Genomic DNA, 56,046 nt, shown 5'->3' with positions numbered 1-56,046 from the left:
CGCGTACAGCAGCAATGGTGCTCCGTGGAGCTCGTGGTCCTCCCTGGGTGGGAACTTCACGTCGAAGCCGTCCGTGGTCTACAACCCCGACACCAAGACCGAGGAGGTCTTCGCGGTCGGTACCGACGGCAAGATCTACCACTCTTACAGCACCAACTCGGGTGCCTGGAGCGGTTGGACGGCCATCGGTAGCTATGCCTTCAGTGGCTCGCCCGCCGCTGTGTACAACCCGGCGACCAAGTCGATCGAGCTGTTCGGCATCGGTGCGGACGGCCGCATGAACCACGCCTACTACACCAACGGCACCACGTGGTCCGACTGGACGACCCTCGACACCGGCTACACGTTCTCCGGCTCCCCGTCCGTCGTCTTCGAGCCCAACACCAACACCGCCGAGGTCTTCGCGATCGGCACCGACGGTGTCATGAACCACGCCTACAGCACCAACGGCAGTACCTGGTCCGCCTGGTCGCAGATCGATTCCTCGTTCCACTTCACCGGCAACCCCAGCGCCGTCTACAACACCGGCAACAGCACCGCCGAGGTCTTCGCCGTTGGCAGCGACGGCGTCATGTCCCACGCCTACAGCACCAACGGCGGTGTGTGGAGCGCCTGGAACACCCTCGACTCCAGCTACAAGTTCACCGGTAGCCCCAGTGCCGTCTACAACGCCGGCGTGAACTCGGTCGAGGTCTTCGGCACCGGCACCGACGGCATCATGAACCACAAGTACTACAACAGCGGTACCTGGTCCGCCTGGAACAGCATGGGCACCTGGCAGTTCGCCGGCTCCCCGTCCGCGGTCTACGAGCCCAACACCAAGACCGCCGAGGTCTTCGCCCTGGGCACCAACGGCGTCATGAACCACGCCTACAGCACCAACGGCACCCCCTGGAGCGCCTGGAGCAGCATCAACTCCGACACCTTCAAGACCAACTGACAGTGTGATCCGAGGTACGCGGCCGGGCGCGCAGCCCGCCGCGTACTTCGTGCTTCGCGGCCGGACCGCGTGCTGTTCTGTTGATCGAAGGCGCCGAAGCAGCAGTGATCCGAGGACTGGCTACCCGCGCTCCCGGACCTTTGCCACGACGCGGAACTCGACGCGGAACTCGACGCGGAACTCGACGCGGAACTCGACGCGGAACTCGACGCGGAACTCGACGCGGAACTCGTCGTGGAAGTCGACGCGGAACTCGTCGTGGAAGTCGCCCCCGGACTCCTGGCCGAGCGGAGAGAGGCCGCTGTCGGCTTGCCCGACGTGCTCGCCCGCCATCTGTGTGGTGCGCCGTCATCCAGCTTGGCCCGTGATCGCGACTGCCTGTGCAGTCCGGGTTGATAGCGACCTGGTCAGCAGCATCGTCCAGCCTCATGTCCACGTCCACTGCCTCCCCAGGGGGCGCCCCCGGAGCGCCCCCCTTCGGGTCCGCTGCCGTCAGTCGACGCAGGCGATGCCCTGCGCCATGTCCACCGGGGGGCCCACCTGCTGCACGCTGTTGGGGTCGGCCGGCGCCGCGGGGCCGGCGGGGGAGGAGGGAGTCTGGCCGCCGCTGCCGCCACCGGGCGCGGTGTAGTCGGTGCCCAGCGCGACCTGGATGTGCCCGGCCCGCACGCTGCCGCCCGGTGCGGCGGTCACGTTGTAGCGGGCGGCGACCTGGTCGGCCGCGTCCTTCTCGCCGGGGCCGTAGAGCACGGTGGTCCTGGTCTGCCGCGGCAGCGTCTGGATCCGCCCCTCGGTGAAGCCCATCCCGACCAGTGCCCTCATCTCGGCGGCCGCCGCGCCGTTCACCGCCGAGGTGTTGGCCACGTCCACGGTGCCGGTCGGCTTGGCGCCGGGCGCGGCCGGGGCCTGGCTCGCCGGGGCCTGCGAGGGCGCACCGGAGGAGCCGGCGCCGAGCGGGTTGCCGACCGGGCTGTCATGGCCGGTCAGCTGCTGCACGATCCTCTTGATCTGCACCGGGTCGACCCTGTTGACGGACTCCTTGGTGCCGCCGTCCACGGTGACGTCCTCGAAGCCGGCGATCGGCAGTGTGATCGCGGTGACGTGGCCGCCCGCGAGGTTGGGTGCCTGCTGGGCGAAGTCCAGCACGTTCCACTGGTTGTCCAGCACCACGTCCTGCTTGACCACGTCGAACAGGCCCTGCATCCGGCTCAGGTCGCTGACCACGCCCTCGTCCTTCAGCTTCTTGATGACCGAGGAGATGAAGGCCTGCTGCCGGTGGGTGCGGGCGAAGTCGCCGAAGTCGCTGGGGTCGTTGGGGTTGACCAGGTTGTGCCGCTGGCGGACGAAGGAGAGCGCCTGGGAGGCGTTCAGGGTGTTGATGCCCTGGTGGAAGTCGGCACCGGAGCCCTGGCCCTGGATGGCCGGGTCCTTGGTGGCGCGCTTCAGGCAGACCTGGACCGGTCCGACCGCCTTGGCGATGTCGTAGAAGCCCTTGAGGTTGACCTCGGCGAAGTGGTCGATCGGGACGCCGAGGAACTGCTGCACGGTGGCCAGGGTGGCCCTGCGGCCGGCGTCCCGGCCCCGCTTCTCCAGATCGGGCTTCGAAAGTCCCTTCGCCGCAGGAGAGTTGTTGAAGATGTCCTTGGCCCGCCCGTAGGCCTCCTTGATCTTGTGCATCCTGCCGTCGACGCCGACCAGCTGGACGTAGTCGTCGCGCGGGATGGAGATCGCGGTGGCCTGGCCGCCGTTGGCCGGGATGTGCAGCAGCATCAGGGTGTTGGTGTTGTATCCGCCGATGTCGCTGCTGGAGCCCGCGTGCAGCTCGTCCTGCACGAACTGGCCCGGCAGGTCGTTGCCGTTCATGTCCTTGCGGCTGTCCAGCCCGATCAGCAGCACGTTGACCGAGCTGTCCAGGTGCTTGGGGGCGTTCTTCTTGACGTCGTCCAGCGCGCTGGAGGTGGTCAGGCCGTCGGTCAGCGAGGTGTAGGCGTACCAGCTGAAGCCACAGGTGCCGAGGACGGCGAGCGAGGTCGCGCAGGCGATCGTGCGCCCGGCCAGCACCAGCGGATTGGGGCGCGGCTTGGGGGCGGGCTTGCGCCGGGCGGCGCGCGGGCCGGGCTGCTCAGCCACGACGGCTCCTTCGATCTCGGACGACGCGGAGCAGGATCACGAGAAGTGCCGCGCCGATTGCGTACAACATGACGGGGAACCCGTCGATGGCCCATTTGGCGGCACCGGCGGCCGCGGCCTTCCCGTCCCGGAACTCGTCGGAGTGGGCGAGGAATTCGGTGCCGGCGGTGACCGCCAGGACTATCGGGGGCGGCGCGGGCAGCACCCACCACCAGCCGGCCCGGCTGCACACCCCGGCGGCTCCGGCGAAACCGAGCACGCTGCAGAGGAGCAGGCCCCAGCCGCCGACGCCCAGGCCGAGGAGCTCGTCGGCCAGCCCGCCGGCCACCGGCATGCCGACCGCCAGCAGGACCGCGGTGCCGCTGAACGGCTGCGCCGGCGCCCCGGGCCCTCGGGGTCCCTCGGCGCACTGCCGCGGCCGTCCGCCCTCCGGCCGGCCGTCCGCCCCCTCGGAGGCCGACCGCTGGGCAGGCGCCTGGCCGCGCGCGGTGGTGTCACCCGCAGGTGTCCGTACCCGTTGTCCTGCCATGGTTCCTGCCTCTGCGGTTCGGCCGGCGTCGCCGGACGCCGCCCACGGTTGATTGCTGACGGCGCGTCAAGGACCATCGTTCCCCGCACCACCAGGCTCGATCCACCGGGCGGGGGTCGGCGCGGTCGCCCTCCTGTAATGACGTTCCGGCGCCGCCGGGGGTTGCAACAGTTGCGCAGCTTAGCAACTGTTGAGTGATGGTCATACCGGCCTGCGACGGGCCGTGAAGGGCCGGGGAAGACAGCCGCCTCCGCACCCGGTCGGGGCGCGGAGGCGGTGGTGGCGAGGGGCGGTGGCTCAGCGGGCGTAGAGGCGCTCCAGGACCAGCGCCACGCCGTCGTCCGCGTTGCTCGCGGTGACCTCGTCGGCGATGGCCAGCAGCTCCGGGTGGGCGTTGGCCATGGCGACGCCGCGGCCGGCCCAGCGGAGCATCGGCAGGTCGTTGGGCATGTCGCCGAAGGCGATGGTGTCGGTGGCGCGCAGCCCCAGCCGCCGGGCGGCGAGTGACAGGCCGGTGGCCTTGGACAGGCCCAGCGGCAGCAGCTCGACGATCCGCGGCCCGGCGACCGTGACGGTGACCAGCGAGCCGATCACCCGCCGGGCGGCCTCGGCGAGTTGGTCGTCCGTCAGTTCGGCGTGCTGGACGTAGAGCTTGGCGATCGGGGCGGCCAGCAGCTCGTCCGTCCCGCCGACCCGCTGCACCGGCAAGTCCGGGTTGTGCAGGCTGTAGTCGTGCTGGGCGAGCACGGCGCCGTCCAGGCCGTCCTGGCTGGCGGCCACCGACAGCGGGCCCAGCTCGGCGGCCAGCTTCTCCAGCGCCAACGCGCCGAGGCGGCGGTCCAGCGTCATGGAGGTGAGCAGCCGGTGCGCGCCCGCGTCGTACACCTGCGCGCCCTGGCTGCAGACGGCCAGGCCGGTATAGCCGAGCTGGTCGAAGACCGGCCGGGCCCAGGCAGCGGAACGGCCGGTGACGATGATGTGCACCGCCCCGGCCGCCGCGGCGGTGGCCACGGCGGCACGGGTGCGGGCGGAGACGGTCTCCCGGGGTGAGAGCAGAGTGCCGTCCAGATCGGTGGCGACCAGGCGGTACGGCGGCTCCGACGTCACTTGACCGGATCCAGCGTGGTCCGGCCGCCCAGGTAGGGGCGCAGCGCCTCGGGCAGCACCACGCTGCCGTCGGCCTGCTGGTGGTTCTCCAGGATCGCCACGATGGTGCGCGGGATCGCGACCAGCGTGCCGTTGAGCGTGGCCAGCGGGCGCACCTTGCCCTCCTCGCGCATCCGGATGGCGAGGCGGCGGGCCTGGTACTCGGTCGTGTTGGAGGTCGAGGTGACCTCGCGGTACTTGCCCTGGGTCGGGATCCAGGCCTCGATGTCGAACTTGCGGGCGGCCGAGGAGCCGAGGTCGCCGGAGGCGACGTCGATCACCCGGAAGGGCAGCTCCAGCGCGTTCAGGAAGTCCTTCTCCCACTGCAGCAGGCGGCGGTGCTCGGCCTCGGCCTCCTCGGGGGAGGTGAAGACGAACATCTCGACCTTCTCGAACTGGTGCACCCGGATGATGCCGCGGGTGTCCTTGCCGTAGGTGCCGGCCTCCCGGCGGAAGCAGGACGAGTAACCGGCGTACCGCAGCGGCAGCTTGTCGGCGTCGATGATCTCGTCCATGTGGTACGCCGCGAGCGGCACCTCACTGGTGCCGACCAGGTACCGGTCGTCCTCGGCGAGGTGGTAGACGTTCTCGGCGGCCTGGCCGAGGAAGCCGGTGCCGTCCATGGCGGCGGGGCGGACCAGGGCCGGGGTGATCATCGGGATGAAGCCGGCCGCGGTGGCCTGGGCGATCGCCATGTTGACCAGGGCGAGCTCCAGCAGCGCGCCGACACCGGTCAGGTAGTAGGACCGGGCGCCGGCCACCTTGGCTCCGCGCTCGGTGTCGATCGCCCCGAGGATCTGGCCCAGCTCGACGTGGTCGCGGGGCTCGAAGCCCTCGGCCGCGAAGTCGCGCGGGGTGCCGATCTCCTCCAGCGTGACGAAGTCCTCCTCGCCACCGACCGGGGCGGCCGGGTCGATGAGGTTGGCCAGCGAGCGGAGCAGCCGGTCGGCCTCCTCCTTGGCCTCGGTCTGCTCGGCGTCGGCGGCCTTGACCTCGGCGGCCAGGTCCTTGGTGCGCTGCAGCAGGGCGGCCTTCTCCTCGCCCTTGGCCTGGGCGACCTGCTTGCCGAGGCCCTTCTGCTCATTGCGCAGTTCGTCGAACCGACTGCCCGAGGACCGGCGGCGCTCGTCGGCTGCGAGGAGCGCGTCGACCAGGTCGACGTCCTCGCCACGGGCGCGCTGCGAGGCGCGCACTCGGTCAGGGTCCTCACGAAGCAGGCGAAGGTCAATCACGGGCCCAGCCTACCGGTGCGGCCGCCGCCTGTGGATAACCTGTGGATAACCAAGCTGCCGGGATCGCCGGGAGCCGGTTGTCCACAGGGGGCTTCCGATCCCTGTGGATGACGGGGTTCCCGGGAAACGCACAGCACTTTTCTGGCTCTTCCGAGTTTGAAACCTGAATCGCCCCGCACGACTGAGGGAATTAGACCACCTGGACGGGTGAATTAACGGCAGAAGGGTGTCTCTGGCGCTATAAGTCCGATCTGCAGCGCTTCCCGATGATCCGATCGCACTCAGGAGTGGCTATGCCGCTTTGTCGATTCATCCTCAGGCTGTGGATAACCGGAGCCCCGGAGCGGCCTGTGGAAGCTGTGGACAGCTGTGGATGAACGGGCCGGAGCCCGGCGGGCCTCAGCCCTCGCCGCGCCCGTCCAGGCAGCGGGCCAGCCAGTCGGCGGCCCGGTCGAAGTCCTCGTCCGAGGTGCCGGGCTGCCGGGGAGCGGGCCGGCGCTCGTCGGCCCGCGGGTAGGAGCCCAGGAACCGGATCTGCGGGCAGATCCGCCGCAGCCCCATCAGGGTCTCGCTCAGCCGGCGCTCGGTCAGGTGCCCCTCGCAGTCGATCGAGAAGCAGTAGTTGCCCAGGCCGTGCCCGGTCGGCCGGGATTCGATCCGCATCAGGTTGACCCCGCGCACCGCGAATTCCTGCAGCAGTTCCAGCAGGGCACCCGGGTGGTTGTCGCCGAGCCACACCACCATCGAGGTCTTGTCCGCCCCGGTCGGCGACGCGACCCGGCCCGGCCGTCCGACCAGTACGAACCGGGTGGTCGCGTTGTGCGCGTCGGCGATGTCCTTGACCAGCGGCTCCAGGCCGTAGAGCGGCGCGGCGAACTCCCCGGCGAAGGCACCGTCCGCCTGCCCCTCCTGGACCAGCCGGGCGCCGTCCGCGTTGGAGGCGGCGGCCTCCCAGACCGCGTCCGGCAGGTTGGCACCGAGCCAGCGGCGCACCTGCGGCTGGGCCACCGGGTGGCTGGTGACCCGCTTGACGTCCGCCAGCTCGGTGCCCGGCCGGACCAGCAGGGCGAAGCTGATCGGCAGCAGCACCTCGCGGTAGATCATCAGCGGCGAGCCGGTGGCCAGTTCGTCGGCGGTCGCGGTCACCGCGCCCTCCACCGAGTTCTCGATCGGCACCAGGGCGCCCGCCGCCTCGCCGGCCCGCACCGCGTCCAGCGCTGCCTGCACCGAGGCCATCGGCACCAGCTCGCGGGTGGCGGCCTCGGGCAGGGTGTGCAGCGCGGCCTCGGTGAAGGTGCCGACGGGCCCGAGGTAGGTGTAGCGGGTGGCCGACATGTCCGCGCCTCCGTGCGTCTCCCGATGGGCCCCCGGCCGAACGCTGGGGGAGGTACCAGGCCTGCCACCTTAGCCACTTCCGTGCCGCGGTGCGGAACGTTCCGCCCAGTGGTCACCCTGCCCGGATCACGCCTCCAGCAGCGCCTGCCCCAGGTAGCCGTCGCCGTCCGCGACCCCGGGCAGCACCGCGTACAGCCCGCTCGCCTCGTGCCGCAGGAAGGTGGTCAGCACGTCGCCCCGGGAGAGCGAGCGCTGCACCGGCAGGAAGCCGTGCGCCGGGTCGGCCTGGAACGCCAGGAACAGCAGCCCGGCGTCCGGGGAGCCGTCCGGCCGGGTGCCGTCGGCGTAGGAGAAGCCGCGGCGCAGCATCGCCGCCCCGCCGTTGGCCGAGGGCGCGGCGATCCGGATGTGGGCGTCGGCCGGGACCGCCAGGCTGCCGTCCGGGTTCTGCTTGGCCAGGTCCACCGGGGTGGTCTCGGTGCCGCCGGAGAGCGGCGCGCCATCGGCCTTGCGGCGCCCGACGATCCGCTCCTGACGGTCAGTCGGCAGGGCCTCCCAGTCGTCCAGCAGCATCCGGATCCGGCGGAACACCAGGTAGCTGCCGCCGGCCAGCCAGTCCGGGCCGGTGGCGAACACCTTGGCGGCGAAGTCCGCGTCGGTCGGCTTGGGGTTGTTGGTGCCGTCGACCTGGCCCATCAGGTTGCGGGCGGTGCGCGGCTGGGCGGTGGCGCCCGGGGTGCGGGAGAAGCCGGCCGCCTGCCAGCGCACCGCGGCGGTGCCGGCCGCCTGCTGCTGCAGCATCCGCAGCGCGTGGAAGGCGACCAGCGCGTCGTCCGCGCCGATCTGCAGGAACAGGTCGCCGTCGCTGCGGGAGCGGTCGATCGCGTCCTGCGGGAAGGCGGGCAGCGGCGCCAGCTGCGGCGGGCGGTGCGCGGTGAGCCCGGTCTTGTCGAAGAGCGAGGCGCCGACGGCCAGCGTGACGGTCAGCGAGCAGGGTCCGGCGTCCAGCGCGATCTGGTTCTCGTGCGGGCCGCCCGGCTCGCCGAGCACCAGGTCGCGCACCGTCGCGGTCCACTGCCTCAGCAGTGCCTGCACGGCCTTCCGGTCGGCGCCGGGCGCCAGGTCGAAGGCGGCCAACTGCACCCGGGCCTGCTGCGGTTGCGTGATGCCCGCCTGGTGCCGGCCGTGGAAGTCCACCCGGGCGGCGCCCAGCGCGACGGGGTGCGGCTGCCGTGGCACCGCGACCGCCCGGCCCAGCGCCCCCGCGGTGGCACCGACCGCCAGCCCCGCCCCGGCGCCGCCGATCAGCGCCCGGCGGGAGAAGCCCGCGTACTTCATCTCCGGTCCTCCTAACCGATCGTGAGCTGCTTGGTCTCGGTGTCCTGGTCGATGTCCGAGGAACGCACCACCACGGCGGCCACCCAGTCCCCGGCCAGCGGGAGTTGGACGGTCCCGCGCCAGGTGCCGGTGCCGTCCTTGGTGAGCTTGGCCGGCAGCGGACCGAGGTCGCGATCCGGCAGGGTGAACGACACCTCGGTCTCGGGCACGTCCACCGGCTTGCCGTCGGCGCCGGCCACCACCAGGGTCAGCTGGTTCCCACCGGTGGTCGCCGGGTCCACGGTGAGGGTCGCGGTGCCCTTGGCGCCGGGCTCCTTGCCGCCGGTGTCGTAGGGCAGCTTGAGCTCCACGGTGCGGGCCCGGCCCGGCGCCGGGGCAGTGGCGGCGGCCGGTGCGGCAGCGGCGGCGACCCGGCCGGGCGGGGAGTTGGTCAGCATGGTGGTCACCACCAGCACGGCCACCGCGATCGCGGCCTCGATCAGCACCGAGCGCCGCAGTTCGGCCTGCACCGGCGAGCCGTCCTGCGCCCTGCGGACCCGGGCGGCGGTCAGCACCGCCTGCTGGCGGGCCAGTTGCGCGCGCCGCTCGGGGTCGAGCCCCAAGGCCAGGTCGGGCCCGGAGTCACGGTCGGGCCCGGAGTCCTGCTGGTCGAGGGCCGCGTCGGGGTGCGCAGCAGGCCCGCCCGCGTCGAGCCCGGTCGGTGCCGCTGCCGGGGCCTCGCGCAGCCGGCCGGTCCAGCGGCGGGAGAACCAGGCCGTGCCCACCATCAGCAGCACCAGGCCGACCTTGATCAGCAGCAGCCGCCCGTACTCGGTCGAGGTCAGCGCGCCCCAGGAGCCCACGCCCCGCCACGCCTGGTAGACCCCGGTCACCACCAGCACCGCGACCGAGGCCATCGCCAGCCTGGAGAACCGCTCGGCCGCCGCCGCCCCGGCGCCGTGCCGCAGCCCGACCAGCAGTGTGACCAGTCCGCCCAGCCAGCAGGCCATCGCGATCAGGTGCAGCAGGTCGAACGGCAGCGCCAACCAGGGCTGGATGCCGACGGCCGCGTGGTCGGCCGCCGCCCAGGTGGCCGCCAGCGCCAGGGCCAGGGCCAGCCCGCCGATCCCGAGCGCCAACCGCGCCTCGCGGTGCGGCCGCAACCGGGCCCGGCGCTCCAGCTCGCGCAGTTCGGCCTCCTCCTCGTCGACGGCCTCCCGCGGCTCCCCGCCCCCCGGCTCCTCGTCCTCCGGACCCCCGTCGGCCGGCGCCTCCTCGTCCCCGAGCGGCGTGCTCCCCAACTGCCCCACCAGCAGCGAGAGGAAGACCCCGCCGGCGGCGAGCAGCAGCAGCCGGGCCGCCAGCGCGGTGCCGAGCCGCTCGTTCAGCGTGCCGCGCACCAGCGACAGGTCCAGCACCTGGCTCAGGCCGGTGCCCCGCTCGTACGGGCCGCGCAGCAGCAGCACCGCCACGGTGGCGGCCAGCAGCGCGACCCAGCCGGACATCAGCAGCCGCTGCACCGCCCGGCTGGCCGCCCCGCGCGGCCAGCAAACGAGCACGAACGCCGCCGCCCCGACCAGCAGCGCGAACGCTCCGTAGGCGACGGCCCGGCCGATCGCGTAGAGCGCGGCCACCGTCCCGTCGGCGTTCTCGCCCTGCACCGACGACGGGTTGACGCTGGTGTCGGAGGGGGCGCCGATGGAGAAGGTGAACGCCCCGCCGACCGGGTGGGTGTCCTCCGAGATCGCCCGCCAGGCGACCGTGTAGGTGCCGTTGGCCAGCCCGCCGCGCAGCCCGACGGTGGCGGTGTCGTCCTTGCCGTCCGCGTGCCCCGGGCCGCCGGTGTCGACCTGCTTGCCGGACGGGTCGAGCACCCGCACCGAGTCGCCGGAGAGCGTCACCCCCTCGCTGAAGGTCAGGGTGACGGCGGTCGGCGCGGTGGCGACCACCGAGTTCTGCGCGGGGTCGGTCTGCAGCAGGGCGGCGTGCGCGGCCGCGGGGCCGGCGGCGCCGAGCAGCAGCACCAGCACGGTGCCCGCGGTGGTGAGCCAGGCGAGGACTTTGCGCATGGGTGGGTCAGCTCCCGGGACGGTAGGTGAGCGGTTTGACCGGTACCTGGACGGCGATGGTGCCGCCCTTCGCGAAGGTGAGATCGATTTCCAGCCGGTCGCCGACGGTCGGCGGCTTCTGCCAGCCCATGATCATCAGATGGGTGCCGCCGCGGGCCAGTTGCAGGGTGCCGCCGGCCGGCACCGGCAGGCTGTCCACCTCCTGCATGGTGGTGTCGGTGGACCTGTGCATGGTCACCGAGCCGGCGCCGGGGCTGGTCACCCGGATCAGGGTGTCGGCGTCGGAGCCGGTGTTGCGGACCGTCAGGTACCCGGCCGCCATGCCGTCGCCGCCGGCTGGCAGCGGTATGTAGGGGTCGGCGACGCTGAGCTTCACGCCGGCCGGGGTCGAGCCGCCGTCGTTGGCCACGGCGATCGCGCCGGCGGTGAGCACGGCGGCCAGCACGGCGCCGGTCAGCGCCACCCGGGTGAACCCGGCGGCCATCAGGCGGCCACCCCCTTGGCCAGCAGCGGCAGGTCGTGGGCGAAGGTCGCGGTGTCGGTGTTGCTCAGGTAGAGCACGTGCGCCTTGTCGTCGGACGGCAGGAAGGCCAGCACCTGGGCGCCGTGCGAGGAGGTGACGCTGCCGTCCTTGTTGACCACCGGGTCCTCGACCAGGATGCCCAGCGACTTGGCGGCCTCCTTCACCTTGTCGAGGTCGCCGGTCATGCCGATGAAGTCCTTGTCGAACGAGTCCAGCCAGGTGCGCAGCACCTTCGGGGTGTCGCGCTGCGGGTCGGTGGAGACGAAGACGACGTCGATCTTCGCCCGCTGGTCGGCGGGCAGCTTCTGCATCGCCACGCCGATGTCGCCCATGGTGGTCGGGCAGACGTCCGGGCAGCTGGTGTAGCCGAAGAAGAGCAGCGTGGTGCGGCCGGCGGTGCGCCGGCGCAGGTCGAACGGCTGGCCGCTGGTGTCGGTCAGCGTCAGGTCCGGCTTGTCGAAGTGCTTGGTCAACACCGTGCCCTGGTACGGCGAGTTGCTCGCCTCCTTGGAGACGGCGGCCGGCCCGGCGGCGTGGGCGCCGGAACCGGAGCCGCACGCGGAGAGCGAGAGCGCGGCGGTGAGGGCCAGGGCGGCGGCACCGGCGAGGCGGCTGCGGGTGGTCGGCAGGTTCATGGCGGTGGGTCCGATTCTCGCGACGGGAGGGGGAGCCCGCCGGGGCCGCACGGGCGGCGGCCCCGGCGGGGCGGGGTCAGGAGGCGGCGCTGCCGCTCTTGCGGCGCAGGCCGAGCAGGCCGAGGGCGGCGCCGATCACGCCGACGGCGATGCCGACCACGCCCAGGGTGCGGGCGGTGTCGTCCGGTGCGGCGCCCTTGGCTTCCTGGGAGGCGGTCACCCTGGTGCTGTCGGCGGCCGGCGAGGCGGCCGCGCTCGCGGCGGCCCCGGGGGTGAGGTGGAGCACCGGCGCCGGGTGGGCCGGCTCCGGCTGGCCCTGCTTGGCCTCGTCGATCCAGCGGACCACGGTGCCGTCGTCCTTGGTCTGCAGCGCCTTGAAGACCAGCTGGTCGGTGTCGGTGGGCAGCGGGCCGAGCGAGACCTTGAACTCCTGGAACTGGCCGGGGCCGATCTTGCCGGTGCTGTCGGCGGTCCAGGTGATCTTGGAGACCGCGTTGGTGATGCTGCCGTCGTCGGTCTTGATCGGGGTGGCCAGCTGGGCCTTGTCCACCTGCACGGTCCAGCCGGGCAGCGGCTGGGTGGAGACCGAGGCGATCGGGTGGTCGCTCGGCAGGGTGACCTCCAGCTTGACCGTGCTGGCGGTGTCGCTCTCGTCCGGCACCCGGAAGGCGACGGCGGTGTAGCCGCCCTGGGTGGCGGTGCCCGGCTGCACGGTGACGTGCGCGAAGGCGGGAACGGCGGTGGCCAGCACGGTGCCCGTCGCGAGCAGCAGCGCGGCGGCGGAACGGCGGGCGGGAAGCGAACGCATCTGTGGCGTCTCCATCTGGGACGGGGCACAAGGGGCCCCGGAACGTGGGAAGGACGGTCGCTCGGCGCGCCGGCACTCCCACGGGAGGAGACCGCTCAGCGCGCCCAGGCCGCCGCCGGCGGGCCGCGCCGGATCACGCTGTGCCGCAGCAGGACCGCCGCGGGCAGTCGGCTGTGCTCCCGCCGGGCGCGCACCGGGCGCGGCCGGCGGGCCCCGGCCAGCAGGCCGCGCAGCAGCACGGCGAGCAGCGCCAGCGCCCGGTACAGCGGTGCCGTCCACTCCCGCAGCTCGTGGACCGCCCGGCCGGCCGACCTGATCACCCGCCACAGTCCGGCCTCGCCGCACCGCAGCCACCAGCCGACCAGCGCGGCGGCCAGCAGGTGGCCGGCCAGCATCGCGGGGGTCAGGCCGAACAGCCACCACGGGCCGTCGGCCACCGGCGCCTGGTAGGCGTGCGGGTCGAGGCCGGCCGCGCCCACCAGGGCGGCGGCGCCGGCGCCGGGCGGCAGCATGTGGGCCATGCCGGGCATGTCGTTGCAGACCAGCCTGGCCGCCACCTGATCCAGCGTCGGCTGCGTCATGGCGGCCTGGCCGACGGTGTGGAAGAGCAGGTGCAGGCCGAGCTGGCCGAGGCCCAGCGCGGCGGCGATCCCGGGCAGCGAGCGCTCCCGGCCGCCGAGCGCGGCAGCCGGCACCAGCACGGCGACGAAGCCGACCGCCAGGGTGCCGGTGGCCACCGGGCAGCCCTGGGCCAGCTGGTGCCCCAGCGCCGCGAGCAGCGTGCAGACCAGGGCGAACGGCACGGCGCGGAGCAGTCGCAGGTCCCAGCCGGCGCCACCGGCGGACGCGGGCAGGCCGAACGGCCGGCGGACCGGCTCTTCGGTGCCCGGACGCGGGGCGGGGCGGTGGCTGCTCATGGCCGGGCCATCATCTCATCGGCTGACGCCGGGCCTCCGGTCCGGGTACGCCGATGGCGCCGGGAGCCCGCGCCCGGGGGGTACGCCGGTGGCGTCGGGAGCCCGCGCCCGGGGATCCCCCCAACGGCCCCGCGTGCGCCGCGCGACCGCGCGCCGCCGACCACCCGGTGCCGCCGCGGCCCGTCGGCCGAACGGGCGGACACCCCGCCGACCCACGGTTCACCACCCTGGCACCAGGCAATACCTACAGGCATGTGGAGCCCCAGCCAGAAGGGACCGGTCGTGGACGTCTGGTGGACTCTGCACCTGCGGCGCGAACCGGCCAGCATCCCGCTGGCCCGACGGATCCTGCTCAGCACCCTGGACAACGCCGGGGTCGACCCCGGGATCTCCCAGGACCTCGCCCTCGCCCTCACCGAGGCCTGCGCCAACGCGGTGGAGCACGCGGGCGGCGAGGACGGCTTCCAGGTCACCGCGGCGCTGGACGGCGAACTGCTGCGGATCGAGGTGGTCGACTCCGGCCCCGGCCTCCCGCGGACGCCGCACCGCCCACCGGTGCGGCGCGCACCCGCCCGGCACGGCACCGCGCGCCGCCGCCGCGGCCGGGCCTCGCTGCCGGCCCTCGCCGCGACCCCGGCCCGCCGCGCCCGCTCCACCGCCTACGACACCCATGTGCTCCCCGCCCGCCGCCCGCTCCCCACCGCGCTGCGCCTGCCCGACCTCGACCAGCTCCCCGACCTCACCGCCGAAGGCGGCCGCGGCCTCTTCCTGATCCGCGCCCTCACCGACCACGTCCGCCTGCACACCCACCCCCAGCGCGGCGCCATCGTCAGCTTCGACAAGATCCTCAAGCGTCCCGCCGACCCGCTGCTGCGGGTGGCCTCCTGAGGTCGGTCGGCGGCCCTGCCTGGCGTCCGGAGCAAAACGGGAGCAATGTGTACCTATGTTGCATCGGATGCGCGCCGAGTACGGCGATCAGGGCCGATCCGGCCCGGTGAAGCAGTGGCACCTGGTCCAGAACGACAGGCACGTGGCCCTGTGCGGTCGGGACCTGGCCGAGGACGCGGCCATGCTGGAGTCCACCGAGTGGGGCCGCACCGGGGAGCCCTGCTGCCGGGCGTGCGGTGTGCTCTGGTTCCAGTCCGTGCCCTTCCTGGCGGACGAGCACGACCGCTCCACCTATCTGAACAGCAGGTAGCGGTCGACCCGGCCGGACAGCGGGTGGTCGCGCCCCCGGCCGGACGTCAGCGGTAGGCGGCGGTGCCGGTGATGGCCTCGCCGAGCACCAGGGTGTGGATCTCGCTGGTGCCCTCGTAGGTCAGCACCGACTCCAGGTTGTTGGCGTGCCGCAGCACCGGGTAGGCGGTGGTGATGCCGTTGGCGCCCAGCACGGTGCGGGCACTGCGGGCGATCTCCAGGGCGGTGCGCACGTTGTTGAGCTTGCCGAAGCTGATGTGCGCGGCCTTCGAATGGCCGGCCTCCTTGAGCCGGCCGACCCGCCAGGCCACCAGGTGGGCCTTCTCCAGCTCCAGCGCCATCTCGACCAGCTTCTCCTGGGTGAGCTGGAAGCCGGCGATCGGGCGGCCGAACTGCACCCGGCTCTTGGCGTACTCCAGCGCCGCCTGGTAGCAGTCCCGGGCCGCGCCGACGGTGCCCCAGAGGATCCCGTAGCGCGCCTCGTTGAGGCAGGAGAGCGGGCCGCGCAGCCCGCCGACCCCGGGCAGCACCGCGTCGCCCGGCAGCTGCACCTCGTCGAAGTGCAGCTCACTGGTGACCGAGGCGCGCAGCGAGAGCTTGCCGTGCACGTCGGTGGCGGTGAAACCCTTGGTGCCGCGCGGCACCAGGAAGCCGCGCACCCCCTGCTCGGTCTGCGCCCAGACCACCGCGACGTCCGAGACGCTGCCATTGGTGATCCACATCTTGCTGCCGGACAGCACCCAGTCGTCGCCCTTGCGGCGGGCGGTGGTGCGCATCCCGGCCGGGTCGGAGCCGAAGTCCGGCTCGGTCAGGCCGAAGCAGCCGATCGCCCGGCCCGCCGCCATCTCCGGCAGCCACCGCTGCTTCTGCTCCTCGGAGCCGAACGCGTGGATCGCCCGCATCGCCAGCGAGCCCTGCACCGAGACGAAGCTGCGCAGTCCCGAGTCGGCGGCCTCCAGCTCCAGGCAGGCCGCACCGTAGGCGACCGCGCCGGCCCCCGCGCAGCCGTAGCCCTCCAGGTGCATGCCGAGCAGTCCGAGCCGGCCCAGCTCGGGCGCCAGCTCCCGGGCGGGGAACACCCCCTGCTCGAACCACTCGGCGATGTGCGGGCGGATCCGGTCGTCGGCGAACCGGCGCACCGTGGCCTGGATCAGCCGCTCCTCCTCGGTGAGCAGTTCGCCCACGGCCAGCAGGTCGATCGGGTCGGGTCCGGTCATGCGGTGGCTCCCTGGGGTGTGGGTTACCGGTGGGTCGTCGTGGTGCCGGACCATCCGTATCAGCCTTTACGCTGGCGGGAAAGCAGTGCGCTCAGTAGCCGTGGGCGGGATTGCACCGGCAGTGTGGTCGGTTGTGCAGTGCGGTCGGTGTGCAGTGCGGTCGGTGTGCAGTGCGGTCGGTCGCGCATGGCGGTCGGTCGCGCACGGCGATCGGTTGGGCAGGGCGGTCACAGGGAGACGGTGGTGGGCAGTGACGGATGCCACGACGGACGGGCGGGTGCAGAAGGGCAACGAGACCAGGCGGCTGGTGCTGGGCCGTGCGGTCGCGATCGCCTCGGTGGAGGGGCTCGGCGGGCTGTCGCTCGGGCGGCTGGCCACCGAACTGGAGCTCAGCAAGAGCGGGGTGTTCGCGCTGTTCGGCTCCAAGGAGGAGCTGCAGCTGGCGACCGTGCGGGCGGCCCAGCGGATCTACTGGAGCGCGGTGTTGGAGCCGGTGCAGGAGCTGCCGTCCGGGATCGGCAAGCTCTGGGCGCTGGCTGAGCACTGGCTGGAGTACTCGCGCAGCCGGGTCTTCCCGGGCGGCTGCTTCTTCTTCGGGGTGGGCGCGGAGTTCGACGCCCAGCCCGGGCGGGTGCGCGACGCGTTGGCCGAGGCCGGCCGCAGCTGGTACGCGCTGGTGCTGGAGTACCTGGCGGCGGCCCAGGAGGTCGGCCAGTTGCGACCGGACGCCGATCTGGAGCAGCTGGCCTTCGAGTTGATCAGCTACCTGGAGCTGGCCAACAGCCTCTCGCTGCTGCACGGCGACGACCGCCCGTACCAGCGGGCCCGGCGCTCGGTGCTGCTGCTGCTCCGCTCGGAGGCGGCGGACGAAAGCCTGCTGCCCGCGGCGTGAGGAGCGCCGCGGGCAGCAGGGTGGCATGACGGGCGGTCAGCCGCCGCTCTTGCGGCGGAAGGTGCGCTTGCCTCCGGCGGCGCCGTGAGTGGCGTGGATCTTGGCGTTTCCGCCCGGGCCGCCACCGGTGCCGTCGCCCCGGCCGCCCTTCTTCTGCTGCAGGGCGGCCAGGAACTTGGCCTTCACGTCGGTGGTGTCGGCCGCGCCGTTCACGTCGGCCACGCCGCCCGGGGCGGCCTCGGGCGCCGGGGAGCCCTCCTGGTGCTCCGGCACGCTCGGCTCGGTGCTGGTCATGTGAACCTCCTGGACGGTGTGGCCGTGGTCGTACGGGAGTCACTGTGCCACGGCGGACGGCCGACGTGTCGTCAGTTTTCCCCGGCCTTCGCCTTGGCGCGCTCGTCGCGGTAGTTGGGGCCGCCGATGAAGTACAGCAGCGCCAGCGCCGGGAACACGGCGGCGCACACTGTGAGCACCAGAGCCTGCCACCACATGATCAGCGCCCGTCTGTCGGTACCGCACGGTTTGTGAAGGGATGTCCGGTACAGGACGCTAGGTGAAAGTCGGGCGGTACGCCAACCAACCCGCCGTGCGCGGCATCGACATCCGTCCGGGGGAATCGCGTCGACTCCCTGCCCAAGTGCGGCCCCGCCGCCGCACACTGGCGTCATGCAGGTGCAACTGGCCGCGGGCGCGGCCCTTCCCGCTCTGGTGTTCGCCGCGGCCACTCCCGAGGCGCTGGTGCTGCTGGACGGCGTGGTCCCGGAGGCCGGTGGCGGAGCGGGCGAGCCGGGTTGCCGGCACGGCACGCCCTGGTTCGTCCGCCGGCTTGGTGTGCACCTGCTGGCCCGGCTGACCGACCGCTCCGACCGTGCGATCGCCGAGTGTCTGGCCGACGCCGTCGCGGAGACCGCGGCGCTGCACGGCGGCCGGTGCGACCTGGCCGACCCGGCGGCCCCCGCCGCCGCGGTGCTGGCCGCCCGGCTGCACGGTGCCTCCCTGGAGTACCTGCTGCTGGGCGGCCCGCAGTTGGTGCTCGACACGGCGGACGGGCCGCTGTCGCTGCGGGACGGCGGTGCCGTGGGGCGCTCGCCGGCCGAAGGCTGGGGGAGGGTCGGGGCGAACCCCCGGGCGGCCGGGGCCGCGCGCACCGGTTTCGTCCGGCTGGCCGACCTGCGAGCCCTGGCGGCGCTGACGGCGCAGACGGACGGCGGTGGGTTGCTGCGGCGGCTCGCCGAGGGCGGCGCCGCCGCCGACGAGCCCGGGCTGCTGCTCTACGCCGTGTGCTGATCACCAGGCCCGGTCCGCGGTGTGCCGACTACCAGGGGATGGCGCGCTTGTCGCGGAAGAACCCACCGGTCGGCCCGCCGTCCGGCAGGGTGGCGGCCCACACCACGCCCGCCGCGCCGTCCGCCACCGGACGGCCGCCGCCACCGCCCATGTCGGTGGCCACCCAGCCGGGGCAGACGGCGTTGACCAGGATCCGGTCCTGGGCGAGGTCGCGGGCCAGCATCTTGGTGAGCCCGTTGAGCGCCAGCTTGGTGATCGAGTACGCCGGGGTGCCCGGGCCGAGGTCGGCGATGGCGCCCGCGCCACTGGAGACGTTGACGATCCGGGCGTGTCGCGACTCGCGCAGCAGCGGGAGCAGCGCCTCGACCAGCCGCCACGGTCCGAAGAGGTTGGTCTCGGTGGCCTCGCGCACCACCGTCAGGTCGGCGGTGCTGACCCGCTGCCAGGTGTCGTAGTGGATCGCGGCGTTGTTCACCAGGACGTCGACCCGGCCGTAGCGGTCGCGCAGTTCGGCGGCGAGCGCGTCGGCGTCGGCCGCGCCGGTCACGTCCAGCCGGACGGCATGGACCGTGGGGCCGATCCGGCGGGCCGCCGCCTGCGCCTTGGCCGGGTCGCGGGCGGTCAGCACCACCTGGTGGCCGAGGGCGGCGAGCTGACGGCAAGTCTCCAAGCCGATACCGCGGTTGGCGCCGGTGACGACTGATACGGGTGCGTCGGTCATGGAAGTCAGCGTACCTACCTAGAGTTTTTATTGCTTTGCCTAGTACTCCTAGGCAATCTAGAGTCGCAACCATGAAGCCAGTCACCGAATCCCAGCTGCGCGCCGCCTTCGTCAACTGCTCCAAGGGCGAGGCCAAGCGGCTCAACCCGCCCCGCAACCTCGCCGAACTCCCCTGGGACGACCTGGACTTCCTCGGCTGGCGGGATCCGGGCGCGCCCGAGCGCAGCTACCTGGTGCTGGAGCGCGAGGACGGGCAGCTCATCGGCCTGGCGTTGCGCTACTCGGCCCAGCAGCGCGGCTTCCTCCGCAGCAACATCTGCAGCCTCTGCCTCACGGTGCACAGCGGCAACGGCGTGTCGCTGCTCACCGCCCGCAAGGCCGGGGCGGCCGGGCGCGAGGGCAACTCGGTCGGCGCCTACATGTGCACCGACCTCGCCTGCTCGCTCTACATCCGCGGGCGCAAGGTCCCGGAGGGCGTCGGTGGCCGGTTCCATGAGTCGCTGACGGTCGAGGAGCAGCTCGAACGGATGCGCGCCAACCTCGCGGACTTCGTCACCAAGGTCTTCGCGTGACGTCAGGTTGAGGCCGCGTCCGCCCGGCGCCCGCTCAGTTTCGCCACTGCGCGGCAGAGTTCGGCGGCCGTGGTGGCGTCCACCCGGCCGTGGCCGTCGATCATGCGGTACCACATGACGCCGAAGACCATGTCGACCACCAGCTCCAGGGGTACGTTCCACTCACCGTCGAGCCGCTCCAGCAGGCCGCGCAGCAGTGCGCGCCGGCGGGCCGTCAACTCGGCGACGGCGGCACCGATGGCGGCGTCGTGCTGGGCGTCTGCGGTGAGGCCCAGCAGCACGGTGCGGCTCGGTCCGCGCTCGTTCATGGCGAAGGTCGCGGTGAGGAAGGCCAGCAGGTCGGCCTCGGGGCCGTCGGTCGGCGCGGGGGTGGCCAGCCGCACGCTGAGCTCGCTCAGCGCCTCCATCAGCACCGCCGCCCGGGTCGGCCACCAGCGGTAGACGGTGGCCCGGCCCACGCCGGCCGCTTCGGCGATGCCCTTCATGGTCACAGCGGTGTAGCCGTCCCGCTCCGCCAGGCCCAGGGCCGCCGTCAGGATCGCCTGCCGGGCCTCATCGCTGCGCGGTCGGCCGCGCGATCCTTCCGTCATGTCACCACTTTACAAGACAGCGTGCCTCGGAATATAAACGAGGCACAGTGGCTCGAAAGAGCAGTGGAACGTCTGGGGGAGTGACAACCGTGTCGGAACGCATCGTCATCATCGGCGGCACCGCGGGCATCGGCCTGGCCGCCGCCGAGCACTTCATGAAGGTCGGTCACCGGGTGGTGATCGCAGGGCGCGACGAGCGGCGCCTGGCCGCGGCGCTGGAGGCGCTCGGCGGCGCCGCCGAAGGTCGCCGGGTGGACGCCTCGTCGGCCGCCGAGCTCGCCGAATTCTTCGCTGCCGTAGGCGAGTTCGACCATCTGGTGGTCACCGTCACCCCGCACGGCGGCATCGGACCGATCGCCGAGCTGCGGCGCGACCAGCTGGCCGTCCTGACCGACGGCAAGCTGGCCGCCCACCTGCTCGCCGTGCAGGCCGCCCTGCCGGCCCTGCGCGCCGACGGCTCGATCACCCTGGTCGGCGCCGTCACCGCGCACGTCGGCATGCCCGGCACGGCCGCCGTCGCCGCCGTCAACGCGGGAATCGAGGCCGCCGCCCGTGCGCTGGCCGCCGAACTCGCCCCGCGCCGGGTGAACGCCCTCTCCCCCGGCGTCATCGACACCGACTGGTGGGACTGGCTGCCGGGTGACGCCCGCGCCGCCGTCTTCGAGGACTCGGCCGCCGCACTGCCGTTGAAGCGGATCGGCACGCCGGCGGAGGCGGCGCACGCGATCGCCTTCCTGGTGGAGAACACCTTCACGACGGGGATCAGCCTGATCGTGGACGGCGGGGCGCGGCTGCAGGGGGCGTAGCGGCCGGGCGGCCGCGGGTCGGCGGTGCGTCAGTGCGCGCCGTGGCCCGTGGCCGCCCGTTTGACGAGGTCCAGCAGCGCGTCCAGGTCGAGCCCGGCCTCCAGGGCGCAGGCTGCCGCGGCCAGCGCCAGCGCCCCCAGGACCAGCGCCGGCCATGCGGGCCGGCGCGGCACCGGGGCGAGCAGGGCGGTGACGCGGCGGGGGACGGGACCGGGGAGCGGGGCCGGGCGCAGGCGGCCGAGGAAGCCCAGAACGGCGGCGGGGAGGCGGCGGCCGGGCTGGTCGGCGGTGCGGCGGCTGGCGATGGCCGCCTTGCCGATGGCGCGGGCGACCCGGGCGCGGTCGCCGACCGCCGCGCCCGCGGTCTCGTCGGCCCAGCGCTCGACGGTGTAGCCGACGGCGTGGGCCAGCGGGCGCAGCAACGGATTGGCGGCGGCCGCCAGTTGGGCGCAGGCGACGAAGAGGTGGTGGCGCTGCGACAGGTGGGCCCGCTCGTGGGCCAGCAGGACCTGGTGCTCGATCGGGTCGAGGGCGTCCAGCATTCCGGTGGAGATCACGATCCGGCCGGGGCGCCCGGGGATCGCGTACGCCTCGGCGGCCGGGTCGTCGAGGACGACCAACTGGTCGTTGCCGGGCAGGCAGGCGGCCTCGCTCGCGGCCTCGGCCAGGGTGCGGGCGCGCAGCCAGAGCATCCGGCCGGCGAGCAGGGTCACGGCGGCCGCCAGCGTGCCGGCGAGCAGGGCGGTGGAGAGCGAGGCGGGGTCGTGGTGCTGGGCGGCGAGCACCGACCAGTGGTGGTGCGACAGCCGGGCCAGCAGCGGTATCCGGATCAGGCCGGTGACGGCGAGCATGCCCAGTGCGGCGGTGCCGGCGGCGGCGAGCACCAGGGCGCCGACGGTCAGCAGCCAGGTGGCCGGGCGGGGCGGCAGGCGCTCGCCGACGGGGCGGGCGAGCAGGGCGGCCGGCAGCGGGAAGAGCAGTGGCAGGTAGACGGCGACGTGCATGCGGCGGTGCTCCCCCTCAGCTGCCGAGGTCCAGCAGCCGGCGCAGCAGTTCCTCGTCGTCGTCGGACAGCTCGTCGACGAAGTGGGTGAGCACCGCCGCGCGGTCGCTGCGGCCGTCCAGCACCTTGCGCATCTGGCGGGCGGCGAGGCCGGATTCGTCGGCCACCGGAGTGTAGGCGTAGGCCCGGCCGCGCTTCTCACGGCTGAGCAGGCCCTTGCCCTGCAGGCGGGAGAGGGTGGTGACGACGGTGGTGTAGGCGAGCGGTCCGGCCAGGCGCCGCTGCACCTCGCCGGGGGTCAGTGCGGTGGGGGCGGCCTGGTGCAGGGCCGCGAGGATCGCGGCCTCCAGCTCGCCCTTGGCCCGGCCCTCGGGTGGGGCGGGTTCGGGTACGCCCATGGACATTCTCGCCTTCTGCGCTATCTTCTACGTGCAAGTAGAATTTCTACGTTGTTGTAGAAGCTGATTCCCTGCCCAAAGTCTGCCATGCCCGGCCAGACCCGTCGGACGGTTCAACCCGCCAACAGTGGACCGGACCGACGACCGCCTGCCGACGGGTGACCCTTCTCCCCGGTCGCCCGTCGGCAGGCGCCTCCCGCTTCGGGCGCGGGTCACTGGTGGTGCTGGGGGCCGTGGTTCCCGTGGCCTTCCTGGGCCGCATGGCCCTCGTGCCCCTCGTGCCCCTCGTGCCCCTCGTGCCCCTCGTGGTCATCGGGGCCGCCGCCCATCATGCGCATCATCGCCATCCCCCCGGTGCGGAAGAAGCGGATCACCAGCGCGGCCGCCGGGAGCAGGAAGGCGATGTTGAGCCAGCTGGTGTAGTTCCAGGAGACGCCCTGCATCGGGATGGTGGCGTCGTGCTGGTCGGGGATCAGGCCGAGACCGCCGAACAGGAGCTCCACCAGGTAGCCGGCGACGACCATGGCCGCGTAGAACGTGCCGAGCAGGAAGCAGGCCATCCGCCGGCCGTAGTACTTCCGGTAGATGTTCAGGATCGGGAGGATCAGCAGGTCGGCGAAGATGAACGCGACCACGCCGCCGAAGCTGATGCCGCCCTTCCAGAGCACCACCGCCAGCGGCACGTTGCCGATCGAGCAGACGAACGAGAGCAGCGCCACCACCGGGCCGATCAGCGGGCCCCAGAGCTTGGCCGCCAGCGGGTGGTGGGCGAAGAAGAACGCCTGCCAGAAGGAGTCCGGCACCCAGGCGGCGATCGCGCCGGCCACCAGCAGGCCGATCACCAGGTCCCTGAGGATGGCGGCCCACTCCATGACGAACACATGGGAGGTGGAGGTGAAGCCCTCGCGGGAGAACAGCCGCCGGGCGAAGGCCCCCTCACCCCGGACGGACATGTCCATCGCCGCGTGGCCCTCCATCGAGCCGGCCACGCCGCGGTCGGCCTGCTCGCGCGCCCGGCGCAGCAACTCGTCGCGCAGGAAGAGCCGGAACAGCACGGCCAACACGATGATCATGATCGGCCCGCCGACGAACTCCGCGGCCGTGAACTGCCATCCCATCAACAGGGCCAGGATGACGCCCAGTTCGATCACCAGGTTGGTGGAGCCGATCTCGAAGGCCATCGCGGCGGTGAAGTCGGCGCCCTTGCGGAACAGTGAGCGGGCGAGCGCGACGGCCGCGTAGGAGCAGGACGAGGAGGCCGCCCCGAGGGCGGAGGCGATCGCCAGGGTGCGCGGGCGGTCGTCGCCCAGCAGCCGGACGACGGTGGACCTGCGCACCACCGCCTGGACCACGGCGGACAGCAGGAAGCCCAGGATCAGCGCCCAGGTGATCTCCCAGGTCATGGACCCGGTGATGGACAGCGCGTGCAGCAGTGCGTGCATGGTGCTCCGCCTTCCCCTCGAACTGCCGTGCCCCCGGCCCCTGGAGGTGACCACCACGTACCCCGCCGCGGCAGTCCACCGTCGCCGCGGCCGGAGCCACTGCGATGGTGTCCCATCGGACGGTTGCTGCCGGGGGCGACCCGCTGCCCTCTGGCGCATTCAGGGGATCGGTCCTGTTCGGGCCGTCGCAGGACCGCGCCACCACCCACGGAGCAGCGGCCCGGCGAACGCCGAACGGGCCGACCCCGGTGCGAGGTCGGCCCAGCGGATGTGATGGGCGGTCAGCTGAAGGCGGTCAGCTGCCCAGGTTGGTGTCGGCGGGGATGGTGCCGAGGCGGCCGGCCTGGAAGTCGTCCATGGCCTGCTGGAGCTCGGTGTGGCTGTTCATCACGAACGGGCCGTACCACGCGACGGGTTCGCGGATCGGCAGGCCGCCGAGCAGGACCACCTCGAAGTGCTCGCTGCGGGAGTCGGGCTGCTTGTCGTCGGCGCGGATGGTGAGCGAGTCGCCCTCGCCGAACACCACGGCCTGGCCCATGTGGAACGGGCGGTGCTCCTCGCCGGCCGAGCCGCTGCCGGCCAGGCCGTAGGCGAGCGCGTTGAAGTCGGCCCGCCAGGGGAGGGTGATCTGCGCGCCGGGGTTCACCGATACGTGGATCATGGTGATCGGGGTGTGGGTGGCGCCCGGTCCCTGGTGACCGCCGATGTCGCCGGCGATCAGGCGGACCAGCGCGCCGCCGTCCGGGGAGGCCAGCAGCTTGACGCTGCCGCCGCGGATGTCCTGGTACCTGGGCGCGATCATCTTGTCGGAGGCCGGCAGGTTCACCCAGAGCTGCAGTCCGTGGAAGAGGCCGCCGGAGACCACCAGCGACTCCGGCGGGGTCTCGATGTGCAGCAGGCCGGAGCCGGCCGTCATCCACTGGGTGTCGCCGTCGGTGATCACGCCACCGCCGCCGTGCGAGTCCTGGTGCACGAAGGTGCCGTCGATGATGTAGGTGACGGTCTCGAAGCCGCGGTGCGGGTGCCAGGGGGTCCCCTTGGGCTCGCCGGCGGCGTAGTCCACCTCACCCATCTGGTCCATCATGATGAACGGGTCCAGGTACTTCTGGTTGATCTTGGCGAACGCGCGCCGGACGGGGAAGCCCTCGCCCTCGAAGCCCTCGATCGCGGTGGATACCGCGAGCACCGGGCGGGGTCGGGAGCCTTCGGCGGGGGCCGCTACGCGCGGCAGGACGAGCGGGTTCTCTACGGTCACGGCGGGCATGTCGGCCTCCTGCGGGATCGGGGTGCTGTGGCCTACGTCCGTCAGGTTAGTTCAATAATCAACAAGTAGCAAGTTGAAGCTTGAACTAAATGCCGAAGGGCCACCCTCCCAGGGTGGCCCGGTGGTCTCGTGGCGGCCCGGCGGTGGCCTCAGCCGTACATCCGTCGCATGGTGCGGTGGCGTCAGCCGTACATCCGCCGCATGGTGAAGTCCACCATCTGCTCCACGGCCCGGGCGTCGAACACCATCCGGTGCTCGCCCTCCATGTCCAGCGCGAAGCCGTAGCCGGTCGGCAGCAGGTCCAGCACCTCGGCGCCGGAGACGGTGAAGTACTTGGACTCCTTGCCCGCGTACCGCCGCAGCTCCTTGAGCGAGCTGAACATCGGGATCACCGGGGTCGGGGTGTTGTGCAGCGCCAGGAAGCCGGGGCGGTCGCCGCGCGGGCAGTGCACCTTGGAGGTGATGAAGATCGCCTGGAAGTCCTCGACCGGCATCGAGCCGGTGGTGAAGGCGCGCACCGCGTCGGCGAGCGAGGGCGGTGAGGGCTCGGGGTAGAGCGACTGGCCGGCCGACTGCCCCTGGTCGCCGTAGCCTCCGGCGGCCATGCCGGGGCCGGGCTGCGCACCGTACCCCTGCTGGCCGTACGCACCGCCCATGTCCTGCTGACCCGCCTGCTGGTAGGGGTCGCCCGGGTAGCCGCCGCTGGCGCTCTGCTCGTAGCCGTACACACGGACAGGCTAGCGGTCCGGCGAGTCCTCGTGCGGCGGACGAATCGGACAAGGTGGCCCGTGGTGGTCCTGTGGGGAGATGACGATCGGATGGGCATTCGACCGGCTTCTCGCGGGTATCGCGGGAGGGGACGACGTGATGCCCTTCACGCGGTATTGGCGGCTGGGGGCTTGAACAAGTTACTAACCGGTAGCATCATGGGATTTACTGGCGGGTAGGGAGCGCGTGATGGCGCACCCTGAGCGACGAACCGGAGAAACGGCGATGGGTCACTACAAGTCCAACCTGCGGGACGTGGAGTTCAACCTCTTCGAGGTGTTCGGCCGCGACCAGGTGTACGGCACCGGTCCGTTCGCCGACATGGACGTCGACACCGCGAAGAACATCCTCAGCGAGATCTCCCGGCTGGCCGAGAACGACCTCGCCGCCTCCTTCGAGGACGCCGACCGCAACCCGCCGGTCTTCGACCCGGAGACCAACACCGCGCCGATCCCGGCCGCCTTCAAGAAGAGCTACCAGACCTTCATGGACGCCGAGTGGTGGCGCCTGGGCATCCCGGAGTCGATCGGCGGCCAGGTCACCCCGAACTCGCTGATCTGGGCCTTCGCCGAGCAGATCCTGGGCTCCAACCCGGCCATCTGGATGTACTCCTCCGGCCCGGCGTTCGCCGGTGTCATCGCCGAGGAGGGCACCGAGGAGCAGCTGAAGGTCGCCCAGCGGATGACCGACCGCCTGTGGGGCTCGACCATGGTCCTCACCGAGCCCGACGCGGGCTCCGACGTGGGCGCGGGCCGCACCAAGGCGATCAAGCAGGAGGACGGCTCCTGGCACATCGAGGGTGTGAAGCGCTTCATCACCTCGGGCGAGCACGACATGTCCGAGAACATCATCCACATGGTGCTGGCGCGCCCCGAGGGCGGGAAGCCGGGCACCAAGGGCCTCGGCCTGTTCATCGTCCCCAAGTTCGACTTCGACTGGGAGACCGGCGAGCTGGGCGAGCGCAACGGCGTCTACGCCACCAACGTCGAGCACAAGATGGGCCTCAAGGCCTCGAACACCTGCGAGATGACCTTCGGTGCCAAGCACCCCGCCAAGGGCTGGCTGCTGGGCGAGAAGGTCGACGGCATCCGCCAGATGTTCAAGATCATCGAGTTCGCCCGCATGATGGTCGGCACGAAGGCCATCGCCACCCTCTCCACCGGCTACCTGAACGCCCTGGAGTACGCCAAGCAGCGCGTGCAGGGCGCCGACATCGCCAACTTCCTGGACAAGACCGCGCCGCGCGTCACCATCACCCACCACCCGGACGTGCGCCGCTCGCTGCTCACCCAGAAGGCCTACGCCGAGGGCATGCGCGCCCTGGTCCTCTACACCGCCTCGGTGCAGGACGACATGGCCGCCGCCCGCCTGCGCGGTGAGAAGGACGAGGCCGCCGAGCGCCTCAACGACCTGCTGCTGCCGATCGTCAAGGGCTACGGCTCGGAGAAGTCGTACGAGCAGCTGGCCCAGTCGCTGCAGACCTTCGGCGGCTCCGGCTACCTGCAGGAATACCCGATCGAGCAGTACATCCGGGACGCCAAGATCGACACCCTCTACGAGGGCACCACGGCGATCCAGGGCCAGGACTACTTCTTCCGCAAGATCGTGAAGGACGGCGGCCAGGCGCTGACCGCGGTCTCCGAGCAGATCCAGAAGTTCCTGGCGGCCGGCGAGGGCGGCGAGGCGCTCGCCGTCGAGCGCGAGTTCCTGGCCAAGGCGGCCGGCGACCTGGAGGCGATCGTCGGCAAGCTGCTGGCCGACCTCTCCGCGGTCGAGCAGGACGTCAAGAACATGTACAAGGTGGGCCTCAACACCACCCGCCTGCTGATGGTCTCCGGCGACGTCGTGGTCGGCTGGCTGCTGCTGCGCCAGGCCGTCGTGGCGCTCGCCAAGATCGAGGCCGGCGCCACCGGCAAGGACCTCGCCTTCTACCAGGGCAAGGTGGCCGGCGCCCGGTTCTTCGCCCGCAACATCCTGCCGACCGTCGCCTCGCAGCGGCTGATCGCCGAGGGTGTCGACCTGGACGTCATGGAGCTGGCCGAGGACGCCTTCTGAGGCTCCCCGCACTGACCGCCTGACCCACCCTCAGCACTGTGGGGCCCGCACCTCGCGGGCCCCACAGTGCTTCTCAGCCCGTGCGCAACGCCTGCAAGGGGTCGACCCGGGCCGCGCGCAGCGACGGGTAGAGGCCGGCCAGCAGGCCCACCAGCGTGCCGAGCAGCGGGGCGGGCAGGGTGGTGGCGGGGGAGAGCACCGCGGTCCAGTCCCGCGCGGCGGCGACCGCCAGGACGGTCAGCACCCCCAGGGCGGTACCGAGCAGCCCGCCGAGGGTGCCGAGCGCGGTCGACTCGGCGAGGAACTGGGCGGCCACCTGCCTGGTCCCGGCCCCCAGCGCCCGGCGCAGGCCGATCTCCTCGGTCCGTTCCAGCACCGCCACCAGCGTGGTGCTCGCGATCCCCACCGCACCGACCAGCAGGCACAGCCCGGCCAGTGCCAGGAAGAGTCCGCTCAGGTCGGTGGTGACGTGGTCGCGCAGGCTGTGCGGGTCGGGCGGGGCGGTCACGGTGAACGCCTCCGAGCGGTCGGGGCGCAGCGCCACCGCCAACTGCCGGGCGACCACCGCCGCCGCGCCGACCCGGGTGGCGACCAGCGCCCGGGCGGCCTGGTCCGGCGTGGCGCCGGGGTTGCCGAACCGGTCCAGCGCCGTGGTGCTCGGGATCAGCACGCCCGGCGGGGCCCCGGGTTCGCGCCGCACCTGGTCGAAGATCCCGACCACCGTGTACGGCAACCCGTTGATGAACACCGCCGGCTGCGCGTCCAGGCGGGTGACCCCCAGCCGGGCGGCCGCCGCCGCGCTCAGCAGCGCGACCGGCTGGTGGGTGCGCTCCATGAAGGGGTCCAGCGGCACGCCGGCGGTCAGCCTGGGCGACATCGCCCGGACCGCACCCGGGGTGGCCGCGAGCACGGTCAGGGCCTGGCCCGGGTCGTCGTCCCCAACCGGTGTGCGGGTCACCATCGGGTTGCCGTCCCCAACCGGTGTGCGGTTCACCGCCGGGTTGCCGTCCCCAACCGGCGTTCGGGTCACCGCCGGGTTGCCGTCCCCAACCGGTGTTCGGGTCACCGCCGGGTCGTTCCGCACCGGCCACCAGACGCCGGCCGCGGACACCCCGTCGATCCGGGCCATCCGGCTGTCGGCATCGGCCGGGAAGTCGCTCACCGGCACCGCACCGTCCGGCAGGCCGGCGGTGTCCGGCTGGTCGACGGCCGTCACCGTGGTGGCCCTGGTGAGATCGAACTGGGCGCCGATCTGCCCGGTGGCGGTGGCGGTCAGGCCGAGCACCGCCACGAAGGCGCCGACGCCCAGCACCGTGCCCAGCACGGTGAGCACCGCGCGGCCGGGCCGCTGCAGGATCCCGGCCAGCGCCTCGGCGAGCAGGTCACGCGGGCCGAGGTGTGGAGGCGGCTCGCCGACGCGGCTGCGGGCACGCTTCATCGGGTCACCTCCGCAGTCAACCGGCCGTCCCGCATCGCCACGTGACGGCCTGCTCGGCCGGCGACCGTCGGATCGTGGGTGATGACGAGCAGGGTCAGGCCCTGGGCGTGCAGGACGTCGAACTCGTCGAGCACGGCACGGGCGTTCGCCGAATCCAGGTCGCCGGTCGGCTCGTCGCAGAGCAGCAGCCCGGGCCGGTTCACCAGGGCCCGGGCGATCGCGACCCGCTGGCGCTCGCCGCCGGACAGGGTGGTCGGCAGCGCGTCGGTGCGGTGGGCCAGGCCCAGCCGCTCCAACGCGGCGAGGGCTCGCGGGCGCCGCTCGGCCCGCGGCACCTGGTGGTAGGTGAGGGCCAGTTGCACGTTTTCCAGGGCGGTGCGGTGGGGCAGCAGGTGGAACGCCTGGAAGACGAAGCCGATCCGCCGGCCGCGCAGTGCGGCGCGGTCCGGGTCGCTCAGCGGGCCCGTGTCGATGCCGTCCAGCAGGTAGCGGCCTGCGCTGGGCGTGTCCAGCAGGCCGAGCAGATGGAGCAGGGTCGACTTGCCGGAGCCGGACGGGCCGGTGATGGCGAGGTAGTCGTTGCGCCGGACCACCAGATCGGTCGGCTGCAGCGCGGTGACCGGCGGCGGGCCGGGGAACCGCCGGGCGAGGCCGGACAGCTCGATGACCGGTGCGTCCTCGGGTCCGGATACGTCCGCTCCAGGTACGTCCTCGGATCCCGGTGCGCTCGCGGATCCCGGTGCGCTCGCGCTTCCCGCCGTGCTCACTGGCCGACCGCCACCTGGTCGCCGTCCTTCAGCGTGCCGCTGGTCGGGGTCACACCGACGAACCCGTCCGCCGTCACGCCGGTGGTGACCGGGATCGTGGTGCGGGCACCGCCGGCATCCACCCGGGTGACCGCGGTCTGCCCGCTCGCCTGGGTGAAGACGGCTGCCACCGGCACGCAGAGCACGGGGGCCGCGGCGGCGTCCTTCAGGATGGTGATCCGCACGTCGTGGCCGTTCAGTGTCGGGGAGAACGGGGTGTCGGGGGCCACGGTGACCGGCACGTACGCCGGACCGGCCGACGCGACCGGGCCCGCCGCCGCTGCGCCGCTCGTGGCGGCGCCGCTGCCCGTGGTGCCGTTGCCCGTGGTCCCGCTGCTGGTGGCGCCGCTGCCCGCGCCGCCGCCCTGCGCACGGCCGCCGATGGTGATCACCGTGCCGGCCGGTGCGGTGGTGGTCGGGGCGTCGAGCGTGCTGACCTTGCCGTTGACCGAGGTGCCGGTCGTCTCATCCAGTACCTCCACGGACATCCCGGCCGTGACGTCCGCCGCCTGGTCCGGCGTCAGCTGACCGGTGAGCGACAGACCGCCGCTGGTCAGTGACACCAGGGTCCCGGAGACCGGCGCCCCGACCGTGCCGTTCACCGCCGTGACGGCCGCGGGCAGGGTCGGCAGGAAGGCGACCTGCGCGGCCGGCACCATCGGGCCGTTCAGTGCCTCGGCGCTGCCGAGCGCCTGCTGGTCGGCGGCGAGCTTCTGCTCGGCGTCCTCGATCTGCTGGGCGTTCCCGCCCTGCGGTTCGGCCGGCGCGTCGGGCGCGGTGGGGGCGGCCGGCCGAGCGGTGAGCAGCTGGTGCAGTGCCTGCCGGTCGGCCGCCACCGCGGCCCTCGCGGTGTCCACCGCCTGCTGGGTGGTCGCCCCGGTGGTCGGGGCGGGATAGCCGAGGTGCCGGTAGAACGCGGTCACCGCACGCTCCGTTCCGGTGCCGAACACGCCCTGGTCGTCGGTGCCGTGGCCGTACCCCAACTCCGCCAGGGCGTTCTGCAGCTGCGTCACGTCCGAGCCGGTCTCACCGGGCTTCAGGTCGCGGTACGCGGGCACCGCCCCGTGGAGCACGAAGAGCGGCTGGCCCGAGACTTCCGCCAGCAACTGCCCGTTGGCCACCTGGTCCCCGGGGCGGGCGGGCGATTTGCTGAGGTAGAGCTGGGTGACGTCGGTGGTGGAGGAGCCGGCCACCACGTCGAACCGGGTCGGCGGGTACACCTTGCCGCGCACCACCACAGAGGGGTTGAGCGTCTTGGTCGTCACCGGGGCGGTGAGCACCGTCAGCGGCGGCGACGCCGCCTGCGCGGCCCGCTCGGCCGGGGACTTCACCCAGGCCGTGGCGGCCAGACCGGCACCCGCCAGCAGGGCCGCGGTCAGCGCCACCGCGAGCAGGATCCGGCGGCGCCGCTGCAGGTGCGACGTGGCGTCACTGGTGTTGGCAGTCACGAGGGTTCCTCACCGTTGGCCGAGCAGAGCGGTGGCCTTGGTAAGAGTGTCGTCGATGTGCTGCCGATAGGCCGTGAACGCCTGGGTGTGGCTCTCGATCTCCTGACAAACCCGCGCCGCAGCGGGGTGCGACGGCGGCCTGCCGCGCTGGGACCGGAGGGTGCGACGGCTGCCTGCCACGCTGGGACGGGAGGGGACGACGGCGGCCGGCGGGCCGGTCAGCAGCGGGATCACCGCAACGATCCTGATCAACCTGTCGGTGTACGGGCATATGCTCGGAGTGGGCAGCCCCACACCGCCGGCTCTCCGGCAACCCTCGAACCAGGAGCAGCATGTCGACCGCCGATCCCTCGGTCTTCTTCAACCGGACCCATACCGACGACTTGATCGCGTATCTCGCCGCCGCCCCGTCCCCGTACCACGCCGTGGCGGGCGCCGCCGAGCGGTTGGAGAAGGCGGGCTTCCGGCAGATCGCCGAGACCGACACGTGGGACGGCGCGGTCGGCGGCCGGTACGTCATCCGGGGCGGCGCGCTGATCGCCTGGTACGTGCCCCGGAGCGCCGGGCCGACCACACCGTTCCGGATCGTCGGCAGCCACACCGACTCCCCGAACCTGCGGGTCAAGCCGGTGCCGGACACCGGGTCGGCCGGCTGGCGGCAGGTGGCCGTGGAGATCTACGGCGGGGTGCCGCTGAACACCTGGCTGGACCGGGACCTGGGGCTCTCCGGGCGCCTGGTGCTGCGTGACGGATCGACGCGGCTGGTGCAGCTGGACGAGCCGCTGCTGCGGGTGCCACAGCTGGCGATCCACCTCGACCGGCAGGTGAACGACGGGCTGAAGCTGGACCGGCAGCGCCACCTCACCCCGATCTGGGGCCTGGGCTCGGTGGATGAGGGATCCCTGCTGCGCTACGTCGCGGAGCGCGCCGGGCTGGACGCCGACCAGGTGCTGGGTTGGGACTTGATGACCCATGACATCCAGCCGCCGTCGTACCTGGGCCGGGACCGCGAGCTGCTGGCCGGCCCGCGCCTGGACAACCTGCTCTCGGTGCACGCCTCGGCCGCCGCGCTGGCCGCCGTGGCGGCCTCCGACGGCGCCGATGAGCTGCCGTACATCCCGGTCATGGCCGCCTTCGACCACGAGGAGACCGGCAGCGAGTCGGACACCGGCGCCCAGGGCCCGCTGCTCGGCCGGGTGCTGGAGCGCAGCGTGTCCAGCCGCGGCGGCAGCGACGAGGACCGGGCACGGGCGCTGGCCGGCACCGTCTGCCTCTCCTCCGACATGGGGCACGCGGTGCACCCCAACTACCCCGAGAAGCACGAGCCCGGCCACCACCCGGTGCCCAACGGCGGCCCGATCCTCAAGGTCAACGTCAACAACCGCTACGCCACCGACGGGGTCGGCCGGGCCGTCTTCGCGGCCGCCTGCGAGCGGGCCGGGGTGCCCTGGCAGAGCTTCGTCTCCAACAACGCGGTGGCCTGCGGCACCACCATCGGTCCGATCACCGCGGCCCGGCTCGGCATCACCACGATCGACTGCGGCATCGCCGCGCTCTCCATGCACTCGGCCCGCGAGCTGTGCGGCGCCGACGACGCGTTCCTGCTGGCCTCGGCGATCAAGGCCTTCCTGGAGGGCTGAGCTCTCGCCTGTCAGGGCCGACCCGCGCGCGGGTCGGCCCTGACCCTTCCCCGCTCTTCCCTTCCGCTACTCCATCCCGGCCAGCACCAGGGGCAGCCGGACGGCACCGCCCGGGACCAGCTTCACCGGCACGCCCCAGTCCTGCTGGTGCACGTGGCAGGCCGGGTACTCGACCTCCGGGTCGTCGTCGCAGGAGGCGGCCATCGCGGAGACGTGCAGCACGCCCTCGGTCAGCTCCTCGGAGAGCACCAGCTTGCGGGAGAGCGCCGAGTCCGCGCCCGCGCCGGAGACCAGCAGCTCCGGCGGCGTGGCGCTGACCAGCAGCCGGGTGGACGGGCCGTAGCGCTCGTCCAGCTTCTGGCCGGTCGGCGCGGTGAAGACGACGTCGAGCCGGAGGGGTCCGGGGGCCACCTCGGTGGCGGCGCGCTGGGTCCGGTGCGCCACCGACTCCACCCGCACCGCCTCCTCGGGCAGCCGCAGCCGGGTCAGCCGGTGCCGGGCCGACTCCACCACCACGATGTCCTCGCCGACCAGCACCGCGCCGGAGGCCTCGCGCAGGTCGGTGGCCAGGGTGGTCACCTCGCCACTGGCCGGGTCGTAGCGGCGCAGCGCGTGGTTGTAGGTGTCGGAGATCGCCACCGAGCCGTCCGGGAGCACGGTGACGCCCAGCGGGTGCTGCAGCAGCGCCTGCTCGGCGGCGCCGTCCCGGTGGCCGAAGTCGAAGAGGCCGGTGCCGACCGCGCTGCGCACCCGCATGGTTTCACGTGAAACACAGCGGAGTGCCGAGGTCTCGCTGTCCGCCACCCAGAGCTCGGAACCGTCCGGGGAGACCGCCAAGCCGGACGGCTGGGCGAACCAGGCCTCGGCCACCGGGCCGTCCACCAGGCCCTCGTTGGTGGTGCCGGCCGCGACGGCGACCGTGCCGGCGGCCGGGTCGAACGCCCACAGCTGGTGCACCCCGGCCATCGCGATCCACACCCGGCCGTCGAAGAAGGCCACGTCCCACGGCGAGGAGAGGTCCACCCCGGTGGCCGGGCCGCTGGTCGGCGAGCCCTGCCACCACTGCCGACCGGTGCCCGCCAGCGTGGTCACCGAGCCGTCGGCCAGCCGCACTCCGCGCAGCGCGTGGTTCACCGTGTCGGCGACCACCACGTCGTAGCCCAGCTCCAGGCCCTCCGGCACCAGCGCCAGGCCCTGCGGCTCGCTGAACCGGGGCGCGCTGCCGTCGACCAGGCCGCGCTCGCCGTCGCCGATCCGGCGCACCACGGTCTCGCCGTCCGCGCCCAGCTCGACCAGCGAGTGGTGCCCCGCGTCGGCCACCAGGAAGCCGCCCCCGGGCAGCCGCACCGCCTTGCCGGGGAACTTCAGCGCCCCCGCCACGGGCTCCGGCGGCACGTACGGCCCGTCGCCGCGCCGCAGGGTGCCCTTGGCCGCGTGCTCCTCCTCCAGCTCCTCGACCAGCCGCTCGATCGCGTGCGCGTGCCCCTCACCGGCGTGCTGCGCGACCACGTATCCCTCGGGATCGATCACCACCAGCGTCGGCCAGGCCCGCACCGCGTACTGCTTCCAGGTCGCCAGCTCCGGATCGTCCAGCACCGGATGCGCCACCTCGTACCGCGCCACCGCGTCCACCACGGCCTGGTGGTCCGCCTCGTGCACGAACTTGGGCGAGTGCACCCCGACGATCACCACGGTGTCGCGGTGCTTCTCCTCCAGCTCGCGCAGCTCGTCGAGGACGTGCAGGCAGTTGATGCAGCAGAAGGTCCAGAAGTCTACAACGACGCACTTACCTCGTAGGTCCGCCAGAGTGAGGTCCTTGCCGCCGGTGTTGATCCATCCGCCCTTGCCGACCAGTTCGGGGGCGCGTACTCGAGCACGTGTAGCCATGTCCGCATTCAACCCCATCGGTTTGGGACTGCATTCCGGCCCTCGTGCTCGTCGCAGAACCACCCAGCTGTGGTGGCGACCCTTCGAAGCCGCCGTGCTGCGACCGGATCGGTGGCTAGGGTGTTGCTGATCGGGTAAGCGATGGGAACGCTCGGTTATTCGAGGGGGCCAACGTGTCAGATGACGAGGACGGCACTGGGGACGAGGCGCGCGTCACCGACCTCTCAGTGATCTTCAACAGCGGTGGAGACATTCGCGTCAACGGTACGAGTGGGACCGTCGTGCAATCAGGCGGAGTCCAGAACTTTTACCTCGACGCCCCTGCAGCGGAGGCCGTGCCGCCGGAGGCTGAGGATCCCCGGGAAGGCTTTCTCGCGGCCTTCAGACAGCAGGCACTCACTCAGGCTGGGAACACCTTCCGCCTGAGCATGTTCTTCGTGTCGGCGGGGTCGGTCATCTTGCTTTGCGGCGCAGCTCTGGTCCTGCTTCGCCACGGCTCAGCGGCCGGTAGCACAGCAGGGCTGATGACGGGCCTGAGCGGTGTGCTGATCAGCACGTGCGGTGGCGCCTTCGCTCTGCACGCCAACCGGGCTCGCAAACATCTGACCGAGCAAGCGGATCGTGTCAGTGAGGAACTGCGCTCGGATCACACCCTTGATCAGGCGCTCACCCTGATTGATCGGATCGAAGATCCGGTCTTGAGGGACCGGCTCAGATCCATTACGGCTATGCGGGCCCTCGGGCTGGCCCCGACACCGGAGGACGCGGCGAACCGAGTGCTCCCGGCTCATGGCATCAAGACGCCCGAGATCGAGCCAAAGCCACCCACAACGTGAGTCGGCGGTACGTGGTGCCCTGCGCAGACTTGCATCTGGCTGCTCTGACCAGAGGGTCATTGATCGCCGGAGTATTCGTCACCTTGACGCAAATTCGCTGGAACCGGTCCGCTGGCTGCTCGGGTCTGACATGCTGAAGGTCCGTCGAGAGGGGCCGCAGCGATGCAGTGGAAGATCCACGGGGAACGACCGATCTACGAGAACCCCTGGGTGAACGTGTGGTTGGTTGATGTCGAGCAGCCGGACGGGCATCGCTGGGAGCACCACGTGCTCAAGCTGCGGCACCTGGCGGTTTCGGCGGTGGTGAACGACCAGAAGCAGGTGCTGATGATGTGGCGGCACCGGTTCATCACCGACTCGTGGGCGTGGGAGTTGCCCATGGGTCTGATCGAGGCGGACGAGTCGCCGGCCGAGGCCGCTGCTCGTGAGGTGCTGGAGGAGACCGGCTGGCGGGTCGGGGAGGTCAAGCCGCTGATCTACGCCCAGCCGGCGAACGGGATCACCGACTCGGAGCATTTCGTCTTTCGGGCCGACGCCGTGGAGTACGCAGGGCCGCCGACTGAGCGCAATGAGTCGGACCGGATCGAGTGGATCCCGCTCTCCGAGCTGCGCGGCATGATCGACCGCCGGGAGATCGTCAGCAGCGGCTCACTGGTCGGCGTGCTGTACCTGCTGCTCGATGAGGCCGGCTTGTAGGTCAGGTGCGCAGCTCCTGGATGCGAGCCGACAGTTCGGCAGCCGACTGGGTGCTGCGGTACGGCTTCAGTAGATGGCGGAATTCCCGAAGGTGCGCGACCACGCGCGGGGAGCCCACTTCGATTGCCAAGCCGAGGGCGTCGCCAGCCGTGCTGCACGCCAACTCGACTTCACCGCGTTGGAGCTGGGTGCGGGCCAGCCAGTATGAGTGGAACGCCCGTCCTCGCTGGTTCGCGCTCGCTTCGGCCCGTAGGGCCTCCTCGATGAGTGGTTCGGCGGCTGCGGCGTCGCCGAGCTGGCCCAGTGCGTTGCCCGTATCGACGGTGAGCTTCGTCCGGTCGAAGTACTGGACTGGGTCACGGACGGGTTCGGCTACGGGGTCGACCTTCTCGACTTCGTGACCCACCCGGTGATCTCGCCCCATCGCCCTGACCTGGACCACGACCCTGGGCTCCCCGGCGAGTGGTGGAGCACCCTGCGCCGCGCACTCGCCCGCCTCGGGCAGGCGCAGGGCGTGCGGATCACGGTGCGGGACGGCTGGTTCGAGAAGGCGTTCCCGCAGTTCCTCGGCATCCCGGCGCCTGAGGAGATCGAGCGCGTTACCGGCCACGGCGATCTGCACTGGGGGAACCTGACCGCGCCGCTGGTGATCCTGGACTGGGAGCGCTGGGGCTTGGTCCCCGTCGGTTACGACCCCGGCATCCTGTATGTGAACAGCCTCCTCGTCCCCGAGGTGGCCGCCCGCATCCGTACCGAGTTCGCCGATGTCCTCGACACCCCCGCAGGACGGATCGGCGAGCTTGCCGCCCTCGCGGAAATGCTGCAAGCCGTCGCGCGCGGCTACTACCCCGAACTGGCACACATGCTGGTTGCGCGAGCTGCTGAACTCACCGGAGTCCAACCCCCCATCCCGGTCAGCTCGGAGATCCCTGCCTGACAAGATGAGACCTGGCCTTACGTCACGAGAGCCCCGCATCAACCGGTGCCGGGGTGCTCGGCGCTTCCAGGCAGACCATCCGAATCCGGCCCTCCAATTCAGCTTCGTTGAGCATCTCGACAGCACTGACGTGGGGCTTCTGGAAGGCGCGCATAACCAGCGGTCCTAGTCGGACCGGCCCCTTCAACCGGCCGCCGACCAGGACATGACGGTCCGCTGCCGGGGCCTCCGGCTGGGTTTCCCACCGTGCGCCGTGCAGCTTGATGATGGTTTCGGCCAGCAGGGACATCACCCCAGCCATGGCGGGACGGATCTCGTCCTCAGTGAAGTCACGGGTGTCGATCTCACTGAGTTGGTCGTCAAGCCAGACCAGCGCCTGTGCCGGATCCGTGTCGAGGAGGTCCGGATCGCCGTGCCACATCTCCATCAGCTCCCGCGCCTCGCGAGTCATGGTCGCGGCCCACTCGTCGTTTGCAGTGCTTGCTGTGTCCACCCGGTGCTCCGCTCTCGTGCTCTGCTGCGGAGACGATCTCACGGCACCCGGAGCGCAGGTCAGGGTGGTGACACCCCGGCACAGAGCCCGGCTGTGGAAGCATGCCGCGCGGGTTCACGGCATGGGAGGAAGACAGTGGCCGTTGGTGGGGATGAGACCGCTGCGGGGTCCGGGCGCACGGAGGACGGGCAGCAGGTGCTGCTGCGGTGTCTGGCGGCGCTGGTCGAGATCGTCGGACTGGACGTTGCTCCGGCCGAGCCGGGTGAGGAGTGGCGGTGGGGACGCCGGGTGGGGGCGGCGCTGCGGACGGCGTCCAGGAAGGGTGGGTTGCTGCTGCCCGGGGCGTCCTTCGACGTGCTCATGAAGACGGCTGTCCATGAGCCGGACCCGAGCTTCAACCGGTGGTTCATGGAACCCACCCTGAACGCGTTCGGCCGCAGGCGTGTCCGGAGCACCCTGCTCGACTACTTGCGGACGGGTACCGATCTGGAGCGGGCCGGGGCGGCGCGGGCCTGGTACTGGTCGGCCCTGCCGCTTCGGCTCCCCGAGGTCAGGGCGGCGGAAGAAGGAGTCGGATGCCAGAAGGAGGAGGACGACAGGTCGGTCCTGACGAGTGAGTGGTACGAGGCTGCGCTCCGCGAGTTCGTGAGCAGCCAACACGTCAGCGTTCAGACGAGCATCATCCCCGGGCTGCCGCTCCAGAAGTCTTACTACCCGCCTGAGCTGCATGACTTGGTGGATACTGCGCTGGCGATGGCCCGGTCGCATCCGCACGACTACATCCGCCACCGGGTGGCGCCCCCATCGCCGGTCCGTGACTCGCGCACAGGCCTCCGGCCGCGGCCTCCGGCCCCCGAAATGCCGTTGACCCGGGCTCGGGCGGGGGCGCGAGAATGCCGGGATGATTGCCGAAGTGCCACAGGGGCGGGTTGAAGTGCCGCCGATCGTCGTCGAGTTGGCGGGTGGGCAGCCGGTGCGGGCGGTGTGGCGCAACGGGCTCGGGGGGTTGACGTTCCGGGCTGGGCCGCGGTTCGTGAAGTGGGCGCCGGCGGGGAGCGGGCTGGACCTGGGGGCGGAGGCGGTGCGGTTGCGGTGGGCGGCGCGGTTCGCCGTGGTGCCGCGGGTGCTGGACCAGGGGGCGGACGGGAGCGGGTCGTGGCTGGTCACCGCCGGGCTGCCCGGCACGATGGCGGTGGCAGACCGCTGGAAGCAGGATCCCGCCACGGCGGTGCGCGCGATCGGGGCGGGGTTGCGCCGACTGCATGAGGAACTGCCGGTGGCGGACTGTCCGTTCGAGTGGTCCGCCGAGGGGCGGGTGGCGCGGGCGCGGGCCAACGCGGCGGCGGGCCGACTGGATCCGGCGGAGTTCCATCCGGACCACCGGCCGTTCGGCACGGTCGGGGACGCGTTGGCAGCACTGGGCGAACGGCCGCCGATCGACCGGCTGGTGGTCTGCCACGGTGACGCCTGCGCCCCCAACACCCTGATCGGCGACGACGGCCACTGCACCGGCCACGTGGACTTCGGCGCGCTGGGCGTGGCCGACGGCTGGGCCGACCTCGCCGTCGCCACCTGGAGCACCACCTGGAACTACGGTCCGGGTTGGGAGGAACCGCTGCTGGAGGGGTACGGAGTCGAGCCGGACGAGGAGCGGATCCGCTACTACCGGCTGCTCTGGGAACTCTCGTAGTCCGTGTCGCAGTCCGGCGCCGGCCCGCGGTGATGGTAGTCCGGGAGGGGACAGGTACCCACGGCAGCGGAGGCACGGGATGAAGTACCGGGTCAGGGAGCGGCTCTTCTCGATCGGGGAGGACTTCTGGATCGAGGACGAGCACGGCACCAAGGCGTTCCTGGTGGACGGCAAGGTGCTGCGGGTGCGGGAGACCTTCGAGCTGAAGGACGCCGGTGGCCGGGTGGTCGCGGTGATCAAGCACAAGGCGGTGTCGATCCGGGAGGCCATGAAGATCGAGGACCACCGCGGCGAGGTGATCGCCACGGTGCGCAGGAAGCTCTTCACCCCGTTCCGCGACAAGTTCCACGTGGAGCTGCGCGACGGCGGCGAGTTGGAGATCCACGGCAACCTGATCGACAAGGACTACCGGATCGAGTCGCACGGCGACCGGATCGCCGAGGTCTCCCGCAAGTGGTTCCGGCTGCACGAGAGTTACGGCGTCTGGATCGCCGACGGCGCGGACGCCGGCCTGCTGCTGGCGATCGCGGTGTGCGTCGACCACCTGGTGGCGGAGGACGCTTGACGCCGGCTCGGCTCGGCGACGCGGGGGTGCCGACCCGGTCGGCACCCCCGCGCGCACCAGCGGCGCACATTGATCACACGCGGCCGAGCAGCGCCTCGGTCAGCCGCTGCTTCGCGGCGGGCCATTCGTCGGCGAGCATCGAGAAGTAGACGCTGTCCCGCCAGCTGCCGTCCGGGCGGCGGCGGGCGCGGCGGAAGGTGCCCTCGTACTGGGCGCCGAGGCGGCGGATGGCGTTCTGGGAGCGCTCGTTGAGGTGGTCGGTCTTCCACATCACCCGGCCCATGCCGAGGTCCTCGAAGGCGTGGGTGAGGAGCAGCAGCTTGGCCTCGGTGTTGACGGCCGTGCGCCAGACCGCGCGGGCGTACCAGGTGCCGCCGATCTCCACCCACTCGTCCACCGGGTTGGCGTCGTAGTAGCTGCTGACGCCGACCGCCCGGCCGGTGTCGGCGGCGATGACGGCGAAGGGCTCGCAGCCGGGGTTCTTCAGGTAGCTCTCGACGACCTCGTCCATGGCCGCCTCGGTCTGCGGGGCGGGCCAGGACAGCCAGCGGAACACCTCCTCGTCACTGCCGGCGGCGGCGAAGAGGGCGGCGGCGTGGTCGCGGCGCAGCGGCTCCAACCGGATGTGCCGGCCGGCGAGGGTGACGGGGGCGGGGGTCTTCGCGGTCATGATCGAGACGGTACTGGGCGGTTGAACTAGATGCAATAGCCATATGCACTAGTGCAATGCGGGATGGACAAGCGAAAGCCCCTGGCGAGCGGTCGCTCTGCCAGGGGCATCGACTGGGGGCTACGGGGAGGGACTGCGGTACGGAGCCGGGGCTACCGGCCCGAGCCGGGGCTAGAGGAAGGAGTTGATCTCGATCGTCTCGGTCCGGCCGGGGCCGACGCCGATCGCGGAGATCGGCGCGCCCGACATCTCCTCCAGCGCCTTCACATAGGCCTGGGCGTTCTTCGGCAGGTCGCCGAAGGCGCGGGCCCCGCTGATGTCCTCGCTCCAGCCGGGCAGGTACTCGTAGACCGGCTTGGCGTGGTGGAAGTCGGTCTGGCTGTACGGCAGTTCCTCGACCCGACGGCCGTCGATCTCGTAGGCCACGCAGACCGGGATCTGCTCCCAGCCGGTCAGCACGTCGAGCTTGGTGAGGAAGAAGTCGGTCAGGCCGTTGACCCGGGTCGCGTAGCGCGCGATCACCGCGTCGAACCAGCCGCAGCGGCGGTCGCGGCCGGTGGTGACACCGCGCTCGCCGCCGATCCGGCGCAGCGCCTCGCCGTCCTCGTCCAGCAGCTCGGTCGGGAACGGTCCGGAGCCGACCCGGGTGGTGTAGGCCTTCAGGATGCCGATCACCCGGTCGATCTTGGTGGGACCGATGCCGGCGCCGGTGCAGGCGCCGCCGGAGGTCGGGTTCGAGGAGGTGACGAAGGGGTAGGTCCCGTGGTCGACGTCCAGCAGCGTGCCCTGGCCGCCCTCCAGCAGGACCACCTTGTCCGCCTTCAGCGCCTCGTCCAGCACCAGGGTGGTGTCGGCCAGGAACGGACGGATCTTCTCGGCGTAGCCCAGGTACTCCTGGACCACCAGGTCGGCCGGCATGGCGCGGCGGTTGTACAGCTTGACCAGGATCTGGTTCTTGTGGTCCAGCGCGGCTTCGACCTTCTGGCGCAGGATCGACTCGTCGAAGAGGTCCTGCACCCGGATGCCGATCCGGTTGATCTTGTCCGCGTAGGCCGGTCCGATGCCGCGGCCGGTGGTGCCGATCTTGCGCTTGCCGAGGAACCGCTCGGTCACCTTGTCCAGGGTCCGGTGGTACGGCGTGATCAGGTGGGCGTTGCCCGAGATCAGCAGCTTGGAGGTGTCGATGCCGCGGGCGTTCAGGCCCTCCAGCTCGGAGAGCAGTACGGCCGGGTCGATCACCACGCCGTTGCCGATGACCGGCACGACGTTCGGGCTCAGGATGCCGGAAGGCAGTAGGTGCAGCGCGTACTTCTGGTCGCCGATGACCACCGTGTGACCGGCGTTGTTGCCGCCCTGGTAGCGGACGACGTAGTCGACGGAGCCGCCGAGGAGGTCCGTGGCCTTCCCCTTGCCCTCGTCTCCCCACTGGGCACCAACGAGCACGAGTGCCGGCACAGGCGTACACCCCTTCCGGTTGGGGCATCCTGCGTAGGCCGCAGTCTGCCCCGAGATAGACGAAGCCCCTGGCGCAATAGCGCAAGGGGCTCTTGCACCGAGAGATTACCTGAGGAAGGACCGGTCGTGTCGTCCCAGTCCACGCCCGCCCCCCAGCCCTCCGACGCCGCCGGACCGCCCGGCACCGCACCGCTGCTGGTGCTGCTCGACCCGGCGGCCAAGGCGGCCGACGGCGAAGCGGTGCGGATCGCCCGGGACGTGCTGAGCGGCGGGGCGGACGTGAAGGTGGCGCTGCCGGAGAACGCGACCGAGCTGGACCGGGTGCTCGCCCACCGCGGGCGGCGCCGGCCGGTGGTGGTCGGCTCCGACCTGGCGCTCCAGCGGGTGGTCCAGGCGCTGCACCGGCACGGGGAGTTGGCGGCGGGGCCGGTCGCCGTGGTGCCGGTGGGGGGCGGGCGCGAAGTCGCGCTGGCCCGCTCGCTCGGGGTGCCGGTGGAGCCGGTGGCGGCGGCCCGCGCGGTGCTCGCTGGGGTGCCGCGGCAGCTCGGCCTGCTGCTGGACGACGGCGACGGGGTGGTGCTCGGCGAGGTGCGGATTCCCGGGCGGCGACAGGTCCGTCCGGGTGGTTGGCGTTCGCTCTGGGCGAAACTGATTGCGGCTGAGCAGGTGGCCCAGGCGGGGGAGCAGCTGCGGATCGAGGCGGACGGCCGCGAGCTCGGCGGAGCCGGCCGCCCGCCGCGACTGGTCGCGCTGCGGCTGCCGGCGGGGGCCGAGGCGGCGGAGGTGGTGGTGCGCGCCGCCGGGGCGCGCCGCACCCTGCTGCGGGTGCGGGCGTCGCGGATCACGGTGGCGGGCCCCGACTTCGGCTACGAGGCGGACGGCTGCCCGGCGGGCCCGGTGCCGGCCCGCACCTGGACCGCGCACCCGGCCGCCTGGCACCTGGTGCTGCCCACGGGCTGACCGCCGGGCGTGCCGCCCGCCCGCTGTGCCGACCGCCCGCCCGCTGTGCCGACCGCCCGCCGTGCCGCAACCCCCTGTGCCGACTGCCCGCCGTGCCGCGACCCGTTGTGCCGCCCGCCCGGCGTGCCGCAACCCCCTGTGCCGACTGCCCGCCGTGCCGCGACCCGTTGTGCCGCCCGCCCGGCGTGCCGCAACCCGTTGTGCCGCCCGCCCGCGTGCCGCGGCCCGACGTGAGCGAGGTCACCGTGAACACCCCGGTCCGCGCCCTGCCTGCCCTAGCGCTGTGGTAAGGGGTTCGGTCTACGCGCGTCGTGCGTCAAAGGGCCAGTTCCAGGCCGCTCCCGGCGGCCGACACCGGGGTCTGCTGCCCTAGACTCGAAGGCGTGCCACGTGGTGACGGAAGACTCAACCACGATCTCCTTCCCGGCGAGAAAGGCCCTCAGGACGCTTGCGGCGTCTTCGGGGTCTGGGCTCCCGGCGAGGAGGTCGCCAAGCTCACGTACTTCGGCCTCTATGCCCTGCAGCACCGCGGACAGGAATCCGCGGGCATCGCAGTGAGCAATGGCTCCCAGATTCTCGTCTTCAAGGACATGGGCCTGGTGTCCCAGGTCTTCGACGAGGCCTCCCTGGGGTCGTTGCACGGTCATATCGCCGTCGGACATGCCCGCTACTCGACCACCGGGTCCTCGGTCTGGGAGAACGCCCAGCCGACCTTCCGGGCGACCGCGCACGGTTCGCTGGCGCTCGGTCACAACGGAAACCTGGTCAACACCGCCGAACTCGCGGCGATGGTCGCCGAGCTGCCCGGCGAGGAGCACGTCTCCCGGTCCGGCCGCACCGCCGCGACCAACGACACCGACCTGCTCACGGCCCTGCTGGCCGGCCACCCCGACCTGTCCATCGAGGAGACCGCCCGCACGATCCTCCCCGAGGTCCGCGGCGCCTTCTCGCTGGTCTTCATGGACGAGCACACGCTCTACGCGGCCCGCGACCCGCAGGGCATCCGCCCGCTGGTGCTCGGCCGGCTGGAGCGCGGCTGGGTGGTCGCGTCCGAGACCTCGGCCCTGGACATCGTCGGCGCCTCCTTCATCCGCGAGGTGGAGCCGGGCGAGCTGATCGCCGTCGACGAGAACGGCCTGCGCACCTCCCGGTTCGCCGAGGCCAAGCCCAAGGGCTGCGTCTTCGAGTACGTCTACCTGGCCCGCCCCGACACCTCGATCGCCGGGCGCAACGTCTACCTCTCCCGGGTGGAGATGGGCCGCAGGCTGGCTGCCGAGGCGCCCGTCGAGGCCGACCTGGTGATAGCCACCCCCGAGTCCGGCACCCCCGCCGCGATCGGTTACGCGGAGGCCAGCGGCATCCCGTTCGGCGCCGGCCTGGTGAAGAACGCCTACGTCGGCCGCACCTTCATCCAGCCCAGCCAGACCATCCGCCAGCTCGGCATCCGGCTCAAGCTCAACCCGCTGCGCGAGGTGATCGCCGGCAAGCGGCTGGTCGTGGTCGACGACTCGATCGTCCGCGGCAACACCCAGCGCGCCCTGGTGCGGATGCTGCGCGAGGCCGGTGCGGCCGAGGTGCACATCCGGATCTCCTCGCCGCCGGTGAAGTGGCCGTGCTTCTTCGGCATCGACTTCGCCACCCGGGCCGAGCTGATCGCCAACGGGATGTCGGTCGAGGAGATCGGCCGCACCCTGGGCGCCGACTCGCTCGCCTACATCTCGATCGACGGCATGATCGAGGCCACCAAGCAGCCCAAGGACAAGCTCTGCCGGGCCTGCTTCGACGGCGAGTACCCGATGGAGCTGCCGGACCCGGCGCTGCTCGGCAAGCTGCTGCTGGAAGCGGAGATCGCCGGCAGCCAGCAGCCGCCCGCCACCCGGGGCAAGCCGACCGGCTCCGACCTGGACGGCGTGCAGTCCCTGCTCGGCGGCCACGGCGCGGCAGACGCGCTGCGCCGCCCGTAACACCCAGGCGGGGCCCCGACCGGGGCCCCGCCGCCGTTGGCAACCCCCACTTGACCCGAAAGGGCCACACCGCAGTGACCAGCAGCAACGAGAGCGGCGCCACCTACGCCGCCGCCGGCGTCGACATCGAGGCGGGCGACCGCGCCGTCGAGCTCATGAAGCAGTGGGTGAAGAAGACCAACCGCCCCGAGGTGGTCGGCGGTCTCGGCGGGTTCGCCGGCCTCTTCGACATCTCCGCCCTCAAGCGCTACGAGCGCCCGCTGCTGGCCTCCGCCACCGACGGGGTCGGCACCAAGGTGGCGCTGGCCGCCGCCATGGACAAGCACGACACCATCGGCCACGACCTGGTCGGCATGGTCGTCGACGACCTGGTGGTCTGCGGCGCCGAGCCGCTCTTCATGACCGACTACATCTGCGTCGGCAAGGTGCACCCCGAGCGGGTCGCCCAGATCGTCAAGGGCATCGCCGAGGGCTGCGTGCTGGCCGGCTGTGCGCTGGTCGGCGGCGAGACCGCCGAGCACCCGGGCCTGCTCGGCCCGGACGAGTACGACGTGGCCGGCGCCGGCACCGGCGTGGTCGAGGCCGACCAGCTGCTGGGCGCCGACCGGGTCCGGGCCGGCGACGTGGTGATCGCGATGGCCGCCTCCGGCCTGCACTCCAACGGCTACTCGCTGGTCCGCCACGTGCTGCTGAACCAGGCCGGCTGGGCGCTCGACCGTGAGGTGCCGGAGTTCGGCCGCACCCTCGGCGAGGAGCTGCTGGAGCCCACCCGGATCTACTCGCTGGACTGCCTGGCGCTCACCCGGGCCACCGAGGTCCACGCCTTCTCGCACGTCACCGGCGGTGGCCTGGCCGCCAACCTGGCCCGGGTGATCCCGGACCACCTGCACGCCCGGCTGGACCGCGGCACCTGGACCCCGCTGCCGGTCTTCCAGACCGTCGCCGAGGTCGGCCGGATGCAGACCCCGGAGATCGAGAAGACCCTCAACATGGGCATCGGCATGGTGGCCGTGGTGCCGCCGCAGTCGGTCGACGTGGTGCTGTCGATCCTGGAGGACCGCGGCGTCGAGGCCTGGCTGCTCGGTGACATCGTGGACCGCGGGGCCGAGCACCACGAGGGTGCCGCGCTCTACGGCGACTACGCGAAGTGAGCGACTGCGGGAAGTGAGCGGCGCGGACTGCGCCGGCCGGTCGGACGGGTCCCTTCGGGGGCCCGTCCGCCGTTTCGGGGCCGGGTGGAGCCCGGGTGGTGCCGGGGTGGAGCCGCGGTCGACGTGCATGGCGCCCGGGGGTGCGGTGTGGTGCCCCGGTGGTGCGGTGTGGTGCCCCGGGTGCTGCTGCCCGGCTGCTGCTGCCGGGTCCTGGTGCCGCGTGCTGTGTGCCCGGGCACGCCGAAAACCGGCCCGGCGCTCAGGCGCTCGGACCGGTCAGGGCGTTGATTCAGGCGCGGCGGCGGGACGGGTGGTGGCCGGCTTCGGCCTCGTCCTCGTCCTCGTCGTCGTTGTAGTAGTCCGCGTACGCGGCGTAGGGGTCGTCGTCCTCGTCGTCGTCAACCGGCTCAGGGTTGACCGGACGAACGGGTGTAACGCCCAGCTCGCTGGACAGACGGTTAGCGTCGAAGCCGCCGCTGTTGTACTTCAGCTCGCGGGCGACCTTCGTCTGCTTGGCCTTGGCCCGGCCGCGCCCCATGGGTCGACCCCCTCAACGATGGGGCTCACGGCCCCGAGTCTGACACGTGTTCATGATCGGGAACGGCTTGCCCGAATCGGGAAACCGTCCCTTGGAGCATCAACGGTACCTGTTTCCGCCCTCGGACGGTACGTCGTCAGTGTGACGTGGCGCGCACTGTCGCTCCCCGGGACCAGGACGCTCCCGGTCGGACGGGGAATTCCGGGCCATCCCGAGGGTCCCGGCGGGCGGATCGGGTCAGTTGTTCCGGCACCGATTATCCCCCGACGGAGGCCTCGACGGCGCCCGATCGGGGGACAAGCGGGAATCCGGGTCCACATTGTGATCCGGAGCCGGTCACGGAGCGTCAGCCCTTGCGCGCGCCCGGCAGCAGGATCGTGCGCAGCGCGCTGATCTCGCGCATCCGGCGTTCGGCCAGCCGGTCGGCGGCGACCGCCGGGGGCACGCCGTCGGCGGCGGCCCGGGTGAAGATCTCCAGGGTGGTGTCGAAGATCTTGGTCGCCTTGTTCTTGGCGCGCTCGAAGTTGAAGCCGTCGATCTCGTCGGCCACCTGGATCACCCCGCCGGAGTTCACCAGGTAGTCGGGCGCGTAGAGGATGCCGCGGTCGGCGAGGTCCTTCTCCACACCCGGGTGGGCCAGCTGGTTGTTGGCCGCGCCGCAGATGATCGAGGTGCCGGCCGCGGTCAGCTGGGCCACCGTGTCGTCGTCGAGCGCGCCGCCCAGGGCGCACGGGGCGTAGACGTCCAGCCCGGCGCCGAGGAGCGCCTTGGTGTCGGCGACCACCTCGACGTCGGGGTGGGCGGCCCGGACCCGGTTGACGGCGGCCTCGGAGACGTCGGTGATCACCACGGTGGCGCCGTCGGCGACCAGGTGGCCGACCAGGTAGTGGCCGACCTTGCCGACGCCGGCCACGCCGACCCGCTTGCCGCGCAGCGTCGGCTGGCCCCAGCGGGCCTGGGCGGAGGCGCGCATGCCCTGGAAGACGCCGTACGACGTCAGCACCGAGGAGTCGCCGGCGCCGCCGTGCTCGGGGGAGCGGCCGGTGACGTAGTCGCACTCGCGCGCGACCACATCCATGTCCTGGACGTAGGTGCCCACGTCGCAGGCGGTGATGTAGCGGCCGTCCAGCGACTGCACGAAGCGGCCGTAGGCGCGCAGCAGGGCCTCGGACTTGTCGCCGCCCTCCGCCTTGGCCGTCGGGTTGCCGATGATCACGGCCTTGCCGCCGCCCAGGTCGAGCCCGGCCAGCGCGTTCTTGTAGCTCATCCCGCGGGACAGCCGCAGCGCGTCCTCCAGCGCCTCCTCCTCGGAGTCGTACTGGTGGAACCGGGTGCCGCCGAGGGCCGGGCCCAGGGCGGTCGAGTGGATGGCGATGATCGCCTTGAGGCCGGACGTCCGGTCGTGGCAGAGCACGACCTGCTCGTGCCCGTCGCCCGGGGTGCCGTCCTGTTCAGTACGGAAGATCCGGCTGAGCACGCCTGGTGCGGGGTGCGTCGCGGACTCGGTGCGTACGTCGGTCACTGTGGTGACTCCAGTATCTGCGGGCCCGCTGCTGTGGTACGGGCCATCTAGCGCGAAGCCTAGTCTGCGGGGGCTCCGCGGCGATCCCCCCGGACGGCGTCGAACGGCGCCCGGATCGGCCGGATTTGCATCGCCCGGTACCTCCCGCTCGGTCGGTGGCCCGTGCGACGATGCAGGACGTGACCGCTGTGCGCACCTCCGTGCTGCCGCCCTACGCCGCCCACCTGCGGGTGTACGAGCCCCTCGCGGCACTGCCCGAGCCGGACCGGGCCCGCTGGCAGGCCGAGCTGGCCGACCGCGGGCCTGACGCGGCCTCGGCCGACCAGCCGGTGGCGCGGGCGGCGCTCGAAGCACAACGGGAGGCGCTCGCCGAGCTGCTGCCCCGTCCCCAGTGCGCCGCGCCGTCCCCCGACGACGCCGGGTGGGAGAACGAGGGCGCCTTCGTGCGGGTGGTCGACGCGGTCGCCTACGTCTGCCCGTGGACCACCCGGCTGCGCAGTTGGCAGGCGCTGGAGGAGCTGCGGGACTCGCTGCCGGTGACACTGCTGGAGACCGTGCTGCCGCGGACGGTGCGGGAGCAGGCGCTGGCCGCACAGGCGCGCTGGCGCTCGGCGCACCCGGACGCCCGGCCGTGGATCCTGACCAGCCGCTGGGAGGTGCCGGTCCGCTGGTTCCTGCCGTTCGGGCCGGAGGACCGGCGGTACGTGCCCGCCGGCGGGCACGGGGAGGGCGGGGGCGCGGAGCCGGCGGCGTTGTTCTACCTGACGACCATGGCGCAGGCCCGCCGCCGGGTGGCACGCGGCTACCGGGTGCTGCGCGAGCAGTTGAGCGGCACCTCGCTGGCGGAGGGCGCCGAGGAGGTGGGTCGCTGGCTGGAGGAGTTCCATCCGCGCTCACTGGTGGAACTGGACTACGGGGGGCTGGTGCACGTGATGGGGGAGCAGACGCTGGCGGCGGACCAGTCGGCCGGTGAGCTGGCCGATGGCTTGGCGGCGCTGCGGGCGGGGGACGCCGACACCGCGGCACAGGTCTACGAGACGGTCACCGAGCGCTGGCGCCGGGTGCAGGCGCTGCGTCAGGCCAACTGACGGGGGCTCGGGTCGGCAGCAGGGGGCTGACGGGGGGTCAACGGGGGAGTCAGCGCGGGGGACGGGCGCGGGGAGCGCGCGGGCCGCCCGGCCGGGGCCGGGCGTGAGAGCGGGGGAGGCGGCTGGTGATGCCGGTGTGTCCGCTGGGTAGGAAAAGTGTTCGGGACCCTTGGGACCAAGGTCCCGGTTCCGGTCAATACTCCATTAACGTGACACTACTCACTGTTGACGCGAACTCATGGGTAACGGTAAAAATGGGACAAGCCACCCAAGTCTCATCATCCCTGCCCACTTTTGGGTGGATCCGGGGTCGATGTGCCCTTTGGGGGGAAACGATAGGTCTGGGAGTCCCATAACCGAATGTCGCTCTTCAGTGACTGTCCGTTATGGGATGGTCCATCGCCTTCCGTCGCTCTTGAACCCGTGAGGGGCCAATTTTGGCGGTTTGGTCGATGGGGCTGGACGGATGGTGTAGTTGTAGACACCAGGACAAGCCGTTCGTCCTATAACCGACTCGGTCCGCCCGTGCCATTTCGGGCATCGCGGGCCAAGGTGCAGAATTTGAAGGATAGAACCGCCCTGGTTCGGTTCTCCGAGGAGGCCGCTCATGACCGCTCGTACCCCTGACGCAGAGCCCCTGCTGACACCGGCAGAGGTCGCCACCATGTTCCGCGTGGACCCCAAGACGGTGACCCGGTGGGCCAAGGCGGGCAAGCTCACGTCCATCCGCACGCTCGGCGGCCACCGCCGCTACCGGTAGGCGGAGGTGCGGGCACTGCTGGCCGGGATTCCGGCTCAGCGCACCGAGGCCTGACGGCCGCGCGGCGGGCCGCTCATCCCGCCGTCGGCGCGTTGGCGCACAGCTGATCGAAGGGGCCGTCCCCTGGACTCCGCCGGGTCCGGGACGGCCCCTTCGGCGTACCCGGAGGCATTTCCCGCTCGCTCGTGCTGCCGGCGCGTTCTCGGAAGCCTATCCGCCGTCCAGGCCATGCTGACATGAGTATCAACCATTTCATGACTGTCAGTTGACCGGAAAATGGCGGAACAATGGATATCCGTTGCGACTCCTGGGGCGCCAGGAAATCCCCGGTGACCGGGGGTGGGAATGCGTCGAAACTCTGTACAATTTTACATATTAAATGACCGTTGCCTCAGGGTGGGTCCCAGCTCACGAAGTTCAAGGAAAGATAAGTGACGACTGTCACAGCCGGTGCTCTTGTGGTCTGGACCTGGCTGCCGATAATGCCGCCTGACGACTCGTCGAGCCGCTCGGCGGTGCGGGCGGGGCCGAAACGACGAGAGGCCCGGAACCTGACGGCTCCGGGCCTCTCGCACTGGCGACCCTGACGGGACTTGAACCCGCGACCTCCACCTTGACAGGGTGGCGAGCTAACCAACTGCTCCACAGGGCCAGGGATTTCACTGCTCGTGGCAGTGATTTTGCCGCTGCTCTCGGCGGCGACAAGACAGATCGTACTGCATCCGGGGCCCCCAGGTCGAACCGGCCGATCCGAGCCGCCCGGCCCGACCTGGGACGCAGGCCCGCCGACCCGTGGCGGGCCCGTCCTCAGAGCGCGGCGCGGGCGGCGTCCATCGCCTTGATGATCCGCTTCTCCGAGACCGGAGCCGGCGTGCCCAGCGACTGCGCGAAGAAACTCACCCGCAGCTCCTCGATCATCCAGCGGACCTGCCGCACCTCCTCGGGGGGCTGCTGCCCCGCCGGCACGGCCGCCAGCAGCTCGCCGTAGGCCCGCTGCACCTCCTGCACCTTGTACAGGTTGTTCAGGTCGCGCTGCGGGTGGTTGGGCAGCGCCTCCAGCCGCCGGTCCACCGCGATCAGGTAGCGCTTGACGTCGGCCAGCCGCTGCCAGCCGGTCGCGGTGACGAAGCCCGGATGCACCAGCGAGGCCAGGTGCAGCTTGACGTCGTTCACCGCGGAGAGCAGCACCGGGCTCTGCACCGTCTTCAGCCGGTTGCCGGCCCGGTGGTAGGCGATCAGCGCGGAGGCCGTCTTCAGCGTGGTGTCCGCCGACAGCTCGTACAGATCGGCCCGCACCGCGTCACGGAGCTTGGCGAACGACTCGGCGTCCCAGGCCACCCCGCCGTTCAGCGCCATCAGGCGGTCGGTGGCACAGGCGGTGATGTCCTCGAACAGCGCCGGCACGGAACCGTGCGGGTTGTAGGAGAGCGCCAGTTTCGCCTGGTTGCCCAGCCGGGCCTGGATCTGCTTGGCGGGGGAGTTGCAGGTGAGCAGCAGCAGCCGCCGGGTGCCCTGCCACATGGCCTGCGCCTGGGCCTGCGGGGTGTCGTAGAGCTTGATCGACACGCTGTCGCCATCGTCGGTCAGCGCCGGGTAGGCGCGCAGCGAGTGGCCCCGGGAACGCTGCTCGAAGGTGCGCTGGAGCTGCGGCAGGTCGGCCGGCCAGGCGGTCAGTCCGGCGCGCTCGATGCCCCGGCCGCTGGCGGCCGAGGAGAGGGTCTCCTTGAGCTTGGGCTTGAGCTTGAGGCGCAGCTCCTCCAAGTCCTTGGACTCGGCCAGCTTGCGCTTGCCGTCCACCACCCGGAAGGTCACCTTGAGGTGCTCCGGCACCCGGTCGTCGTCCCAGGCCTCCGACGGGATCGGCACCCCGGACATCCGGTGCAGCACCCGTTCCAGGCTGGGCAGCAACGGCTCCTGGCGGTCGGTCAGTTCGCGCAGTGCCGCCTTGGCGAAGTCCGGCGCCGGCACGAAGTTGCGTCGGATCGCCTTGGGCAGCGCCCGGATGTACGCGGTGACCAACTCGCCGCGCAGGCCCGGGATCTGCCAGTCGAAGCCCTCGGCGGACACCTGGTTGAGCACCGGCAGCGGGATGTGCACGGTCACGCCGTCCGCGTCGCTGCCCGGCTCGAACTGGTAGGTCAGCTTGAAGCGGAGCTTGCCCTGCTGCCAGTAGTCCGGGTAGTCCGCCTCGGTGACGCCGTCGGCGGCGTCGTTGATCAGCATCGACTTCTCGAAGTTGAGCAGGTCGGGCTGGTCGTGCCGGGCCTTCTTCCACCAGGCGTCGAAGTGCCGGGTGGAGACGATCTCCTCGGGCAGCCGGGCGTCGTAGAAGTCGAACAGGGTCTGGTCGTCCACCAGGATGTCGCGGCGGCGGGCCCGGTTCTCCAGTTCCTCGACCTCGTCGAGCATCCGGCGGTTGGCGGCGAAGAACTGGTGGTGGGTCTCCCAGTCGCCCTCCACCAGGGCGTTGCGGATGAACAGCTCGCGGCAGAGCTCCGGATCGATCCGGCCGTAGTTGACCCGGCGTTGGGTGACGATCGGTACGCCGTAGAGGGTGACCCGCTCGTAGGCCATGACCGCGCCGGCCTTCTTCTCCCAGTGCGGCTCGCTGTAGGTGCGCTTGATCAGGTGGGCGGCGAGCGGCTCGATCCACTCCGGCTCGATCTTGGCGTTGATCCGCGCCCAGAGGCGCGACGTCTCCACCAGCTCGGCCGACATCACCCAGCGCGGCGGCTTCTTGAACAGGCCGGAGCCCGGGAAGAGCGCGAACCGGGCACCGCGGGCGCCGCCGTACTCGCGCTTCTCCACGTCGAACAGGCCGACGTGGGAGAGCAGTCCGGCCAGCAGCGACTGGTGGATCCGGTCGGCGTCCGGCTCGGCTTCGTCATGGGCCTCTTCGATGGTGACGCCCAACTGCTTCGCCACGGTGCGCAGTTGGACGCAGATGTCCTGCCACTCCCGTATCCGCAGGTAGTTGAGGAACTCGGCCTTGCACATCCGGCGGAACGCGGAGGAGGAGAGCTCCTTCTGCTGCTCCCTGACGTACCGCCACATCGCCAGGTACGAGAGGAAGTCGGAGGTCTCCGAGGTGAACCGGCGGTGCCGGTCGTCGGCCGCCTGCCGCTTCTCGGAGGGGCGCTCGCGCGGGTCCTGGATGGAGAGCGCGGCGGCGATCACCATCACGTCGCGCACGCAGCCGTTCCGGTCGGCCTCCAGCACCATTCTGGCCAGGCGGGGGTCGACCGGCAGCTGGGCCAGCTTGCGGCCGAGCGGGGTGAGGCGCTTGCGCGGGTCCTGCTGCTCCGGGTCGAGCGCGCCGAGCTCCTGCAGCAGGTTGACGCCGTCCTTGATGTTGCGGGAGTCCGGCGGGTCCAGGAAGGGGAAGGCCGAGATGTCGCCCAGGCCGGCTGCGGTCATCTGCAGGATCACCGAGGCCAGGTTGGTGCGCAGGATCTCGGCGTCGGTGAACTCCGGCCGGGAGAGGAAGTCCTCCTCCGAGTAGAGCCGGATGCAGATGCCGTCGCTGGTGCGGCCGCAGCGGCCCTTGCGCTGGTTGGCGCTGGCCTGGCTGATCGCCTCGATCGGCAGCCGCTGCACCTTGGTGCGGTGGCTGTAGCGGGAGATCCGGGCGGTGCCCGGGTCGATCACGTACTTGATGCCGGGCACCGTCAGGGACGTCTCGGCGACGTTGGTGGCCAGCACGATCCGGCGTTTGGTGGAGCGCTGGAAGACCTTGTGCTGTTCGGCGGAGCTCAGCCGGGCGTAGAGCGGCAGCACCTCCGTGAACTTCAGGTTCAGCTTGTTGAGGGCATCGGCGGTGTCGCGGATCTCGCGCTCGCCGGAGAGGAAGACCAGGATGTCCCCCGGGCCCTCGGCCTGCAGCTCCTCGGCGGCGTCGCAGATCGCCTGGATCTGGTCGCGGTCGCGGTCCACCTCGTCGGATGCGTCGGCCTCGTCGGTGTCGTCGACCAGCGGGCGGTACCTGACCTCGACGGGATAGGTGCGACCGGAGACCTCGACGATCGGGGCGTCGCCGAAGTGGCGGGCGAACCGCTCCGGGTCGATGGTCGCCGAAGTGATGACCACCTTGAGATCGGGGCGGCGGGGGAGCAGCTGCTTGAGGTAACCGAGGATGAAGTCGATGTTGAGGCTGCGCTCGTGCGCCTCGTCGATGATCAGGGTGTCGTACTGGCGCAGCTCGCGGTCGGTCTGGATCTCGGCGAGCAGGATGCCGTCGGTCATCAGCTTGACCAGGGTGTCCTGGCCGACCTGGTCGGTGAACCGGACCTTCCAGCCGACCGTCTCGCCGAGCGGGGTGCCGATCTCCTCGGCGACCCGCTCGGCCACCGTGCGGGCGGCGATCCGGCGCGGCTGGGTGTGGCCGACCAGGCCCTTGACGCCGCGGCCCAGCTCCAGGCAGATCTTCGGGATCTGGGTGGTCTTGCCGGAGCCGGTCTCGCCCGCGACGATCACCACCTGGTGGTCCCGGATCGCTGCCAGGATCTCGTCCTTCTTCTGACTGACCGGCAGCTCAGCAGGGTAGTGGATCGCGGGGACGGCCTGGCGGCGCTGCGCGAGCCGCAGCTCGGCGCGCTCGATCTCGGTGGCCAGCTCGGCGGCGATGGCCGCGCGCGCCTCGGATTTGCGGACCCGTCGCGCTCCGTCCAGCCGGCGGCCGATCCGCTGCTGGTCGCGCAGCATCAGCTCGGGCAGCCGGGCCGCCAGCTCCCCGATGGCGGGGGCGTCGGCGGATCGGGCGGCGGGGGAACTCATCGCGGGCATCCCTCAAGGGTCGCAAGGAGGGGCGGGGGACCGCACCTCGGTTTTCTGGGCCCGGCCATCTCCGGGGGCCCATCAAGTGTCACACTCGCCAGCTGGATAAACCGCTTGGCTGATCCGCTCGGTCAAGAAGGGCTAGCCTTTCCGCCATGGGAAACCGCGAAGACCTCCTGGCCGGCGCCGCCCAGTGCCTCAAGGAGAAGGGCTGGGCCCGCACCACCGTGCGTGACATCGCAGCGGCCGCCGGCGTGAACCACGCCGCGATCGGCTACCACTTCGGCTCCCGGGACGCGCTGCTCACCGCGGCTTTCGTGCAGGCGATGGACGAGTGGGGGCAGGCGCTCGGCGCGGCCATGGCGGCCGCCCTCGACCCGGCGGTCGACGAGGGCGACCGGTACCAGGAGCTCTGGCGCCAGATGATCAGCTCGTTCGGTGACACCCGCAGGCTCTGGCTCGCCTCCATCGAGGCCCTGGTGCAGGCCGAGCACGATCCGGCGCTGCGGGAACTGCTGCTGGACGCCCAGCGTCAGGGCCGCCGGGGCCTGGCCGCCGCCCTGCTCGGGGAGCCGGAGGAGACCGTCGACGAGGGTGCGGCGCGCACCGTCGGCGCCGTCCAGAACGCGCTGCTCGTCGGGATGTTCACCCAGTGGCTGCTGGACCCGGCGGGCGCACCGAGCGCCGAGGAGGTCCTGGCCGGCGTGCGGGCCGTCGCGAAGCTGGCCGGCGACTGACGCCGGGGCGCCGGCCCGCACCGGAGCCACCGTCCACCGGGACGCTGGTGCCGGTGCCGGTGCCGGTGCCGGTGCCGGTGCCGGTGAGGTGGCCGGCCGACCGCTCCCGGCTGCCCCGGCGCAGGCGCGGAACCGGATCACGCCGGGCCGCCTCCTCCGGCCGGGCCGAGCGGCCCGGCGGGACCCCGTCGAGCGGCAC

The 56,046-nt window shown here is 71.9% G+C and carries 52 protein-coding genes, 1 tRNA gene and 1 pseudogene (1 of these 54 running past the window's edge); 20 read left to right on the top strand and 34 right to left on the bottom strand.

Annotation, left to right across the window (positions count from 1 at the left end; translation table 11 throughout):
• Positions 1-940, top strand: partial view of a DUF8189 domain-containing protein gene (locus tag LN042_RS37330; protein ID WP_283843821.1) — the 3' portion only. The gene continues 494 nt to the left of window position 1, outside the view; 940 of the gene's 1,434 nt are visible here — the last part of the coding sequence; its start codon lies beyond the left edge, outside the window; its stop codon occupies positions 938-940.
• 120 nt (positions 941-1,060) lie between these two features.
• Here the strand turns inward: LN042_RS37330 and LN042_RS20155 are convergent, their stop codons facing one another.
• The 12 genes from LN042_RS20155 to LN042_RS20100 all read right to left on the bottom strand — a co-directional run bounded on the left by LN042_RS20155 (position 1,061) and on the right by LN042_RS20100 (position 13,581).
• Entirely contained in the window at positions 1,061-1,273 is a 213-nt protein-coding gene (locus LN042_RS20155; RefSeq protein ID WP_230052670.1) for a hypothetical protein, read from the bottom strand.
• 159 nt (positions 1,274-1,432) lie between these two features.
• The gene (locus LN042_RS20150) at positions 1,433-3,070 is read right to left on the bottom strand and encodes an LCP family protein (protein WP_230052669.1); all 1,638 of its coding nucleotides are present in this window, start codon (positions 3,068-3,070) and stop codon (positions 1,433-1,435) included.
• Positions 3,063-3,599 carry a DUF6542 domain-containing protein gene (locus LN042_RS20145; protein ID WP_230052668.1) on the bottom strand — a complete coding sequence of 179 codons (537 nt, stop codon included), beginning with the start codon at positions 3,597-3,599 and terminating at the stop codon, positions 3,063-3,065. Before LN042_RS20145 ends, LN042_RS20150 begins: the two co-directional genes overlap by 8 nt.
• 297 nt (positions 3,600-3,896) lie before the next feature.
• Complete coding sequence (locus LN042_RS20140; RefSeq protein ID WP_230052667.1) at positions 3,897-4,706, bottom strand: HAD family hydrolase; 810 nt, start codon at positions 4,704-4,706, stop codon at positions 3,897-3,899.
• The gene (gene serS, locus LN042_RS20135) at positions 4,703-5,977 is read right to left on the bottom strand and encodes a serine--tRNA ligase (RefSeq protein ID WP_230052666.1); all 1,275 of its coding nucleotides are present in this window, start codon (positions 5,975-5,977) and stop codon (positions 4,703-4,705) included. Before serS ends, LN042_RS20140 begins: the two co-directional genes overlap by 4 nt.
• A 399-nt stretch (positions 5,978-6,376) precedes the next feature.
• Positions 6,377-7,312, bottom strand: a complete 936-nt coding sequence (pheA, locus tag LN042_RS20130) for a prephenate dehydratase (protein ID WP_230052665.1) — start codon at positions 7,310-7,312, stop codon at positions 6,377-6,379.
• Positions 7,313-7,438: 126 nt separating this feature from the next.
• Positions 7,439-8,650, bottom strand: a complete 1,212-nt coding sequence (gene efeB, locus LN042_RS20125) for an iron uptake transporter deferrochelatase/peroxidase subunit (RefSeq protein WP_230052664.1) — start codon at positions 8,648-8,650, stop codon at positions 7,439-7,441.
• 11 nt (positions 8,651-8,661) lie between these two features.
• On the bottom strand, positions 8,662-10,698 hold the full coding sequence (locus LN042_RS20120; protein WP_230052663.1) for a copper resistance CopC/CopD family protein: 2,037 nt from the start codon (positions 10,696-10,698) through the stop codon (positions 8,662-8,664).
• 7 nt (positions 10,699-10,705) lie between these two features.
• Positions 10,706-11,182, bottom strand: a complete 477-nt coding sequence (locus tag LN042_RS20115) for a copper chaperone PCu(A)C (protein ID WP_230052662.1) — start codon at positions 11,180-11,182, stop codon at positions 10,706-10,708.
• Positions 11,182-11,856, bottom strand: a complete 675-nt coding sequence (locus tag LN042_RS20110) for an SCO family protein (protein WP_230052661.1) — start codon at positions 11,854-11,856, stop codon at positions 11,182-11,184. Before LN042_RS20110 ends, LN042_RS20115 begins: the two co-directional genes overlap by 1 nt.
• Before the next feature lie 76 nt (positions 11,857-11,932).
• Entirely contained in the window at positions 11,933-12,664 is a 732-nt protein-coding gene (locus tag LN042_RS20105; protein ID WP_230052660.1) for a YcnI family copper-binding membrane protein, read from the bottom strand.
• 95 nt (positions 12,665-12,759) lie between these two features.
• Entirely contained in the window at positions 12,760-13,581 is an 822-nt protein-coding gene (locus LN042_RS20100) for a hypothetical protein (RefSeq protein ID WP_230052659.1), read from the bottom strand.
• A 252-nt stretch (positions 13,582-13,833) separates the two neighbouring features.
• Here LN042_RS20100 and LN042_RS20095 point away from each other — a divergent pair, with 252 nt between their 5' ends.
• The gene (locus LN042_RS20095; RefSeq protein WP_249801261.1) at positions 13,834-14,469 is read left to right on the top strand and encodes an ATP-binding protein; all 636 of its coding nucleotides are present in this window, start codon (positions 13,834-13,836) and stop codon (positions 14,467-14,469) included.
• A gap of 67 nt (positions 14,470-14,536) precedes the next feature.
• The gene (locus LN042_RS20090) at positions 14,537-14,779 is read left to right on the top strand and encodes a hypothetical protein (RefSeq protein WP_230052658.1); all 243 of its coding nucleotides are present in this window, start codon (positions 14,537-14,539) and stop codon (positions 14,777-14,779) included.
• A gap of 46 nt (positions 14,780-14,825) precedes the next feature.
• Here LN042_RS20090 and LN042_RS20085 read toward each other — a convergent pair whose 3' ends face one another.
• Positions 14,826-15,995, bottom strand: coding sequence for an acyl-CoA dehydrogenase family protein (locus LN042_RS20085; protein ID WP_230052657.1), 1,170 nt, complete (start codon positions 15,993-15,995; stop codon positions 14,826-14,828).
• Positions 15,996-16,245: 250 nt separating this feature from the next.
• Here LN042_RS20085 and LN042_RS20080 point away from each other — a divergent pair, with 250 nt between their 5' ends.
• The gene (locus LN042_RS20080) at positions 16,246-16,887 is read left to right on the top strand and encodes a TetR/AcrR family transcriptional regulator (protein ID WP_230052656.1); all 642 of its coding nucleotides are present in this window, start codon (positions 16,246-16,248) and stop codon (positions 16,885-16,887) included.
• Positions 16,888-16,923: 36 nt separating this feature from the next.
• On the opposite strand, the gene LN042_RS20075 is transcribed toward LN042_RS20080, so the two are convergent.
• A complete protein-coding gene (locus LN042_RS20075) occupies positions 16,924-17,181 on the bottom strand; it encodes a DUF5302 domain-containing protein (protein WP_230052655.1) in 258 nt (85 codons plus the stop codon).
• A gap of 372 nt (positions 17,182-17,553) precedes the next feature.
• Between LN042_RS20075 and LN042_RS20070 the strand changes: the two genes are divergently transcribed.
• Positions 17,554-18,174, top strand: a complete 621-nt coding sequence (locus LN042_RS20070) for a hypothetical protein (protein WP_230052654.1) — start codon at positions 17,554-17,556, stop codon at positions 18,172-18,174.
• 28 nt (positions 18,175-18,202) lie between these two features.
• Here LN042_RS20070 and LN042_RS20065 read toward each other — a convergent pair whose 3' ends face one another.
• On the bottom strand, positions 18,203-18,895 hold the full coding sequence (locus LN042_RS20065) for an SDR family oxidoreductase (protein WP_230052653.1): 693 nt from the start codon (positions 18,893-18,895) through the stop codon (positions 18,203-18,205).
• A gap of 71 nt (positions 18,896-18,966) precedes the next feature.
• Here LN042_RS20065 and LN042_RS20060 point away from each other — a divergent pair, with 71 nt between their 5' ends.
• Positions 18,967-19,467, top strand: a complete 501-nt coding sequence (locus tag LN042_RS20060; protein WP_230052652.1) for an FBP domain-containing protein — start codon at positions 18,967-18,969, stop codon at positions 19,465-19,467.
• 2 nt (positions 19,468-19,469) lie between these two features.
• On the opposite strand, the gene LN042_RS20055 is transcribed toward LN042_RS20060, so the two are convergent.
• Positions 19,470-20,057, bottom strand: coding sequence for a TetR/AcrR family transcriptional regulator (locus tag LN042_RS20055; RefSeq protein WP_230052651.1), 588 nt, complete (start codon positions 20,055-20,057; stop codon positions 19,470-19,472).
• 89 nt (positions 20,058-20,146) lie between these two features.
• Between LN042_RS20055 and LN042_RS20050 the strand changes: the two genes are divergently transcribed.
• Entirely contained in the window at positions 20,147-20,863 is a 717-nt protein-coding gene (locus LN042_RS20050) for an SDR family oxidoreductase (protein WP_230052650.1), read from the top strand.
• A 29-nt stretch (positions 20,864-20,892) separates the two neighbouring features.
• On the opposite strand, the gene LN042_RS20045 is transcribed toward LN042_RS20050, so the two are convergent.
• From LN042_RS20045 to LN042_RS20025, 5 genes are all read right to left on the bottom strand, one after another.
• On the bottom strand, positions 20,893-21,867 hold the full coding sequence (locus LN042_RS20045; protein ID WP_230052649.1) for a M56 family metallopeptidase: 975 nt from the start codon (positions 21,865-21,867) through the stop codon (positions 20,893-20,895).
• A 16-nt stretch (positions 21,868-21,883) separates the two neighbouring features.
• A complete protein-coding gene (locus LN042_RS20040; RefSeq protein ID WP_230052648.1) occupies positions 21,884-22,264 on the bottom strand; it encodes a BlaI/MecI/CopY family transcriptional regulator in 381 nt (126 codons plus the stop codon).
• 212 nt (positions 22,265-22,476) lie between these two features.
• Complete coding sequence (locus LN042_RS20035) at positions 22,477-23,706, bottom strand: permease (RefSeq protein ID WP_230052647.1); 1,230 nt, start codon at positions 23,704-23,706, stop codon at positions 22,477-22,479.
• A gap of 295 nt (positions 23,707-24,001) precedes the next feature.
• Positions 24,002-24,970, bottom strand: a complete 969-nt coding sequence (locus tag LN042_RS20030) for a pirin family protein (protein WP_230052646.1) — start codon at positions 24,968-24,970, stop codon at positions 24,002-24,004.
• Between the two features lie 182 nt (positions 24,971-25,152).
• Positions 25,153-25,698: an SseB family protein gene (locus LN042_RS20025; RefSeq protein ID WP_372495777.1), complete on the bottom strand. Its 546-nt coding sequence runs from the start codon at positions 25,696-25,698 to the stop codon at positions 25,153-25,155.
• A gap of 265 nt (positions 25,699-25,963) precedes the next feature.
• On the opposite strand from LN042_RS20025, the gene LN042_RS20020 reads away from it, so the two are divergent.
• Positions 25,964-27,793: an acyl-CoA dehydrogenase gene (locus tag LN042_RS20020; RefSeq protein ID WP_230052689.1), complete on the top strand. Its 1,830-nt coding sequence runs from the start codon at positions 25,964-25,966 to the stop codon at positions 27,791-27,793.
• 73 nt (positions 27,794-27,866) lie between these two features.
• Here LN042_RS20020 and LN042_RS20015 read toward each other — a convergent pair whose 3' ends face one another.
• Genes LN042_RS20015 through LN042_RS20000 form a run of 4 tightly spaced genes read right to left on the bottom strand, consistent with a single transcriptional unit; the run spans position 27,867 to position 31,737 of the window.
• Positions 27,867-29,231: an ABC transporter permease gene (locus LN042_RS20015; RefSeq protein WP_230052645.1), complete on the bottom strand. Its 1,365-nt coding sequence runs from the start codon at positions 29,229-29,231 to the stop codon at positions 27,867-27,869.
• The gene (locus tag LN042_RS20010; RefSeq protein WP_372495776.1) at positions 29,228-29,998 is read right to left on the bottom strand and encodes an ABC transporter ATP-binding protein; all 771 of its coding nucleotides are present in this window, start codon (positions 29,996-29,998) and stop codon (positions 29,228-29,230) included. The genes LN042_RS20015 and LN042_RS20010 overlap by 4 nt, the downstream gene beginning before the upstream one ends.
• Positions 29,995-31,485 carry a peptidoglycan-binding domain-containing protein gene (locus LN042_RS20005; RefSeq protein ID WP_230052644.1) on the bottom strand — a complete coding sequence of 497 codons (1,491 nt, stop codon included), beginning with the start codon at positions 31,483-31,485 and terminating at the stop codon, positions 29,995-29,997. The genes LN042_RS20010 and LN042_RS20005 overlap by 4 nt, the downstream gene beginning before the upstream one ends.
• 9 nt (positions 31,486-31,494) lie before the next feature.
• Positions 31,495-31,737, bottom strand: a complete 243-nt coding sequence (locus LN042_RS20000) for a hypothetical protein (protein WP_230052643.1) — start codon at positions 31,735-31,737, stop codon at positions 31,495-31,497.
• An 80-nt stretch (positions 31,738-31,817) separates the two neighbouring features.
• Here LN042_RS20000 and LN042_RS19995 point away from each other — a divergent pair, with 80 nt between their 5' ends.
• On the top strand, positions 31,818-33,125 hold the full coding sequence (locus LN042_RS19995; protein ID WP_230052642.1) for a M18 family aminopeptidase: 1,308 nt from the start codon (positions 31,818-31,820) through the stop codon (positions 33,123-33,125).
• 66 nt (positions 33,126-33,191) lie between these two features.
• On the opposite strand, the gene LN042_RS19990 is transcribed toward LN042_RS19995, so the two are convergent.
• The gene (locus LN042_RS19990) at positions 33,192-35,012 is read right to left on the bottom strand and encodes an NHL domain-containing thioredoxin family protein (RefSeq protein ID WP_230052641.1); all 1,821 of its coding nucleotides are present in this window, start codon (positions 35,010-35,012) and stop codon (positions 33,192-33,194) included.
• A gap of 173 nt (positions 35,013-35,185) precedes the next feature.
• Between LN042_RS19990 and LN042_RS19985 the strand changes: the two genes are divergently transcribed.
• Positions 35,186-35,848 (top strand): TRADD-N-associated membrane domain-containing protein, encoded by a 663-nt coding sequence (locus LN042_RS19985; RefSeq protein WP_230052640.1) that lies wholly within the window; start codon positions 35,186-35,188, stop codon positions 35,846-35,848.
• 162 nt (positions 35,849-36,010) lie between these two features.
• Positions 36,011-36,544: an NUDIX hydrolase gene (locus LN042_RS19980; RefSeq protein WP_230052639.1), complete on the top strand. Its 534-nt coding sequence runs from the start codon at positions 36,011-36,013 to the stop codon at positions 36,542-36,544.
• A gap of 1 nt (position 36,545) precedes the next feature.
• Here LN042_RS19980 and LN042_RS19975 read toward each other — a convergent pair whose 3' ends face one another.
• On the bottom strand, positions 36,546-36,986 hold the full coding sequence (locus tag LN042_RS19975) for an NsdA family TPR-like regulatory protein (protein ID WP_308191834.1): 441 nt from the start codon (positions 36,984-36,986) through the stop codon (positions 36,546-36,548).
• A gap of 72 nt (positions 36,987-37,058) precedes the next feature.
• Between LN042_RS19975 and LN042_RS19970 the strand changes: the two genes are divergently transcribed.
• Positions 37,059-37,481, top strand: a complete 423-nt coding sequence (locus tag LN042_RS19970) for a hypothetical protein (RefSeq protein WP_230052638.1) — start codon at positions 37,059-37,061, stop codon at positions 37,479-37,481.
• A 22-nt stretch (positions 37,482-37,503) separates the two neighbouring features.
• On the opposite strand, the gene LN042_RS19965 is transcribed toward LN042_RS19970, so the two are convergent.
• Entirely contained in the window at positions 37,504-37,974 is a 471-nt protein-coding gene (locus tag LN042_RS19965) for a hypothetical protein (RefSeq protein ID WP_230052637.1), read from the bottom strand.
• Positions 37,975-38,875: 901 nt separating this feature from the next.
• Here LN042_RS19965 and LN042_RS19960 point away from each other — a divergent pair.
• Positions 38,876-39,664, top strand: a complete 789-nt coding sequence (locus LN042_RS19960) for an aminoglycoside 3'-phosphotransferase (RefSeq protein ID WP_230052636.1) — start codon at positions 38,876-38,878, stop codon at positions 39,662-39,664.
• A gap of 79 nt (positions 39,665-39,743) precedes the next feature.
• The gene (locus tag LN042_RS19955; RefSeq protein WP_230052635.1) at positions 39,744-40,229 is read left to right on the top strand and encodes an LURP-one-related/scramblase family protein; all 486 of its coding nucleotides are present in this window, start codon (positions 39,744-39,746) and stop codon (positions 40,227-40,229) included.
• Between the two features lie 73 nt (positions 40,230-40,302).
• On the opposite strand, the gene LN042_RS19950 is transcribed toward LN042_RS19955, so the two are convergent.
• Positions 40,303-40,899 (bottom strand): GNAT family N-acetyltransferase, encoded by a 597-nt coding sequence (locus LN042_RS19950; RefSeq protein WP_230052634.1) that lies wholly within the window; start codon positions 40,897-40,899, stop codon positions 40,303-40,305.
• A 171-nt stretch (positions 40,900-41,070) separates the two neighbouring features.
• Positions 41,071-42,354, bottom strand: coding sequence for an adenylosuccinate synthase (locus LN042_RS19945; protein ID WP_230052633.1), 1,284 nt, complete (start codon positions 42,352-42,354; stop codon positions 41,071-41,073).
• 126 nt (positions 42,355-42,480) lie between these two features.
• Between LN042_RS19945 and LN042_RS19940 the strand changes: the two genes are divergently transcribed.
• The 3 genes from LN042_RS19940 to purM all read left to right on the top strand — a co-directional run bounded on the left by LN042_RS19940 (position 42,481) and on the right by purM (position 46,429).
• Complete coding sequence (locus LN042_RS19940) at positions 42,481-43,314, top strand: diacylglycerol kinase catalytic domain-containing protein (RefSeq protein WP_230052632.1); 834 nt, start codon at positions 42,481-42,483, stop codon at positions 43,312-43,314.
• Between the two features lie 383 nt (positions 43,315-43,697).
• A complete protein-coding gene (gene purF, locus LN042_RS19935) occupies positions 43,698-45,278 on the top strand; it encodes an amidophosphoribosyltransferase (protein ID WP_230052631.1) in 1,581 nt (526 codons plus the stop codon).
• Positions 45,279-45,352: 74 nt separating this feature from the next.
• Entirely contained in the window at positions 45,353-46,429 is a 1,077-nt protein-coding gene (gene purM / locus LN042_RS19930) for a phosphoribosylformylglycinamidine cyclo-ligase (protein ID WP_230052630.1), read from the top strand.
• A gap of 289 nt (positions 46,430-46,718) precedes the next feature.
• Here purM and LN042_RS19925 read toward each other — a convergent pair whose 3' ends face one another.
• Positions 46,719-46,967, bottom strand: coding sequence for a DUF3073 domain-containing protein (locus LN042_RS19925; protein ID WP_230052629.1), 249 nt, complete (start codon positions 46,965-46,967; stop codon positions 46,719-46,721).
• 346 nt (positions 46,968-47,313) lie between these two features.
• Positions 47,314-48,489, bottom strand: coding sequence for a Glu/Leu/Phe/Val dehydrogenase dimerization domain-containing protein (locus tag LN042_RS19920; protein ID WP_372495775.1), 1,176 nt, complete (start codon positions 48,487-48,489; stop codon positions 47,314-47,316).
• A 179-nt stretch (positions 48,490-48,668) separates the two neighbouring features.
• Between LN042_RS19920 and LN042_RS19915 the strand changes: the two genes are divergently transcribed.
• On the top strand, positions 48,669-49,577 hold the full coding sequence (locus LN042_RS19915) for a DUF8083 family protein (RefSeq protein ID WP_230052628.1): 909 nt from the start codon (positions 48,669-48,671) through the stop codon (positions 49,575-49,577).
• A 607-nt stretch (positions 49,578-50,184) separates the two neighbouring features.
• Positions 50,185-50,334: pseudogene (gene bldC / locus LN042_RS19910) on the top strand (developmental transcriptional regulator BldC); the annotation flags it as partial.
• Positions 50,335-50,912: 578 nt separating this feature from the next.
• Here bldC and LN042_RS19905 read toward each other — a convergent pair.
• Both LN042_RS19905 and hrpA read right to left on the bottom strand, forming a co-directional pair.
• A tRNA-Asp gene (locus LN042_RS19905) sits at positions 50,913-50,989 on the bottom strand.
• Between the two features lie 155 nt (positions 50,990-51,144).
• The gene (hrpA, locus tag LN042_RS19900; protein ID WP_230052627.1) at positions 51,145-55,110 is read right to left on the bottom strand and encodes an ATP-dependent RNA helicase HrpA; all 3,966 of its coding nucleotides are present in this window, start codon (positions 55,108-55,110) and stop codon (positions 51,145-51,147) included.
• Positions 55,111-55,265: 155 nt separating this feature from the next.
• Between hrpA and LN042_RS19895 the strand changes: the two genes are divergently transcribed.
• The gene (locus tag LN042_RS19895; RefSeq protein WP_230052626.1) at positions 55,266-55,847 is read left to right on the top strand and encodes a TetR/AcrR family transcriptional regulator; all 582 of its coding nucleotides are present in this window, start codon (positions 55,266-55,268) and stop codon (positions 55,845-55,847) included.
• Positions 55,848-56,046 lie beyond the last annotated feature (199 nt).

The organism is Kitasatospora humi (genome assembly GCF_020907985.1).
GTDB lineage: Bacteria > Actinomycetota > Actinomycetes > Streptomycetales > Streptomycetaceae > Kitasatospora > Kitasatospora humi.
This window is presented reverse-complemented; position numbering and strand designations above follow the sequence as displayed.

Excerpts from the sequence above, each read along its gene's own strand:
- LN042_RS20155 (WP_230052670.1), bottom strand. The coding sequence starts at position 1,273 with ATGGCGGGCGAGCACGTCGGGCAAGCCGACAGCGGCCTCTCTCCGCTC.
- LN042_RS20145 (WP_230052668.1), bottom strand. The coding sequence starts at position 3,599 with ATGGCAGGACAACGGGTACGGACACCTGCGGGTGACACCACCGCGCGC.
- pheA (WP_230052665.1), bottom strand. The coding sequence starts at position 7,312 with ATGTCGGCCACCCGCTACACCTACCTCGGGCCCGTCGGCACCTTCACC.
- efeB (WP_230052664.1), bottom strand. The coding sequence starts at position 8,650 with ATGAAGTACGCGGGCTTCTCCCGCCGGGCGCTGATCGGCGGCGCCGGG.
- LN042_RS20120 (WP_230052663.1), bottom strand. The coding sequence starts at position 10,698 with ATGCGCAAAGTCCTCGCCTGGCTCACCACCGCGGGCACCGTGCTGGTG.
- LN042_RS20115 (WP_230052662.1), bottom strand. The coding sequence starts at position 11,182 with ATGGCCGCCGGGTTCACCCGGGTGGCGCTGACCGGCGCCGTGCTGGCC.
- LN042_RS20110 (WP_230052661.1), bottom strand. The coding sequence starts at position 11,856 with ATGAACCTGCCGACCACCCGCAGCCGCCTCGCCGGTGCCGCCGCCCTG.
- LN042_RS20105 (WP_230052660.1), bottom strand. The coding sequence starts at position 12,664 with ATGCGTTCGCTTCCCGCCCGCCGTTCCGCCGCCGCGCTGCTGCTCGCG.
- LN042_RS20100 (WP_230052659.1), bottom strand. The coding sequence starts at position 13,581 with ATGAGCAGCCACCGCCCCGCCCCGCGTCCGGGCACCGAAGAGCCGGTC.
- LN042_RS20095 (WP_249801261.1), top strand. The coding sequence starts at position 13,834 with ATGTGGAGCCCCAGCCAGAAGGGACCGGTCGTGGACGTCTGGTGGACT.
- LN042_RS20090 (WP_230052658.1), top strand. The coding sequence starts at position 14,537 with ATGCGCGCCGAGTACGGCGATCAGGGCCGATCCGGCCCGGTGAAGCAG.
- LN042_RS20085 (WP_230052657.1), bottom strand. The coding sequence starts at position 15,995 with ATGACCGGACCCGACCCGATCGACCTGCTGGCCGTGGGCGAACTGCTC.
- LN042_RS20075 (WP_230052655.1), bottom strand. The coding sequence starts at position 17,181 with ATGACCAGCACCGAGCCGAGCGTGCCGGAGCACCAGGAGGGCTCCCCG.
- LN042_RS20070 (WP_230052654.1), top strand. The coding sequence starts at position 17,554 with ATGCAGGTGCAACTGGCCGCGGGCGCGGCCCTTCCCGCTCTGGTGTTC.
- LN042_RS20065 (WP_230052653.1), bottom strand. The coding sequence starts at position 18,895 with ATGACCGACGCACCCGTATCAGTCGTCACCGGCGCCAACCGCGGTATC.
- LN042_RS20060 (WP_230052652.1), top strand. The coding sequence starts at position 18,967 with ATGAAGCCAGTCACCGAATCCCAGCTGCGCGCCGCCTTCGTCAACTGC.
- LN042_RS20055 (WP_230052651.1), bottom strand. The coding sequence starts at position 20,057 with ATGACGGAAGGATCGCGCGGCCGACCGCGCAGCGATGAGGCCCGGCAG.
- LN042_RS20045 (WP_230052649.1), bottom strand. The coding sequence starts at position 21,867 with ATGCACGTCGCCGTCTACCTGCCACTGCTCTTCCCGCTGCCGGCCGCC.
- LN042_RS20040 (WP_230052648.1), bottom strand. The coding sequence starts at position 22,264 with ATGGGCGTACCCGAACCCGCCCCACCCGAGGGCCGGGCCAAGGGCGAG.
- LN042_RS20035 (WP_230052647.1), bottom strand. The coding sequence starts at position 23,706 with ATGCACGCACTGCTGCACGCGCTGTCCATCACCGGGTCCATGACCTGG.
- LN042_RS20030 (WP_230052646.1), bottom strand. The coding sequence starts at position 24,970 with ATGCCCGCCGTGACCGTAGAGAACCCGCTCGTCCTGCCGCGCGTAGCG.
- LN042_RS20020 (WP_230052689.1), top strand. The coding sequence starts at position 25,964 with ATGGGTCACTACAAGTCCAACCTGCGGGACGTGGAGTTCAACCTCTTC.
- LN042_RS20015 (WP_230052645.1), bottom strand. The coding sequence starts at position 29,231 with ATGAAGCGTGCCCGCAGCCGCGTCGGCGAGCCGCCTCCACACCTCGGC.
- LN042_RS19995 (WP_230052642.1), top strand. The coding sequence starts at position 31,818 with ATGTCGACCGCCGATCCCTCGGTCTTCTTCAACCGGACCCATACCGAC.
- LN042_RS19990 (WP_230052641.1), bottom strand. The coding sequence starts at position 35,012 with ATGGCTACACGTGCTCGAGTACGCGCCCCCGAACTGGTCGGCAAGGGC.
- LN042_RS19980 (WP_230052639.1), top strand. The coding sequence starts at position 36,011 with ATGCAGTGGAAGATCCACGGGGAACGACCGATCTACGAGAACCCCTGG.
- LN042_RS19960 (WP_230052636.1), top strand. The coding sequence starts at position 38,876 with ATGATTGCCGAAGTGCCACAGGGGCGGGTTGAAGTGCCGCCGATCGTC.
- LN042_RS19955 (WP_230052635.1), top strand. The coding sequence starts at position 39,744 with ATGAAGTACCGGGTCAGGGAGCGGCTCTTCTCGATCGGGGAGGACTTC.
- LN042_RS19950 (WP_230052634.1), bottom strand. The coding sequence starts at position 40,899 with ATGACCGCGAAGACCCCCGCCCCCGTCACCCTCGCCGGCCGGCACATC.
- LN042_RS19925 (WP_230052629.1), bottom strand. The coding sequence starts at position 46,967 with ATGGGGCGCGGCCGGGCCAAGGCCAAGCAGACGAAGGTCGCCCGCGAG.
- hrpA (WP_230052627.1), bottom strand. The coding sequence starts at position 55,110 with ATGAGTTCCCCCGCCGCCCGATCCGCCGACGCCCCCGCCATCGGGGAG.
- LN042_RS19895 (WP_230052626.1), top strand. The coding sequence starts at position 55,266 with ATGGGAAACCGCGAAGACCTCCTGGCCGGCGCCGCCCAGTGCCTCAAG.